This is a genomic window from Endozoicomonas sp. Z74, from assembly GCF_057680865.1.
In genome coordinates this window covers 57,672-113,761 of sequence record NZ_JBLYZI010000004.1, presented here as the reverse complement: position 1 = coordinate 113,761, position 56,090 = coordinate 57,672, and the positions used below count along the sequence as shown (strand labels likewise).

Below are 56,090 nucleotides of genomic sequence, written 5' to 3'. Positions count from 1 at the left end.
TGATTAGTATGAATCATAAGGGTTACCTTTTTACGATTTAGATTTCAGTGATTTCACCCTCTATCTAAATCGGTAACCCTTCCCTTTTTTGAAGAGGGAATTGTCAGATCAGATCTGAACTAATGCAGGTTATACTCTACAGCACCTTCTTTTACACCGTCATCAAAAGAAGGAAAAACCTGTTTCATAACCCGTTTGAAATGCCCCTCTCCCATCTTCTGGTGCTGCTGCTTGAACCTTACAAAAACATGATTACCCACCTCCTGAACCGTTTTCTTCTTCCGGAGATCGGTCAATCGTACATCCTGATCACTGGCAACACCAATACGGTTTTGAAACTGCGGTAAAGGCAGCCCTGACTTAAAGAACTGATTTAACAAAGCCATTCCACCATCAATCCGCTCAAAAACGCCATCCGTTTCAGGATCCATGTCTAACAGCTCAGAAATTGCTTCACCAACACTATGACATTTGAATCCCTCACTATTATGCATAGCCATCAGTACTGTCAAAAAGGCCCGGCCAACTGTATCATTTTTAACAAACATCACCTCTGGGAGGTTTTCCTTATCAATCCTTATTTTAAACCCACCCTTTTTTCCCCTGTACTTTATTCCAAGCAATAACACATCTCTGGCATGTTCATGATCAGCGACAACCCTGTCAAAAAGAGATTCTCCTTCACCATAATCAACAACAAACACGTTATCGCTGACCGACACCAGCCAACTCCCCAGATCAACCCACTGAGCCTTATCCAGCATTCTTTTGATCAAGGTCCAGTCAGAACTGAAGTGACCTGAAAGATCAGAACAGGTTTTTGTGGACAGAGGAGAATAACGGCGGGAATACCTTGAGTAATCGTGAAAACGCTCACCCATGACAGGACCATGAATATTATCGGGTAATATAAAAAGATTTTCATGATAAGTCAGATAGTCACTGAGATTTCCAGACTTTTTATCATGCAAAGGAAAAAAAAGATCAATTCTGCCCTTAGTTTCAGGAGCATTACAATCAAGTCCGCCATCCGCACAGGACGCAAAAACATTAAATGTGCTTAGAGCACAGAACACCAAGATAAACAGCCTCATCACATACCTCCATTATTTTTATTCAACTCTCAAAACCCTCACCATCAAAGCTCTCTCTTATGAGCACTGAAAATGAACCGACAAATAACTAAATTGAAGGCCGTTGCCCAGCTATAAATCAATCTATTCGCTCTTCTGTGCAAAGAAAAATACTGAGAAGTTCAAAAATGAACCACTCTTAAAAATGGGGTTACCCTTACTCAGATACCATTAAAATTATGATTTCTTCTCGCTATTTGATACCAGGGTGCACATTTAGTTCCCTCACCTTTTTTGAAAAACAGACCTCTTTGACTACAGCCCCTGAATCACCAGTTCCACTGCCAAAAAATCACAAAAAAACCAACAACTTGCTGCTATAGTGGGTGACCCACAACAGACCAGTGCGAGCTCACTATGGAATTCCGATCTCTGGGCAGAACCAATATCAAGGTCAGCAGTCTTTGCCTGGGAACCATGACCTGGGGGGAACAGAACACACAGGAAGAGGCCTTTCGCCAGCTCGACCGTGCCATTGACTATGGTATTAATTTTATTGATACCGCTGAGCTCTACCCGGTACCGGGACAGGAAACCACCTACACAAAAACAGAAACCATCCTTGGTAACTGGCTGAAACAGCGTGGACACCATAATGATCTGGTCATAGCATCAAAAATCTGTGGTCCGGGTTATGACTATATGGATGGAGGAAGGCGCCTGACGCCGGACCATATCCATAGGGCCATTGAGGGCAGTTTGAAGCGCCTGGGTGTTGAAGCCCTTGATCTATATCAACTGCATTGGCCGGACCGAAACACCAACTTCTTTGGCCAGCTTGGTTACACTCCCCAGACAGGGCAGGATGGAACCCCCATCGAAGAAACACTGAGCGCCCTGGACCAGCTTGTCAAAGCAGGCAAGATCCGTCACTACGGGCTGTCTAATGAAACCCCATGGGGAACCATGAAACACCTGGCACTCAGCGACAGCAAAAATCAACCAAGAGCCGTCAGCATCCAGAATCCCTATAGCCTGCTGAACCGGAGTTTTGAGGTGGGTCTGGCTGAAATCGCCCACCGGGAGCAGATTGGACTCCTCGCGTATTCCCCAATGGCATTTGGCGTTCTCAGCGGAAAATACCTCAACCAGTCTCAGCCTGAAAAGGGTCGGCTGACCCTCTACAAACGGTTTTCACGCTACAGCAATCCTCAGGCTGTAGCCGCCACGGAAGCCTATGTCCGTCTAGCCAGAGAATCCGGGCTTGACCCGGCACAGATGGCCCTGGCATTTGTTCGTTCCCGCCCTTTCGTCACCAGTACCATCATCGGGGCAACCACAATGGAGCAGCTTGAGAATAATCTTCTCTCCGATACATTGACCCTCTCGGGTGAAACACTGCGGGCCATTGAAGCCATTCACCAGCAGCACCCCAACCCCGCCCCATAACAGGCGCGAATGCGGAAAAAAAGAAAGGTTTGTCATTAGTGGTGGTGACGGGTTCCGTTTGCCAAAACCAGAGATATATTCTATTTCTTGTGTTACTGGGCACCAGGACAGGAAGCCACCAGGCTTCACCCATCTAACGGACGTTTAAACTCCTGAAGGAACCTTTCCTCCAGGAGCCAGCCAGCTGTAATACAGGGGCAATATGACAATACTTCGCAACCTCCTGGCCCCTGCAGAACATCAGCAAACTCTGCCTGAAGATGAAGTGCCTTCCACATACCACCATCTTCGGCGCCAGGTTTTTCTAGGAATCTTCATTGGCTACACCGGTTATTACCTGGTCCGGAAAAACTTCTCCCTGGCTATTCCAGACCTGATCGACATGGGCTACACCAAGGCGGAACTGGGTATAGCCCTGTCCGGTGTTTCTGTCGCTTATGGACTCAGCAAGTTTTTCATGGGTAACCTGTCCGACCGTAGCAATGCACGACTGTTCATCACAACAGGCCTGGTGTTGAGCGCCCTTACCATGATGACTATGGGGCTCCTCCCTTTTGCTACAGGCAGCGTATTCACCATGTTTCTGCTGCTTTTTATTAATGGCTGGTTTCAGGGGATGGGCTGGCCCTCCAGTGGCAGAGTGATCGTTCACTGGTTCTCGGTCACCGAGCGGGGCACCCGGGCAGCCATCTGGAACCTGGCCCACAACCTGGGAGGAGGCCTGATCGGCCCATTGGCGATCCTGGGCATGCTGATCTTTGCAGACTGGCACAGCAAATTTTATTTTGCCGGAATGGTTGCCCTGGCCATTGCCCTGATCACCTGGCTGATGGTCAGGGATACCCCCCAATCCTGCGGGCTCCCTCCCATAGAGGAATACACCGGGGATTACCCTCACAGCTTTGCTTATCAGAAATCCCATGAACGTGAGTTTTCCGCGCGGGATATCTTTTTCCAATACGTCCTCAATAACCGACTGCTGTGGATCATTGCCCTGGCCAATGCATTTGTTTATCTGGTCCGTTATGGCGTTCTTGACTGGGCACCCACCTACCTGGGTGAGGCCAAAGGATTTACCATGACCAGTAGCAGCTGGGCCTACTTCCTTTATGAGTTCGCCGGCATTCCAGGTACCCTGCTATGTGGTTATCTCAGTGATCGTTACTTCAAAGGATATCGGGCGCCAGCCAGCCTGGTATGCATGGCGCTAGTGACCATTGCAGTTCTGGTCTACTGGAAAAACCCCGCGGGCAACCCATGGCTGGATAACCTGGCCCTGATTACTATTGGCTTTCTGATTTATGGCCCGGTGATGCTGATTGGCGTACACGCCCTGGACCTGGTGCCAAAAAAGGCGGCTGGCACAGCCGCAGGCCTGACCGGTCTCTTTGGTTATCTGGGAGGCGCCCTGTTTGCCAATATTGCCATGGGGCTGGTAGTGGATCACTTTGGCTGGGATGGCGGCTTCCTGGTGCTACTTGCCGCCTGCCTTGGGGCCATCGCCCTACTGTTCGTTGCCTGGCTGGAAGAAATTAACCGGTTGAAATCTTCATGACCAAGCGGCTCCGGGAGCTGCATTTATGGCTGAAATCTTTGCATGCCCTGACAGCCATCCCACAACCCGTTACAATCCCCTGCAGACTTCCACCAATCAGACCAGAGACAGTATGCGCGACTTTATTATCGCCCCCAGCATTCTATCGGCCAATTTCGCCCGCCTGGGTGAAGAAGTAGATAACGTTCTGGCAGCCGGTACCGACTGGGTGCACTTTGATGTCATGGACAACCACTATGTCCCCAACCTGACACTGGGCCCCATGGTGTGCAAGGCGCTCAGGAACCACGGAGTCACCGCTCCCATTGATGTGCACCTGATGGTCAGCCCGGTGGACCGGATGATTGGTGACTTCATTGAAGCAGGAGCCAGCATGATCACCTTCCACCCGGAGGCATCCGACCATATCGATCGAAGCCTGCAACTGATCCGTGAGGGTGGCTGTAAAGCCGGCCTGGTTCTTAATCCGGCAACCACACCGGATGTTCTTGAGTACGTCATCGATAAACTGGATATGGTTTTGTTGATGTCAGTCAACCCAGGCTTTGGCGGCCAGAAGTTTATTCCATCAACCCTGAAGAAGCTTCGTCATGTTCGCCAGCTGATCGACGACAGTGGCCTGGATATCCGCCTTGAAGTAGACGGCGGCGTCACTGCCAGCAATATACGCCAGATTGCCGAAGCCGGAGCCGATACCTTTGTGGCTGGTTCCGCTATTTTTGGTGCAGACAGTTATGACCAGGTCGTTGCCAAAATGCGCTCTGAACTGGCAGATGCCAATCCCCTTTAAAGCCCTCCTGCACTAAGGCTTCAACCAATCCACAGTACTCTGACTGACAGGCAGAGCACTGTGGCTCTCCTCAAAATTAATCAAAACCAGGAAAAACACGACTGTAATTGCACGGTCATCAAACTCAATGGCCATCACTGTATTTGTTATCTAGGTTTAGTAGAATTTGCTTTTGAGACCCCTGCTCATGCACCGTCTGACTGCGATTTCTCTACTTCTCATGCTTGCGCTGCTTTCTGCCTATTCCGATGCATGCACCAGGATGTATTTCAATGCTTATTTATTATCAAGAACAGACTCTGTCGACTCACTGATATCTCAGAGTGAAAACAAAGAGAACCGGGCAATACAGTCCAGTGGCTCGGTTGAGATTGCAATAGATACCACAAGAACGCTGCAAACTGCACAATTAAAAGCCGTTAAAATTGCGTCACCCTCATCTTCTGAAGTAAAAAACCAATCAACAGGCGAAAATCATTCCTGGCCAGAACTGATGTGGGAAGCGGGAATCAATGCATTCGATACAGTAAAAGAACAAATTAAAACTCTAACAGCCACATCTCCTGCGGTTCTGGAAGTTGCTATGGAGCCTGATTTTGTGGAACAAGCCCCCCCATCACATCCACTATCAGGCAACCTAAATGCTTTTTTTCAGCATGCTCCAGAAGACGCTATCTGGATGCAGCAAGAAATTGAGCGATCCATCCCGGGTCAGGTAGCACTGAGATCGAAAACCATCACGCTGGATCTCCCAACCGGTGAGTCTTTTCAAAGAAGGTACGTGCCAGACCTGAATGACCAGCCCCACAGAAGAACAATGCAAGAACCCACACCACACTTAGCGCCATTCATTCTAATTCACCCAGCCATTCAGCCAGGAGGGAGTCAGCCATTGGCTGTGGGACTCGACATCAAGGCAAATCTCAAAGGAGAGACTAAAACTGAAACACCAGAAAAAAAGGCAACCGTCATCGGGCTTCCCAGCCTCTTCACTCAATCAAGAGAACCTCCACGACCCGATTTCTATACCCCCTGCTGGCTTCCTGAGCTGCTACCTACTTCTTCCAACACAGCAGTTAACTGCTTACTTTCCTTCAATAACCATCCCTCAGTGGCTAAAAATACCCTCACCGTTCAATTTCCCCGCCAGACTGATGCCATAACATTTGTATCTATAGACAACATAACCTGGAAGTATATCATCTGGGGGAGCCGGTACGGCACAAAGCTCCTTCTAGAGCAGCTTGAGCGAGACGACACTGCTTTTTCTGATGTCCAACCCTGTACAACCAACAGGCCAGATACCATTCTCGACGACCTCAATGACGCTATAGAGGATACTGATTAAGTGCCTTCTTTTCCTCACAATCAAACGATGACAACCCTCCTCACAATGAACGAACCTCTAACCGCCCTACTGAACAACAACCCACCTGAATTAATCATGTACGACCTGGATGGTACTCTGGTTGACAGTGTGCCAGATCTGGCAGTCGCCATTGACCAGATGCTGGAAGAGCTTGGAAGACCTTCGGCAGGTGAAGCAAAAACACGCCTATGGGTTGGTAATGGCATCCCCTCACTGGTAAAACGTGCCTTGGCTGACGACATGAAAGGAGACCAGCCAGGCGCAGTTGATGCCTTATTGTTTGAACAGGCTCACGAGCGCTTCAGACATTATTATGGAAAAGAGCTGGGTCTTCATAGCCACCTGTACCCGGGGGTTACTGAGTTTCTCCAGACCATGAGTGAACGAGGTTATCACCAGGCAGTGATTACCAATAAAAGCGAAGAATTCACAGAAAGACTGCTCAAGCTGATGGGTATCCACCAGCACTTCGACCTCTTTCTGGGCGGTGACAGCCTGCCAGAGAAAAAGCCCCACCCCTTGCCTTTACTGCACGCCATTCAACACTTTGGGGCAACCCGGGAAACAGCCCTGATGATCGGCGACTCCAGCAACGACATAAAAGCAGCCAGGGCAGCAGGCGTCAGGGTCGTAGGCCTCCCCTATGGTTATAACCACGGGGAACCGATAGAAAACGCCAACCCCGATCTTGTGGTTCCTACCCTTACTGACCTGATTCAATAGCAAACCGGGAACAAAAAGCTCTGTCTATGCTCTATAAAATCACAACAACAGCGAATAGAGACGGGGCTACACAATGAACAACCGCTACGCTCTCAACCAGGGGCGCTCAGGTGCAGACCGGCTAGAACTTCTGGCAGAGCTAAGCTGGCCCGCCAGCCGGGCATTTCTTTCTAAACAGGGCGTCAAGGCAGGAATGCGCTGCCTGGATGCCGGCTGCGGAGCTGGCGCTATCAGCGCCCGGCTTTATGACCTGGTAAGCCCCGGAGGCAAAGTCCTTGGGCTTGATATCGACCCTGCTTCCATTGCCCTGGCCAGAAAACACAATGCTGAACGAATCGGCCTTGATTTTGAAATCCAGGATTTAGAAAGCTTTTCACCCAACACCGTCTCAGAACCCTTTGACCTCATCTACTGCCGCTTCCTGTTATGCCACCTGTCTTCACCTCAGAAACAACTGAGCAGACTGACCTCTCTACTGGCTCCCGGCGGTTTGTTAGTTGTCGAAGACATTGACCTCCGGGGATGCTACAGCATCCCTGAGCACCATGCTCACCTCAAATTTATAAACTTGCATGAAGAAGTCATGACGCGCAGAGGGGGCAACCCGTGGATTGCCAAAGACCTCCCTGGGCTTTACCAGAAAGCCGGGTTGAAAGTTTCCGGGATGGAGATGAATGCCATTTCCAACACCAACGCCCCCTGCAAACGCTTCTGGTTGGCAACTTTCGAGTGTCTGAAGCAGGCAATGATGGATGAATCCATGGTCACCCCGACAAAATACCAGGCTCTTTATGATGAGCTGGAACAGCATTTCCGTCGCCCTGATACCCTTGTAGCCCTTCCCAGATACCTCAGTATTGCCGGATACAGGCCAGGCTGAACTAACTGCAAAACCTCCACGGATGCGGTTTGCAATACCCGTAGCAGTCATATACTCTTCATAAAGCCTTGAAGGCGCAGTTATAACGATTCGCATCAACGATACGCTCTCAAAGAGCCATGAGCGAGAATGACTGCTCATCTCAAACAATGAAAAGTTGCCCCACCTGAGCGGCGACCTTTTCAGAGAAAAAACCTGAGCGAGCTTGCGGAGTTTGCGGTGAAACACTGTCATACCCAGCACAACCCGATTTCAGAAGCCCCGGCGACCAGTGAGTACTGCCAGGGGTCTTTCGTTCGCCCTTCTGCCATCCCATCTCCCTCCCTCCTCTGGTCCAGCTGGCCCTGGGCCTGAATAAAAGCCCCACCTCAGCCCGATACCCCTGCGGTATAGCGCCCCACCAGCAAAAGTAGCCCCGGGGCCGATACAACAACAAAGCCATTAGCCAATGATCCACAGTTCACTGAAGGATCATACGTTCACTCAAGAGGCAGAAATATGACGCCCGAAACCTTTGCGCGTCTGGCCAGAGAAGGATACAACCGCATCCCCGTGACCCGGGAGATTCTGGCAGACCTTGATACCCCATTAACCACGTACCTCAAGCTGGCCAATGGTCGTTACTCCTATCTGCTCGAATCCGTGGAAGGGGGGGAAAAGTGGGGCCGCTATTCCATGATTGGCCTGCCCTGCCGCACCCTGCTGAGAGTTTCAGGGCAGACTGTCCAGATCGAAAAGGATGGCCAGATCATAGAAGAACACATCCAGGAAGATCCCCTGGCGTTTATCAAGACGTTCCAGCAGCGCTTTCGTATACCTGAGCTGACCGGGCTGCCAAGGTTCACCGGTGGCCTGGTGGGGTATTTTGGTTACGACACCATCCGCTATATTGAGCCGAAACTAAAAGACAGTACACCGCACGACGAAATACACACACCGGATATCCTGCTGATGGTGTCTGATGAACTGGTGGTGTTCGATAATCTCAGCGGCAAACTGATTCTGATTACTCACGCCTGCCCTGAGGAAACCGCAGCCCTGGAAAAAGCCGAGTTCCGGTTGGACAACCTGGTTCGACAGCTCCAGAGCAGTCATGTCCAGGCTCCGGTTCAGGCCTCCCTGAACCCGGTGACCGAAGCGGATTTCCGGTCTGGTTATGGAGAAGCCCCGTTCAAGAAAGCGGTGGAAACCATTCGGGACTACATCTTGGCCGGTGACGCCATGCAGGTCGTCCTGTCCCAGAGAATGACCATTCCCTATGACAGCTCCCCCCTTAATCTGTACAGAGCCTTGCGAAGTACCAACCCCTCCCCCTATATGTATTACATGGATCTGGGTGACTTTCATGTTGTGGGTTCATCGCCGGAAATTCTTGCCCGCCTGGAAGACGACGTGGTCACCGTTCGCCCCATTGCCGGAACCCGCAAACGGGGTGAAACCCCGGAGAAGGACAAGGCACTTGAAAATGAGCTGCTCAATGACCCCAAGGAACTGGCAGAACACTTGATGCTAATCGACCTGGGAAGAAACGACGCTGGCAGGGTTTCGAAAACCGGAACCGTGCAGCTCACCGATAAAATGGTAATAGAGCGTTACTCCCACGTGATGCATATCGTTTCCAATGTCACTGGCGAACTGAAAGAGGGGCTGGATGCCCTGGATGTACTCCGAGCCACTCTACCCGCGGGAACCCTCAGTGGCGCCCCCAAGGTAAGGGCCATGGAGATCATTGATGAAATGGAACCCGTCAAGCGGGGCGTTTACGGAGGCGCTGTGGGATACCTGGCCTGGAATGGCAATATGGACACCGCCATCGCCATTCGAACCGCCGTTATCAAAGACCGGAAGCTCTATGTTCAGGCTGGGGCCGGTGTTGTTGCCGACTCCATTGCAGAGCTGGAATGGAAAGAAACCATGAACAAAGGACGGGCACTGTTCCGAGCGGTCGCCATGGCCCAGACAGGCTTTCTTGGCGCAGGAAAACAGACACCTGTTGCAGAAAAAGAGCCCTCAGCTAATAAAAAGCCTTCCGCTGAGAAAAAGCCTGAAGCCGGAAACACTGAGGTGAAAAACTGATGCTGTTAATGATCGACAACTACGACTCCTTCACCTTCAATCTGGTGCAGTACTTCGGTGAGCTGGGAGCCCAGGTAGAGGTGCACCGAAATGACCATATTACCCTTGCCGACATTGAGAAACTCAACCCGGACCACATCGTTATTTCACCGGGCCCCTGTACCCCCAATGAAGCCGGCATCTCCATGGACGTTATCCGCCACTTCCAGGGAAAAGTGCCTATTCTGGGCGTCTGCCTGGGTCACCAAAGCATCGGGCAGGTGTATGGAGGCAACATTGTTCGTGCCCGGCAAGTCATGCACGGTAAAGTATCACCGGTCTATCACCAGGACCTGGGCGTCTTCAAGGCACTGAATAACCCGGTCACCACTACTCGCTACCATTCCCTCGTCATCGAAAAGGCCACTCTGCCTGACTGCCTTGAAGTGACAGCATGGACCCGCCTTGAGGATGGTAGCAACGATGAAATAATGGGGGTTCGGCACAAAAAACTGCCTGTTGAAGGTGTGCAGTTCCATCCGGAGTCTATTATGACGGATCAGGGGCACGATCTGCTGGCTAACTTCCTTAAACAAAAGCAGTAGTAACAGGCAAATTAATCATGAATATAAAAGAAGCAATAAACCGTGTCGTACAAAATCTGGATCTCACACGACATGAAATGGTTCAAGTCATGAAGGAGATCATGACCGGCCAGTGCAGCCCAGAACAGATTGCTGCCTTCCTGACCGCCCTGCGCATGAAAAGTGAAAGTGTGGAGGAGATTACCGGAGCAGCCATGGTAATGCGGGAGCTGGCCACTCCTGTCAAAGTGAACGCAGACCATCTGGTGGATGTCGTCGGCACTGGAGGGGACGGCGCCCACCTGTTTAATGTGTCCACCGCCTCAGCCTTTGTCTGTGCGGCAGCCGGGGCAAAAGTAGCCAAGCACGGTAACCGGGGGGTATCCAGCTCCAGTGGCAGCGCTGACCTGCTGGAGCTGGCAGGCGTCAACCTGATGATCACTCCTGAGCAGGTGGCCCGATGCACTGAAGAAGTAGGCGTTGGCTTTATGTTTGCCCCGGCTCATCACAGCGCAATGAAAAACGTTGTAGGCGTTCGCCGGGAACTGGGTATTCGTACGGTGTTTAATATTCTGGGCCCCATGTCTAATCCGGCCAATGTCAGTAATCTGCTCATTGGTGTGTTTTCCCGGGAATTATGCCGTCCCATGGCGGAGGTTCTCCGGGAGCTGGGTAATGACCATGTTATGGTTGTCCACTCCACGGATGGATTGGATGAGATCAGCATTGCCAGTGCTACTCATGTGGTAGAGCTGAAAGACGGCAACATTCATGAGTACACCATCACCCCCGAAACATTCGGTATTGACTCCCAAAGCCTGGTTGGCCTGGACGTCAAAGACTCAACAGAGTCTCTTGCCTTAATCAAAGATGCCCTGGGCAAACAGCAGGGGCCGTATGCGGAAAAAGCAGCCAGTATGATAGCCTTGAATGCCGGGGCCACCATTTATCTGGCCGGCATTGCCGCGCGCCTTGAAGGAGGCATCGCCATGGCCCAGGACGCCATTGCCAGTGGTCTTGCCCTTGAAAAAATGAAAGAGCTGGCCAGTTTCTCCCAGGTGTATGCTGTAGACGCAGATAACTAACTGAAGAGGATTATGCCAATGTCGATACCGACCATCCTGACCAAAATCATCCAGCGCAAACATGAGGAGATTGCAGAGCGCAAAGCCTCTCTGCCCCTGGACGAAATCAAGTCTATTGCCGAAACCTGCGACTCAACACGGGGGTTTGCAAGACAGCTCCATGAAAAAGTTGGCCATCAGAAAGCAGCTGTCATTGCAGAGGTCAAAAAAGCCTCGCCCAGCAAGGGGGTTATCCGGGAACAGTTTGAACCTGCAGACATTGCCCGGAGCTATGAACGCTCAGGAGCATGCTGTTTGTCTGTACTGACCGACAGAGACTTTTTCCAGGGACACGAGAACTATCTTAAAGAAGCAAGAGGCGCCTGCTCACTCCCAGTCCTGCGGAAAGACTTCATGGTTGACCCATACCAGATTTACGAAGCCAGGATGATTGGGGCAGACTGTATTTTGTTGATTGTTTCAGCCTTAACGGATGACCAGCTGAACAGCTTGAATGTTCTGGCACAATCCCTGGGCATGGACGTTCTCGTTGAAGTTCATGGTGCCGATGAACTGGAACGGGCTTTGCGCCTGCCTGGAGCCCTGCTGGGCATTAACAACCGGAACCTTCATACCTTTGAAGTCAGCCTGGAAAACACCTTTTCCCTGCTCACCTCCATTCCTGAGGATCGGCTGGTGATCACCGAAAGCGGCATCCACACCAAGGAAGACGTTGATGCCATGATTGCCCGGAATATCAGGAGTTTTCTGGTTGGCGAGGCCTTCATGAGGCAGGACGACCCTGGCGACGCACTGGAAAAGCTTTTCAGTCAACATCTGTAATGCCCTTGGCTCCTGTCGCGCTTCGCTGTGCGAAGCGCCAACCTACCGCAATCCAGAAAAGATTGCCTTGTTGCGCAGGTTGCTGCTGAACGAAGTGAAGCGCAACACAAAAGGGCACTCCTCCCCAGCATGGTAAAAACCGTCTACTCAATCACTCCACAGGCAATCCTAGCCCCACCGCCCCCCATAGGGGGGTTATCACTATAGTTATCCCCACCGGCATGAATCATTAAAGAGCGCCCTTTCAGATCGTTCAGCGTCAAACGAGGGGCTCTGACGGCCGTCAGGGCATACCCTTTTTTATCAACCACCAGCCGGGGCAAGTCCCCCTTATGACCATTACCTTCAGGGCCTTCATGGCGGCCCGTATTGTCGGGATCATAATGCCCCCCTGCAGCCAGGGCAGCCAGCTTGACCCCACCTTTAACTCCAGGCTGGCATGACGGATTTTCGTGGATATGGAAACCGTGTTCCCCAGGAGCGAGGTTATGGAGATTAGGAGCAAATTTAACTCCCTGATGAGCCTGGCTGATCAATACCCGGCCAATCTCAGGCCCAACGCCATCTGGGCTGACCTGGTGAACAACCACATCCAGCTTCTTGTCAGCACACCCCAGCAGTAAACCGGATAGAACTATGCCCGCGGTTCCAGCAGCCTGTATTACCAATCGATTCATATCGTTTGCACCCTCCATAGGGGTCAGAAGTCTGCCGGGCTTGGGACAGTTTCAATTGAAACCCCACTGGCTCCCAGGGAAGACGACAGAGAATAACTGAGTATAGACAGAGTCACCGGGTTCCAAAAACAACCATGGTCTTCCCTTTCACCGACACCAGCCCCTGGGCTTCCAGACTTTTCAACACCCTACCAACCATTTCCCGGGAACACCCCACAATCCGGCCAATCTCCTGCCGGGTAATCTTGATCTGCATACCATCGGGATGCGTCATGGCATCGGGCTGACGACAAAGGTCAAGCAGGGTACGAGCTACCCTTCCGGTCACATCCAGAAAGGCAAGGTCCCCCATTTTCCGGGTAGTATCTTTAAGGCGGGCCGCCATCTGCCCAGACAACAGCATGAGGATATCCGGATCCTCGCGGATCAGATCCCTGAACTGCTGATAACCAATCTCCGCCACCTCACAGGCGGTTCTGGCTTTCACCCAGGCGGTCCTCTCAGCCAGCCCCTTATCTCCTTCGGCATCAAACAAACCCATTTCACCAAAGAAGTCACCCTGATTCAGATAAGTGACGATCATTTCACGCCCTTCATCATCCTCAATGGCGATGGTAACCGTTCCCTTGACGATGAAATAAAGGGATTCAGACGTATCCCCGGCACAAAGGATCGTGCTCTTTGCCCGGTAGCTCCTCCGGGAGCACATGGACAGAAAACGATCCATACTGGCCCCTGTCCCCCTGCTGCTCCAGGTTTTAATATGCAGACTCTTTGACAACATCTCCCCACCGACGATGAATACCCAGTTTTACCTCATGATACCGTAAACACAGGGTTCGTTAATTCTTTAATGTGCCAATTGTTGACTTCCTTGGCACTTATTACAGGGAAAAACGACCATTTAATCATCTGAAAGGCCTCGGACCGGTCAATAGTTCACCATTATGTAAACCGGTTTCATTCATCACCTTGTAACATCAATGGCAAAGCCTTTTCGATGAATAGAGCACTGCCTTCCAACTCTTTAGTTACAAAGCCATGTCCATCCATTATTACGCTTCCCTTCATGGCCGTTTTTTCTGAAACCCCGTACAATGACCAGCCACCACTGAACAGAACAGGAAGATCAATGAAGGCACAAGTGAAATGGGTGGATTCCGAGCGATTTCTCGGCCTCACCGACAGTGGCAATTCCGTAGTCATGGATGCCGACAAAAACCAGAAGAGTGCCCCAAGCCCGATGGAAATGATTCTCATGGGTCTGGGTGGCTGTTCATCCGTCGATGTGGTCAGCATTCTGGAAAAAGCGCGACAACAGGTATCCGACTGCCACGTGGATATTCAGGCCGAGCGGGCGGATGCCGTTCCGGCTGTGTTTACCCGTATTCACCTGAACTTTGTCGTCAAAGGACGGAACATCAAGGAGTCCCAGGTGGAGCGCGCCGTCAATCTGTCCGCGGACAAATACTGCTCAGTGGCTCTGATGCTGGGGAAAGGCGGGGTGGAAATCACTCACAGTTTTGAAATTATTGAAGAGTAAGTCTCTCCAGCGTCCCTGTTAGAGTGCCCATTGATTAACCCAATGGGCTTTTCCCTACAGCCATTAACCCGGAGGCCACTGCATTGGGCGACCCGCCAGCAGATGAAGGTGTATGTGATAGACAGACTGCCCACCGTGACTGTTGGTATTCAGGGCAAAACGAAAACCGGTCTCATCCACCCCTTCACTGGCCGCAAGATCTCTGGCCACCAGCATCATCTTCCCAAGCAGCATCTGGTCATCCGCCTCAGCGTCATTCATGGTGGCAATGTGCTTGCGGGGAATCACCAGGATATGGGTGGGCGCTGCCGGATTAATATCCCTGAACGCCAGAACCTCATCATCCTCGTAGACGGTCTCGGCCGGTATGGCCCCTTCGGCGATTTTACAGAACAGACAACTCATTCAGTTCGCTCCTCCATTACCTACCCTTGAGTATTTTTCACAAGTTCGGTATCGGGCATCAGCAGCTCGTGCCCTACCACCTGATCCATATAATGATAAGGCACCCGATACCGCTTACCCTGGTACTTTACCAGCGCGTAATCGTAACACATCTTCATCACCGTGCAGTGAGTCACCTCCCTGCCATCAGTAATCCGGACGATGTTATACCGGTGCAAAGCTATACTCACTGCCCGTTCCTTGTATTATTTTCTTTCTATAATGTCTCTGTATGAAGGCGCTTCTTTTCCGGGCTTGTCAGCTATTTTTCCGGTTCGCAGTGAACCGCACTTCCCGCTCCCAGAGCAACGTTGAACCGGCAACAGCCGCCGGTATGATCAACAGATTCAACAGGGGAATCAGCATAGCCAGGTTCACCACAGCCCCAAAAGGCCAGGCTTTCGGCAGCTTTTTTTTCAGCAGATTCATCATCTCACTGAACGACACCCCGCGGTTATCTGCGGCATAGTCACAGTATTGAACCGCCATCATCCAGCCATTAAAAATAAACCAGAGAACCATCCCTACCCCCGGAATAAACGACAACAACAGAAGCACCAGGGCGCGGGGAAGGTAATACAACAGTTTTCTCAGTTCTCGCCCAATGCTGCGGGGAAGAATGACCAGCCAGTCCTTCAGTTGCAGATCGGGAAGATCAGCCCCTTCCATCCTCTGGACTTTCTCAGCCAGCAGGGCATTAAAGGGAGCCGCAATAAAATTCCCCACAATGGTAAAGGTAAAAAAACCCATCGCTGCCAGCGCCAGAAAGAAAAACGGCCACAAGAGGAACTCCAGAAAAGCCAGCCACTCTGGCATCCAGCCGGTCAGCTGATCCATCCAGATGGAAAAACGGCCGGAAGCCCAGATGATCATTCCCGAAAACACCAGAATATTAATCAGGATCGGAATAAGGACAAACCAGCGCAGCTGCGGCAGGGTAATCATTTTCAGGCCCTGGACAAAATAGCCCGGCCCGCTCAGGGTATTGGTTGCAGTCATTGACGTCTTTTTCTATGAAAATGCCTAGCAGCCTGTCGGACTTACGACAATTTCGACCTAAAATCCAGAAAGAACGGCCAAATCTTTCGATGAATTCGATTAAATAGGCCCACTATTTATGCCCTTTGGGTATTCGCACGAATCCATCGAAAGATTTGACTCGTTCTACTGAATTTTATGCTCGAAAGCATAAGTCCGGCAGGCTCCTAGGGCTCTGTGAACACAGACCGATTGTACATAAACCAGAAGCAATATTATAACGCCCTCTACCCTTCTCTTTATCACATCTCTTTATCAATAGCCTTAATCTATTGACTCATGATCATTCACAACTGTCCTCTAAGAGACACAATCGCTATCATAGGGCCATTCAATGCAGCTCTGGTGGCCACCAGACTGAAAACCCCGGTCATACCGTCAATAATGGAAGTCAATAATGAGCGAACCCCGACATTCCCGCCTTTTAATTCTTGGGTCAGGACCGGCCGGTTATACTGCCGCCGTCTACGCGGCCCGTGCCAACCTGAACCCGGTGATGATTACCGGCATGCAACAGGGCGGGCAGCTGACCACCACCACCGACGTTGATAACTGGCCTGGTGGTGTAGAAGGTTTGCAGGGACCCGGGCTGATGCAGGATATGGAAGCCCATGCCAAACGCTTTGGCACCGAAATCCTGTTTGACCATATTGAAGAGGTCGATCTCAGTACAAAGCCATATACCCTGAAAGGAATGAACACCTATACCTGTGACGCATTGATTATTGCCACAGGTGCCAGCGCCCGCTATCTGGGACTCGAAAGCGAGGAAGCCTTTATGGGTAAGGGGGTCTCAGCCTGTGCCACCTGCGATGGCTTTTTCTATAAAAACCAGGACGTTGTTGTTGTCGGCGGCGGCAATACTGCCGTTGAAGAAGCGCTTTACCTCTCTAACATTGCCCGCAGCGTTACCGTTATCCATCGCCGCCAGGGGTTCAGGGCCGAAAAAATCCTGCAGGATAAAATGATGGATCGGGTGAACAACGGCAATATGAAACTGGTTCTGGACTCCGTGCTGGAGGAAGTTCTGGGAGACAACAGTGGGGTTACCGGTGTCCGGGTCAAAGACGTCAATACCGGCGAGACTCAGGACATTGACGCCAGCGGCTGCTTTATTGCCATTGGCCACACCCCGAACACCGGCATTTTTGACGGACAGCTGGAGATGAAAGACGGTTACCTGAAGGTTCACAGCGGCCTTGAAGGCAATGCAACGCTCACCTCAAAAGAAGGTGTGTTTGCCGCCGGGGATGTAATGGATCACGTCTACCGTCAAGCGATCACTTCAGCGGGCACCGGTTGCATGGCGGCCCTGGATGCAGAGAAGTACCTGGACTCACTGGACAGCTGATTGCCAGGAGCACACTTTTCTGGCCGAAGCCTGCTCCTCAAGTTATTTATCTCCGGCAAAAGAGGTGACGCCCTCAAAGTGCTTTTATTGCACCCAGAGGAAGAAGGCTTTAAAAGTTTGCACCGCCAAGCTCCCTCTCCCTCTGGGAGAGGGCTGGGGTAAGGGAGAACGGTGTATGGTTCATGGCGAAAATATTGGGATCAGCTATAAAAGCACCGGTATATCCTATGCGAGTTTCCTAGCATAGCCGGGGGTTACCTGACGATTAATTACCAATAAATAATGAGAAAGCAAAATGGGCCAGCATTACACCGAACTAACAGACCAGCAAAGTCAGTTTATTCAACAACAGAAGCTGTTCTTTGTTGCCACTGCTGCCGAAACCGGTACCGTTAATGTATCTCCCAAAGGCATGGATTCGTTCAGAATTATTAACCCGAACCAGGTGGCCTGGCTCAACCTGACGGGCAGCGGCAATGAAACTTCCGCCCATGTCCAGCTCAACCCCAGAATGACCATTATGTTTTGCGCATTGGATGGCTCCCCGCTCATCCTGAGGTTATACGGAACCGCAAGGGTACTGCACCAAGCTCACCCCCAATGGCAACAATACCTCCCAATGTTTCCGGAAATAGCAGGTACCCGCCAGATTTTTCTGCTGGATATTGATAAAACCCAATCCTCCTGCGGCATGGCAGTCCCGCTTTTTGACTATCAAGGAGATCGGAATGCCTTGGCAGCATCCGCTGAACGAAAAGGGCAGGCGGGGGTTGAAAGCTATTGGAAAGAGAAAAATCAGTACAGCCTGGATGGGTTCCCTACCCATATATTGGAACTGTCAGGGGTGGATGAAGGATCACCTTAACCATCGAAGCCTCCCTGAAAAGGAGGCTCGACCGGTATTAACAAGAGTTTATTTTTCCAGATTGACCTCTGCTTTGGCGCCGGACGTCATCCCAAACTCTTCCGCCAGGGTTCCCCGCTCTTCAGGACTGACCTTCGGGGCATAATCCTTGGGTTGCTCAGTGGGCTTGGCCCTTTCGTTCCGACGCTTGATCACTTTGCCGGACAACAGGGCGTTGCTGCTGAGCAGGGAGTCACACAACCGGGTACGAACCTCTTCATCATCACAGAGGTTTTCTGCCCCGTTGGCCATATGCTCGTGAACGTCCCGGTATGCGTCTGTCAACTTATTGATCAGGTGCGCGGATGTGGTGAAGTGATCTCCCACCTGCTGCTGGTATTCCTTGAACTCCTGCTGCATTTCATCCAGCTGACCTTCCAGCTTGCCATTGCGGGTTTTGGAGCCTGAAAGCAGATGGTACACCAGGGCTCCACACAGAATTCCCCCGAGAAACGCCAGACTACCGACAAACCAAAGTACGCTTATCTCTTCCACAGTATCGCCTCACCCAGTGGGGCACTCGCCCGTATCACCCATACTAAAGCCACATTCCTGATGGCTATTGTATAGGCTCAATGGCTTTTGGCCTAGCACATATAATCCTAAATTCAGCAATTGGCCGCTTGAATTTCTGTAAACCCTTTAGAGTTATAGCCATAGAGGCCAATTTACTATTCACCTTCACAGGTAAGTGGGAGTTCGCTCTGCGGTTTTGTGAAAAATCTGGACGCCCTCAACTGCGTTGCGCCGCTTGCCAAGGACTAAGGCCATTGGCTGTACGACCCGCCTTTATGCCCTTTGGGTATGGCTGAGAACGCCCAGATTTTCCACAAACTCCACATCCAACTGCTGAGTTTAGGATTGCCATTGTAAGCGGTTTTTTATCATCCCCCTTTACTCCCTTCATTCCAGAAAAGTGATCCTGGTCCTGACCCCAGCTCACCGGTCCCTCTTGCCCAGACGAAAGACTCCGGTTACATTGGCAGCTTTCGCTGCAGGCTTCTTTCTTACTCAACAATCCCTACTCCATTAAGCAGAACTGCAGACAGGCCTTCTATAGAACAATGACCATGACCCCGGAAGCTTGTTACCAGAATGATTTAACCCGAGACGGGTTTTCTGAAGACCCCGCCCAGGCGGAAGCCGTTCAACACCTGCAGGATCTGTACGACCGGCTGACCCTGCCTGCCAAATCACCTCTGTACCGGCGCCTCTCGGGCCTGATGGGCAAGCGTCCGGAGCCAGTGAGAGGGCTCTATTTCTGGGGAGGTGTTGGCCGGGGCAAAACCTATTTGATGGACACGTTTTACCACTGCCTTCCCTTTCCGGAAAAACTCCGGATGCATTTTCACCATTTTATGCGACGAGTGCACAATGAACTGAAAACTCTGGAAGGCAGAAAAAACCCGCTGGAGACCGTTGCTCAACGCCTGGCAGGCGAAGCTCGCATTATCTGTTTTGATGAATTCTTTGTGTCGGATATTACCGACGCCATGATTCTGGGCGGGCTGATGGAGCAGCTTTTCAACCGGGGGGTGACCCTGGTAGCCACCTCCAACGTCGAACCGGACCAACTTTATAAAGATGGGTTACAGAGAGCCCGTTTTCTCCCGGCCATTGACCTGATCAACCAGCATACCCTGGTGGTCAATGTGGATGGCGGCATCGATTATCGACTTCGCCTTCTGGAAAAGGCAGACACCTATTACTGCCCTCTGACCCCTGAAACCCAGACCAGACTGGAAACCATATTCCATGACCTGGCTCCGGACTGCAGTCAGGCTGAGGAACAGCCGGAATTGGAGATCTCCGGCCGGGCCATCCAGGCCGTCAGAATCTGTGAAGACATTGCCTGGTTTTCATTTTCCCAGCTCTGCGACGGCCCCCGGAGCCAGAACGACTACATCGAACTGGCCCGGTTGTACCACAGTGTTATCCTGGAAGCGGTCCCGCAGTTCAGGGCCGGTCATGATGATCAGGCTCGCCGATTTATCAATCTTGTGGATGAGTTCTATGACCGGGGGGTTAAACTCATTCTCTCCAGCGAAGCACCCCTGGACCGGCTTTACTCCGAAGGGAATCTGTCCTTCGAGTTCCAGAGAACACAGAGCCGGTTGCAGGAAATGCAGTCCACAGAGTACCTCGCACGCCCGCATAAACCTTGAAAGTGAGGTTGTTCGGGTTGTGAATCACCAATAAATACAGGAGTCGCTGTTATGGACCTTGGCATAAAAAACAAAGTTTTCATGGTGGCAGGCGCCAGCTCCGGCCTCGGCTATGCCATTGCCCACCGCCTGGCCAGGGAGGGGGCCATGGTGTCCATTGCCAGCCGGAATGAGGAGAACATTGCCAGGGCGGCAGCCACCATCAGTCAGGAAACCTCTGCAGAAACTCGCGGCTATGTCTTTGACGCCCGCAATGCAGACTCTATTCAGGACTGGGTCGATGCTACCGTGCAGGACTTCGGCCGGATTGATGGGCTGGTGATCAATGCTGGAGGCCCAACGCCCGGTTTTTTTGAAGAATTTGATGACCCGGCCTGGCAGGCCGCTTTCGAACTGACCCTGATGAGCGCTGTGCGACTGATCCGCGCTGCTCTGCCCGCCCTGAAGGTCAATGGCGGCAGTGTGCTGACGCTAACCTCGTCTGCTGTCAAAGAACCCATAGACATCCTGGTCATGAGTAACGTGATGCGCTCCGGAGTGAACAGCCTGGTCAAAACCCTGTCCACAGACCTGGCGAAATACAATATCCGGATCAACAACCTGATCCCCGGATCCATTGGCACCGACCGCATTGAAGCCCTCAACCAGTACCTGTCAAAACGCCGGGACATCAGTCCGGAAACCGTTAAAAAGAACGCTGAAGCGGCCATTCCCATGGGGCGCTATGGCAAACCGGAAGAATTTGCCAATGCAGCCGCCTTTCTGTTATCGGATGCAGCCAGCTACATGACGGGAACGAGTACCGTGGTGGACGGTGGCAAAATGAAGAGCGTGTAATGTTTCTTTGAAGGTTAAAGGAAGGAGAGCCAGGCCTCCTTCCTGTTAATGAACAGAACCTAACTAGACTGCCGGGTTTCCCGTTCACCCAGCCGGGTGGTGAACTCATTGATGCTTCGGAACACCAGATATTTTTTTCTCCGCAGCTCCATTTTTACCCGCCTTGACGACGAAAAACAATGAACCACCGGCTTGTTAGGGTCCATATGCACCTTTGTTGCCGCAGGGACATACCAGTACATAAATTTCTTTCGAACCACATACATCACAGAACTCAACTCCGGAAAAACATCCGATAACCAGGAAAAAACCACTGTATTCACAAGCTGCCCTTTTGCTTGAGCCACAAAAGCTTATACTCACGTTCCACAGTCGTTTTGTATCGCTTATCTTTATTAGTCAACCGGTATAACCACAAGTTCCATCATTTGTTTTTTCTGTACGCCCTTACCTGATCATAGGCGCCTTGAATTTCCTGGGTTTTTTCCTTGGCCACTGCCATCATCTCTTCCGGAAGCCCCTTGGCAACCAGTTTATCCGGGTGATGTTCACTCATCCGCTTGCGGTACGCTTTTTTGACCTCGCTGTCACTGGCAGAAGGTTCAACCCCAAGCACCTCATACGCCTTCTTCAAGTCATCTTTCGAGGACGGTGCATACCCCCGGGACTGGTAGCCTCTCTGATAATAATCCCGCTGGGCGCGAAAACGCTTGTGAATCTGCTCAAAAACAAAATTCCCCACACCCAGATGGCTGCACACCTGTTTGAACACGGCCTGCTCCGCCGGGCTCAACCCACCGTCGGCATAAGCCGCAGACAGCTGAATCTCCAGAAACATTGGAATCAGAGTGCTTGAGCCTGCCACCTGGCGAAACGCCTGCAGCACTGATTCAATATCAGACGATGGTTTCTTTCCCTCATTAAAAAGATCAATGGCTTCCCGGCGCTGCCCCTCAGAAAGCCGCATGTTCTGCATGATGGCCCGGGCATTTTCGATTTCACGTTCACTGACCCGGCCATCTGCTTTGGCGACCCGCCCCATGACCAGAAAAGTGGCTTTAAAGAAAACCGACTGGGCTCTTTGACGCTGGGCACTGGTAGCCCCAAAGCCGGTGGCCTGACCACCGAACACCCGCCTGTTGATCCAGGAACCTACAAACGCGCCGAGCAAAGCGCCCACCGGCCCCCCAGTCACAAACCCTATAAAAGCCCCGATCAGTATAAAGGTCATGAAGTCCTGCTTTGGTTTTTCCTGCCTTGATGATGAATCCCGGCTTGATGATAAATGGCTTGTTCCAGCGCCTCAAGGCGCTCTGGTGACCCGACATCCGTCCAGCAACCCGAATGATACTGGCCACTGACCTTAGCTTCTCTCATGGCACTTATCAATAAGGGAGCCAGCCTGAAAACACCCGGCTGGCAATGTTCAAACAGCTTTGGAGACAGGATGCTGACACCACTGAACGTTAGCCCGGATTCATCTTCCCCGGTTTTTTCTGAAACCCTGCACTCCTTCAAAAGAAAGTCTCCCTCAGGGCGGAAGTCAGGGTTGTCCACCAGAACCAGATGAGCAAGCATCCCCTTTGGCAAAGAGAGCGCCCCCAAATCCACATCGGTATAGATATCCCCGTTGATCACCAGAAAGGGCTGCTCTACGGACCGTCGGGAGCTTGTTTCAGAATGCTCTTCCTCCAGACAATCTGCCAATAAAGGCAATGCTTGAAAAATACCGCCTCCGGTTTCCAGGGGCTCTCCTTCCGGGGAGTATTGAATGCTCACCCCCCATTTGGCCCCGTCACCCAGCGCCTGCTCAAGCTGCTCCCCCAGCCAGCCATGATTAATCACCAGCTGGGTAAACCCGGCCTTCGCAAGACGCTCGAGGTGGTAAACGATCAGTGGTTTGCCAGCCACTGGCACCAATGGCTTGGGCATCCTGAGGGTAAGCGGCCTCAGCCGTTTGCCAAAACCTGCCGCCAGAATCATCGCTTTCATACCCTGGCGCCCTCAACACCCTTAATTACCGCTGACAGACGCTCTTGAAGCCTTGGCCGGACGGCCGTCTCCAACCATTGTCCATGGGCTTGAAACTGAGGGTAACTCAGGCAAACCGATACAACGTAGTCAAAAGTGCGAGGTATATCCCCCAGATAACCGGCCTTGCCATCCCGGAACCACAGCCGGGAAAAAATACCCAGGCATTTCAGGTGACGCTGCAATCCGGTCAGGTCAAACCAGGTTTTGAGCTGTTGAGGGTCATACTCAGCCAGAACAGGGTGCCGCTTCATAAACGCCATCAACCACTGCGCCACCTGCGCCTCCGGCCAGTGGATATAGCAGTCTTTTAACAGGGAGACCACGTCGTAGAGCAGTGGGCCGCAGAGAGCCCCCTGAAAATCGATGACCCCCACAGTCCCATCGGGCTGCAGCATCAAGTTGCGGGAATGATAATCCCTGTGAACCACCCCTTGCGGTTGCCGGGTCATGGCCTCTGACAGCGATGTAGACAACGCCGACAAGTCCCCCCTGATCTCCTCCAACGCTTCATCAAACCCCATCAACTCCTTCAGAAACCAGTCGGGATATAAGGACAATTCAAACTGGATGAGCTGATCGTCGTAGGGAGGCAACCCTTCTGAAGGCTGCTTCTGAATATCAAGCAGGACATCAAGAACGTTCTGGTAGCGGTTGGCGACCCTGGAAAGCGCCTTCTCTGCAAGCCCCTTCTCTGAAAGCACCGATAACAACGGTGTATCTCCAAGGTCTTCCTGCAACATGAACCCCTGCTCATAATCCACAGCAAACACCTCAGGAACCGGAATACCCCCGGCTCTCCAGCTTCTGGCTATTCGAACAAAAGTACGGGTATCTTCTGTTTCCGGAGGGGCATCCACAGCCACCCTGGTTCCCAGTGGGGATTCAACCCGGTAATACCGCCTGAAGCCAGCATCCCCGCCAATGGCCTTCAAGGGCATTCCAGAAGCGGCCTCCTTTTTCCCTGGGGAGGCCTCCCCCCATGAAGAGCCATCACCGGACAGAACCGAAATCACCCATTGTGACAACTGATCGCGACGCTGGTGGATATTGTGTACACTCATTGGTCGATTTTACGCCCCGCTCTCAAGTGCCCATGGCGAAAGAAAAACAGTTTGCCCTCCCCCTATGGAAAAACAGGGTAGCAAACGGTTTATCACGGAAAATCACTGAAGCAAAATAGCCTGCTCATTTCATGGAACCATTTTCAATGAAAACCCTTCGTGGAATAACAGGCTAATTTTTCACTCCCGGCTCTTTATGTCGCTCTGGGGAGCCTTAAGGCTCCCCATCCCGCCGGATCAATGTTAAGTTATTAGATTAAGTCAAAAGACAACTACAGACTAGTGATGTCATTATACAGACCCTTGATCCAGGGCTACTCTCTGTTTTCAAGATCCTGTTTTCAGGATCCAGTAGTCAGCCCCCTCTCTTCAGGCCTCCTGCCACTGCCTCAGGGGGACGGATTGTGCCTGTCTCACATCACGGTCAAAATGGGAATCCGATGTTGATCAACCTTTTGATGCCTCTATTATCCAACCAGTGCCGTATACCATGTAAAATGGAAACTGCCCCTGCCGGGTGGAGGAAAGTCGATGGAAGACCGCACAATAATAATGCTTCCCGGGGACGACTGAACTGATGGATATGCATTCTTTACCTTTTAAACCCAGGCATCTGACACTGGCCATTGCCACCGCCCTGCTCGCCACCCAACCAGCTGCCCGGGCCCAGGCAAACAGCGAATGGAACTGCCAGTCGGTCCCAGGTGGCAAATGGAGCTGTGCACCGGCCCCGGTCCCAGCCAATAGAGTTCTGGCCGCAGCCATCCCTGAAAAAATCGTTGAACAAAAAGAGCCGGAAAAAACCACAACCAGCAGCAATCGCCAGGCCCCCTCCGTAGTAGCGACACCTTCAGGTGCCTCGCTGACAGCTACCCTGGACTGGCGCCCGCTGGCAGAATTATCAGAATCCCAAAAGGCCGGGGAACCCTTCTACAGCTGTGGTGCTTACATTGAACCAGCCAGGCCCGGTAAAAATTTCAAAGGGGACATAAACAGTGCTCCTATCGTTGCTGAAGCCAATGAATCCACCTACGACAAAGAGTCCGTGGCTACCCTGAAAGGGAATGTGAAAGTGCGCCAGGGCAGTCGGCAGCTGCAAAGCGATCGGGCTTCCCTGGACCGCAACCGCAACTACGGCGAGTTCGAAGGCAATGTGCGTTTTCGTGAGGCCGGTGTCCTGCTGGTGGGGGATCGCGGCGATCTGCAACTGGACAGCGGCCGGGCCACACTGGAAAACACATCCTATGTTATGCACGAACAGAAAGTCCGGGGAGAGGCCACCCAGGTGGTTCGGAACGAAGATTCCACCCTGGAGCTTTCTGATGCCACCTATACCAGCTGCCCCCCCGCGGAAAACAGCTGGGAACTGTCTGGCGATAACGTCACCCTTGACCTCGACAGTGGTCAGGGCCTGGCAAAAGACGCCGTCATACGGGTGAAAGGGTTACCGGTGTTTTACACCCCCTACCTTTCCTTCCCCATTGATGACCGTCGCAAGTCCGGCTTTCTCTACCCAACCATGGGACAAAACAGTGACAATGGCCTGGACTTCTCTGTGCCCTATTACTGGAACATTGCACCCAACTACGATGCCACCATTACCCCCCGCTATATGAGCAAGAGGGGACTACTGGTGGAAAATGAATTCCGCTACCTGCTCGGAAACAGCCATGGAGAAATCGGCCTGGCCGGTCTGCTGAACAAGGATGAGCTGCACAAAGACAACCCCTATTTTGATGAAAACCGGTGGTTGATTAATCTGCGCCACCAAACCCTCATCACCTCCCGCTGGTCAGCAGAAGTCGATTACGCCCGGGCCAGTGACAAAAACTACCTTGAAGATTTCAATTCCAATCTGAACCTGACGAATCAGTCACCCCTGAATCAGCGCATTGGTACCCGCTACCAGGGTGGAAATCTCGATCACAGCTGGCAGATCCGGCTGGACGCTCATCAATACCAGAATATGAGCCGGACTTCCGATGATCCCTATAACAGGTTGCCACAACTGGGTCTGACCGGAACCTGGCACGCCACCGACAGCCTGGACCTCAGCTACCTGGCGGATTACACCAAATTTTCCCGTGATAAAAACTGGGATTACATCAATGAAACGCTGGTGGATGCACCCAATAACATTTATCAGAGCAACTACGGCGAAGGTTACGGCATCAAGCGAGCCAACGGTGAACGGATGGTTCTGGAAACCGGGGCCAGCTACCCAATGGAGTGGAGTTATGCCTTTATCACCCCCAGTGTCAAAATCCAGCATGTCCAGTACCAGTTGAGTAATCTGAACAAGGACGATGTCATTGCAGACCTTGAGGCCTCCTACGAGAACAGTTTTAACCGGGGTGACTACACCGAAACCCCAAAAACAACGGTTCCTACAGTCAGCATTGACTCAGGGCTCTATTTTGACCGTGCAACCCAGTTTGGGGAAACTTCATTCACCCATACCCTGGAACCCCGGATGAAATACCTGTACTCCCCCTATGTGGAAGGGCAGGAAATGAACCCTGTTTTTGATACCGCACTCCTTGGGTTCAACTACAACTCCCTCTGGCGTGACAGTCGATTTTCCGGATACGATCGTCTTGGGGATGCCAACCAGCTATCCCTTGGTGTTACTTCTCGACTGCTGGAAGAAGATGGTTTTGAACGGGCCCGGTTTGGCGTTGGCCAGATTCTCTATTTCAGTGACCGACAATTATGGATCAGCCCCACAGCAGGCACCCGGCCTGGTGACGATGAAAACTGGGATGAAAACCTCAACGACGCAGAGGAGAAGCTACTCAGCGAAATGCAGAACCGGGCCTCCCCCCTGGCGTCAGAACTGGTCTATAACATTAACCGGGCAATGAGTATCCGTCAGGATCTCATGTGGGATACCAACGAGAACGAAATTGATGATTACGGTCTCTACTACACCTATAAACCTGACACCCGCAGGGCACTGAACATCGGCTACCGTTACCGGGACCAGGTGGATCGTTATGTTAAAGATGATGAGAACCAGAATATCCCTGATCCCAATAATCCAGGTGGTTATCTGACCACCGAAAACCAGCTAAGGCAGACAGACATCTCCTTTGCATGGCCCATTTATAATCGCTGGTCGGCCATGGGCCGCTGGCAGTATGACATCACCAACAAGCGAAACCTCGAGATCATGTCGGGCGTGGAATACAATAGTTGCTGCTACCAGGTTCGCCTGCTCTGGCGCAACTGGATAGAGGATGGCAGTAATATTGACCACCCGGACACCAAGAGCGGTGTTTTCCTGCAGTTTGTGCTGCGGGGGCTGGGAAATATTGCCACCGGCTCGGCCAAAGAATATCTTGAAGGCATCAAAGGTTACACAGCGGATGAGAAGTAAATTCATGAAGGGACTGAAGCGCATCGCTCTGGCCTCTCTCTGCCTGCTGACATTCAGCGGCACCATGGCAGTGGGAGAGGCAGCACAGGCAAAAACCACCAACCTTGACCGGATCGTAGCCGTCGTGGACAAGGACGTGGTCATGGACAGTGAGCTCAATGCCAGAATGGTAGCGGTCAACCGCCAGCTGTCTGGCCGGAATATCAACCTTCCCCCGGAAGATGTCCTGAAAAAACAGGTGCTGGAACAGTTGATCCTGGAAAACATCCAGATCCAGCTGGGACAGCGGTCAGGTATCCGGATCGACGACTGGGCACTCAATGACGCCATCACCCGGATTGCCCAGCGCAACCAGATGACCCTTGAAGCGTTCAAGAAAAACCTGGAGGCGGACGGGCTGTCCTTTGCCCAGGCCCGGGAGGAAATCCGCCGGGAAATGATCATCAACCGGGTTCGCCAGCGTCAGGTGGCCCAGAGGGTTCAGGTCAGTGAACAGGAGATTGATAACTTTCTGAATTCCCCGGAAGGCCAGGCACAGATGCAGATGGAATACCGCCTCGGGCACATTCTCATTGCCACTCCAGACAATGCTACCCCGGAACAGATCAAAGCCGCAGAAAACAAAGCAAAAGCACTCTCCGCCCAGCTGAAGAAAGGCGCTAATTTTCAGGAGCTGGCCATTGCCAACTCCAAAGGCCAGAACGCCCTGGAAGGAGGAGACCTGGGCTGGCGCAAGGCGGACCAGCTGCCGACCCTGTTTGCCGAACAGGCCATTAAAATGAGCAAGGGCCAGATTTCCGAGCCCATTCGCAGCCCGGGAGGCTTCCATCTCTTTAAACTGATGGATACCCGCGGCAATGACAAGGTGGTTCAGGAACAGGTGCACGTCCGCCATATTCTGATCAAGCCCAACGAAATCCGCAGCAATCTGGAAGCCCAGATGCTGGCCAAAAAACTCTACAACCGCGTTAAATCCGGTGAAGAGTTCAGTGAACTGGCCAAGGCCTATTCCGATGACAGTGCTTCCGCCCTGAACGGTGGTGACATGAACTGGGTCTCTCCGGATGTGCTGGTGCCCGAGTTCCGGACAGTCATGAACAACATACCGGAGAAAGTGGTCAGTGAGCCCTTCCGGACCACCTATGGCTGGCACATCCTTGAAGTGCTGGGCAAACGCAAGTCCGATATCAGCAACCAGGTTCGCCGCAACCGGGTCAGAGAGCTGCTCAGCAGCCGCAAGTTTGAAGAAGAACTGCAGGTCTGGCTCCGTGAAATCCGCGACCAGGCCTATGTAGAGATCAAGCTCTGATGCCCGGCACGTCCAAACTTCCCCGGCTGGTGATTTCCGCCGGGGAGCCTGCGGGGATAGGTCCGGATCTATGCCTGCAGCTGGCAGACTCCCTTCCTCACAGTCATCGTCCGTGCCAGCTGGTTGTGGTAGCGGACCCTGAGCTGCTCAGGCAAAGAGCAGAAGCCCTCAGAGTGCCGGTCAAAATAGCCCCGTTCAACCCTGAAGATCGAACCCCGGCAGACCGGGGAACGTTGCTGGTAGCCCCAGTCACTATGGCCTGCCCGGCTGTTCCAGGCACCGTCAATCCTGCCAACAGTCCTTATGTTCTGAAAACACTGGAGTATGCAGTGGAAGGCTGCATGAACGGTGTGTTTGATGGCCTCGTCACCGCTCCCGTCCACAAAGAAGTGATTAACAACACCGGTATTCCTTTCAGTGGTCATACCGAGTTTCTCGCCCAGAAAACGGGCACAGAGAAAGTCGTTATGATGCTGGCCACCGAAGGCTTACGGGTAGCACTGGCCACCACTCACCTGCCCCTCAAAGACGTTGCCTCTGCCGTCACCCGCTCCTCGCTGACCCAGGTGCTTGAGATCCTTTATCGCGAAATGCAGAGTAAATTTGGCATCCAGAATCCCCATATCCTGATTTGCGGACTAAACCCTCATGCCGGCGAAGGTGGTCACCTGGGAATGGAAGAAATCGATACGATTATTCCCGTGCTGGAACAATGCCGTATCCAGGGCATGAATCTGACGGGCCCTTTGCCAGCAGATACACTGTTCAACCCACAGCTGCTGAAAAGTGCTGATGCGGTACTGGCCATGTACCATGACCAGGGCCTTCCAGTGCTGAAATTCAAGGGGTTTGGTCAGGCCGTGAACATTACCCTGGGTCTGCCCATTATCCGAACCTCTGTGGATCATGGTACCGCTCTGGATCGTGCGGGCACCGGTAATATCAACCCGGGAAGCCTTTATACCGCAATCAACACCGCCCTGGACATGGTCTGATGTTTTATGGGGACGTTGATGGAACACCATGGGTGCGGGGTGGCAAATAGCAGCCACCGCCGCTATCATTGCCAGTCTTTCTCTGGCTTGCAGCAAGGATCATTGTTGCAGGCTCTTCCTGCGTTTAATGAGCAATAGACCTTCATGCCCCAGACACCTGTTCCCTATCACAAGGCCCGCAAACGCTTTGGCCAGAACTTTCTCCACGACCACGGAGTGATCGGGAAAATTGCTGCCTCCATTCACCCCCGCCAGGGAGAACACCTGGTGGAAATAGGCCCTGGTCAGGGAGCGCTGACTGCTGACATTCTGGAACAGGCCGGTGAGCTGGATGTGGTGGAGCTGGATCGGGATCTGATTCCCACCCTGAAACTGCGCTTTGGCCTGAACCCGAATTTCCGCATCCACGAAGCGGACGCCCTGAAATTTGACTTTGCCCGTCTTCAGCAAGACGAACGCCCCCTGAGGATTATTGGCAACCTGCCTTATAATATTTCCACCCCCCTGATTTTCCACCTGCTGAGCTACCAGAACATCATCCAGGACATGCATTTCATGCTGCAGAAAGAGGTGGTTCTGAGGCTGGCGGCACAGCCCGGTGAGAAGCACTATGGCAGACTTGGCATCATGACTCAGTATTACTGCCAGGTAGATTACCTGTTCACCGTCGGCCCCGGAGCCTTCAAGCCTGCCCCCAAGGTGGATTCCGCCATCGTCCGACTGACGCCTTACCAGACACTGCCTCACCCCTGCAAAGACATTGCCCGCCTTGAAACAGTCGTACGGGATGCCTTCAGTCAACGGCGAAAGACCATCCGCAACACCCTGAAACAGCACCTTAAGGCAGAGGAGCTGGAGGCGCTGGCTATTGCCCCCACCGCCCGCCCGGAAGTACTGACGCTTGCCGACTTTGTTCGAATTGCCGATTATCTGGTAGAAAGAAACGGCTGAGGTGTCATAAGGAGCCCGCCAACATCAGGGAGAATCCAATCATGGCAACCTATGCCATCGGTGATATTCAGGGCTGTTATGAGGCCCTGCGCCGGTTACTGGACAAGCTTCAATTCGATCCGGCCAGAGATACCCTCTGGGTGGCGGGTGATATGGTCAACAGGGGCCCTGACTCCCTGTCCACCCTGAGATTTCTGAAAAACCTTGAAGACCGTTGCATTGCCATTCTGGGCAATCATGATTTGCACCTGCTGGGAGTGGCCTATGGCCTGCGCAAGCTGAAAAAGAAAGACACTCTGACCGACATTCTGGAAGCTCCGGATGCGGATGAGTTGCTGTACTGGTTACGGCACCGGCCCCTGCTTCATCATGACGCTGAGCGCCAAATCACAATGGTTCATGCGGGCATTCCTCCCATCTGGACCATTGACCAGGCGATCCATGAAGCCCGGCAACTGGAGCAGGCACTTCAATCAAGCGATTATCGAAAGTGGCTGAAGAGACTGTTCAAAGAGCCCCCTGCCCGAGCATGGGACGAAACTTTCAGCCAGAAGAAAAAAATACGCCTGACTGCAGCCTACCTGACACGCATGCGTTTCTGTGACCACAATGGCATCCTGGATCTTGAAAACAAGGGAGCCCGCTCACACAACGGGTTTGCCCCCTGGTTCAGCTTTGCGGACAGCCCCGGTTACCGGGAAACCATTGTCTTTGGCCACTGGGCCGCCCTGGAAGGAAAAACCGGTAGAAAGAATATCCATGCCATTGATACCGGCTGCGTCTGGGGGAAGACGCTCACCGCCCTTAACCTGGATACTTTTGAGCGGACGGAAAGCCACTAACCGCTTTCGACAAAGCCTCTCCCAATCACTAATGCTGAATGAAAATCGACCGAAACAAACAGTAACCCGTTCTCAAATTCAGGGGATTGTCTGATTTTATGCACGCTCTGATATAAATTTGGAGCAAGTGTACTTTATAATCGGCTCTCTTACGCAGAACAGCTATGGATCGCCCAGAATATGGCCCGAAAACCAACCAAAACCGTCACTTTTGCCTGGCAGGGAAAAGACAAGAGCGGCCGTAAAGCCAAGGGAGAAATACAGGGCAGCAACATTGCGCTGGTCAAGGCCGAATTACGCAAGCAAGGTATCAGCGCCACCAAAGTCCGCAAAAAAGGTCCATCCCTGGGCGGGGGTAAGGGTGGAAAGATCAAACCTCTGGATATTGCCCTGTTTACCCGCCAGCTGGCCACCATGATGAAAGCCGGCGTTCCTCTGCTCCAGGCCTTTGATATTACCTCCGAGGGCATAGAGAAGCCCGCCATGCAGTCCCTGATCGGGAAAATCAAAAATGATGTGGCTGGCGGCAGTACCCTGGCCGACGCCCTGAAGTCGCATCCGGAATACTTTGATGAGCTCTACTGCAGCCTGGTGGCCTCCGGTGAGCAATCCGGTGCTCTGGAGACCCTTCTTGACCGGATTGCCACCTATAAGGAAAAAACCGAAGCCCTGAAGGCCAAAATCAAAAAGGCCATGAACTACCCAATCGCCGTCGTCTGCGTGGCACTGATCGTCACTGGTATTCTTCTGGTCAAGGTAGTGCCACAGTTTGAGGAAGTCTTCCAGGGTTTTGGGGCAGAACTGCCCGCCTTTACCCAGATGGTGATCGGGCTTTCAGAATTTGTGCAGAGTTACTGGTATATTGGCCTTGGCGGCCTTATTGCTGCGGTATTCTCCCTCAAGAGACTAATGAGCTCATCAAAAGCCGCCCGGGATACTGTAGATCGCCTGGTTCTCAAGCTGCCGATTATTGGCGAAATTCTCGACAAATCCGCGGTTGCCCGGTTCGGCCGGACCCTGGCCACCACCTTTGCCGCCGGTGTCCCTCTGGTCGATGCCCTGGACTCCGTAGCCGGTGCAGCGGGTAATGTGGTCTATGCCGATGCCACCAAGCGCATTAAAGATGACGTATCCACCGGCCAACAGTTGCAGTTTGCCATGAAAAGCTCCGGCATATTCCCGTCCATGGCGGTGCAAATGGTGTCCATCGGGGAAGAGTCCGGTGCTTTGGATGAAATGCTAGAAAAAGTCGCTACTCATTATGAAGACGAAGTGGACAATATGGTGGATGGACTGACCAGCCTGATGGAGCCCATTATCATGTCCGTGCTCGGGGTGCTGGTGGGTGGCCTGATCGTCGCCATGTATCTACCCATCTTCCAGCTGGGATCGGTGGTTTAATGAGCGTTATCAAGAAGGGTTAACAACAGGATTAACCAAAGTGAGCCTTAACCCATTATTTCCATACAGAGGAATAAAGTTCTGGCTCACACTGCTCAACCCCGCTTACCAATGATTATTCCTGGCCGTAACCTTTGAAGTGAGCCATGGAGCCATACCTGCTCTGCAGAATATCGTATTCGTCCTTATCGTAGAAGCTGCACTTGCCTTCCGTAAAGTCCTTGGCGACCTCCAGGGCATAGCGGGCTGTTTTTTCTACATCACCTATATCGGTAGCACCAGTGGCGCAACCGGCTACTGCGACTTCCGTGGTGATTGCCACACCAACCACAGGCGCGGTAGTGGCCGTGCAGGGCAGCATAATACTGTTGATATGATATAGCCCATTACCATAGGGTGTAATGTCCTGCTGGGAAACAGGAAATGTTGCCGACAACCTTCCGGTCACACGGTGAACGATATCGATCAGGTCATGACTGCACTTGAGGATATAACCGTCCTTAACTGTATTGGAAATGGCAAAACCTTTATGGTTAACCAGATTATTGCCCTTGGTTGTATCAATGGAAATAATGGCGTCCATTTCAGGGTGAACTTCTTCGAAGTTCATCGTATCCATATCCACCGGTGAATCCATAAATGGCACCGGATAATGCTCTCTGGTTGGGGCATCAGGACAGATATGGGTGCAAATGATCACGTCTCCCTGCAAATAGTCTCCCAGTTGCGACATTCTTGCCATTTTTGCTGCCACGGTTAACGCTGCAAGACACCCATCACCGTCAGAAACAAAGCCCGTCAACTCAGGCCGGGCGCCAATCCCCCCCAACCGGCCAATGATACCGAGAGTTGGCGCTGAACCGCCTGCCGTTTTGCCATCACGACCGGGAAAACGGATTTTTATAAAATCGGTAAATCCTTTCTCAGACCCCACTTGTCGAATCTCAACTCCACTGGCGCCGAGTTCCCGCAGATATTCAGACACTTGCTGCCCATTAACTTCAGGGGAATCCAGTAATTCGAATAATTCCGATGTGTACTTCAACACGTTTATATTCCTGTTCTGATTATTGATTCAGACGTTATTCTTTAAATTCGATGACTTGAGTATTTTTCTCAAGGTAATCCAGGTAAGCATCTTTGCTCAGCCTGGGAGGGCATTGCTCAAGAATGGATTTTGCAGTTTCGGCATCCCCCCAGAGCAGATCAATGATCATTCCACAAAATGCCTTGGCTGAAGTGATATAGGCCAGCTCTTCATCTTCAACCATGGCGTTACGGGTATGCAGAACACCGCTTAAGCCTCCAATACTCGGATGGATGGCAGGCATAATCTGGGAAACATCACCAATATCTGAAGAAGCCGCATGATCCGGCGCACGTACAACTTTATCAAAACCCACCAGACTTCCCATGTTCTTCACAAACACATCGCTCATGGGTTCATGGTAAACCAGTGGTAAATACCCAGTTACTTCTTCAACACGGGCTTCCGCCCCCATGGCAATGGCCGCTCCACGAACGCAGCGGTTAAATTTATGACTGGCATCAAGAATGCTTGTCAGGGTTTTGGCACGACACATACCTTCCATATGAACATCATGTGGAATATTGTTTACTACATCCCCTCCTTTGGTGATGATCGGATGAATGCGGACCTTGTCTTCATCCCGGAAAGTTTCCCGGATAGCGTTAATACTGTTCAGGGCAATATTGGCGGCATACAGGGCATTAACCCCCTGATCAGGCATCGAACCCGCATGGGCTTCCTTACCTCTGAAAATAACTTTTTTATTGATAAAACCATTACCACAGGAGCCGTATTCAGCTTTTGCCTCGCCGGTATTTAAAGGGTGAAACATAACTGAAAGATCAATGTCGTCAAAACACCCCCTGGCAATCAACTCCTGTTTCCCGCCGAAATAACGAATCTCTCCCCTGTTTTTCAGTTGAGTTCGATAATCAATCTCGATACATTCCTCTGCCGGAACTGCAAAAAAATGAACACTGCCACCCAGCCATTCAAAAGCACCGGATTTCTGCAGGCCAAGGGCGACACCATACATGCTTGCCATCATCACACTGTGCCCACAGGCATGGGCAGCACCGGTTTTCGAGTCCGCATCAGGATGATCGGGACAGACCAGGGCATCCAGTTCTGACAGCATGGCAATGGCCGGACCTTTTTTGTTAGCGTTAAGGCCAGCTCTACAGCCGGTAATGGCCAGCGGCTTTTCCACAGACAGACCCAGGCTTTCAAGAGCCTGAGACATTCGCTCAGTGGTTTTGAACTCTTTGAACCCCAGCTCCGGTAACGCCCATAACTCCCTGCCAAGTTCAATAATGCTTTGACGAGATTCATCAATAGTGGCATACACCTGGGCTTTCAATTCGTCTTTTGTGATCATCGTCGTCATTTAAATGATTCCTTGATAGCTGAGGACCATATGGCTGATAAATGCTGATCCAAAGTAAGTACTGCACAATACCAGGATGGCAACAACCACCAGTTTCCAGCTTAACTGACGCAGAACCGGCAATTTATCCGCTACAGACAGCCCGGCAAAAGCCAACAGAGGAGTGACATGGGCCATAAAACTCAGGCGGGTCATATTTTCCACGATAAAAGCCTGAGCAGGTGAGACAGGCAATGTTAAGAAAAAGGCCAGCAGAGTTGCCCAGGCAAAACCAGGGAGGTTGGGTCTCTTAACCCAGTTTTTGATAAACAGTGCCGGAATGATAACGACAAATCCGAGCATCGCTGACTGTAGCAGCTCCAGCATATTAACGTCAGGCTGAGAGGCTTTCTGACCACAGAGCACAATGACGTAAATAAACACGACAATCACCAATTGGCGTAATGATTCCGCAAGGATTGTTTTGTCCCGTGAAACACTTTCCATGGCTATGAATCCTCAATTCTGAACGGGTTGTTGCAGGGTTTTGCTGCGACAAAAGCGTGAGAAGAATGGCGCAATCTTGTGGTAATAAGCATTAGCCAGTGGGACAGCAATAAACAGCTCAACATAAACACCCGTCACTGCGGTCAACAACCCACTGGTGGCAGAAAATGCCATAATATCTTCTGTCATTGCTTCCGGTGCAGCGGCTACCAGAGCGGCGGTTGCTGCCCCCATCATGCTGGCACTGCCCATGCCGGATGCGGTAGCCAGGGCATAAGGATGAAAACCCAACCCCAACCCCATTGGAGCCAGCAGGGTAAACAGCAAAGATCCAAAAATACTGCCAAAAATATAAGTCCCTAAGGTGCCGATGCCTTCAGGCGACTGCAGGCCGTATTTATCGCCAATAATGCCCAGGGTGGTATCCCTGCAAATAGTCACAGTACTGCCAAAAGCAGTACGCCCCAGCCCCAGCATTAACCCCACAGGCATAGCCACTAACATGGTACTTATGTTACCTGCTTCCTGAAGGATTAATGCGGGCCCCGCTTCAAGTACCACACCAATTCTTGGGCCAGCATACACCCCAAACATAATCCCCAGAGGATAAAGGGCAATGGCAATCAGGTTGCTCGACAGGTTAATTTCCTTCTCAGTGATCAGTTTTTTTATCAGAGGCACAAAACGGCCAATTAGAAAGGGGGAAATCAAAATCGCCAGCAGGATAGCCCATATAATGGAAAGTATATTTATCTTTATTCCAGAGAAACTGACTCCAATCGTCCCGATACTCTCTGCTATCAGAACGATGACAAAAGTCATCAACAGACAGATAGTTGCGGTCTGCCAATAACTTCGACCACTCCCGGCATCAATGTGTGCATTTTGTTCAGACATATAAAATAACCTAACAACATGGAATTATTTTTTCGGTCTAACTTGTCCTGCGTCATCGCATTGTAACGGTAAGTACCGGTAGGATTAATCGGAATTCCCGATTAAACGATAATGTTTGTCTATGAATATAAATTTACGTCAGTTGAAGGGGTTTATTGCGGTAGGAAAATATAGCAATTTTACCGATGCTGCTGAGTCAATCCATACATCCCAGCCCTCCCTCAGCGCCATGATTCGACAGCTGGAGAATAATCTGGGCCACCGTCTATTTGACCGCAGCACCCGTCGAGTAACATTAACTGAATCCGGCAAAGCCTTTTTACCCGTGGCCGAGCACATCATTCGGCAACTGGAGCATGCCTGCCAGGAACTGGACAACCTGAAACATAAGCAGACGAGCACCGTTTCCCTGTCGATGATATTGACGCTTGGCAAAATCCTTATGCCGCAGGTCATCACTGATTTCAAGAGGCTTTACCCGGAAGTTAATATTCAACTTCAGGAAGAATCTGAAACCCCGGTTTATCAACGAATTAAAAAGGGTGAGATTGACTTTGGGGTTGCCGCCCGGATTTATGATACCTCCGGTTTTTATTACCAGCCCCTGTTTCGTGACCCTCTCTGGCTTGCCTGTAAAGAGGGCACAGAACTGGCTCAGGCCAACAAGGTTGGCTGGGAGGATATTGAGGGCCTTCCCTTTATCGCCATAGCCCAGGGCTCACATATACGCAGCTTGATGAAGGAAGGCTTTATTCGCCACGGTTATCCATTTAAACCCAGTCATGATGTCGTCTACTTTTCTACCGCAATGGGTATGGTGACCAGTGGTATGGGGGTCAGTATGGTGCCAGGACTCTATCGCGGCTTATCATCACCGCCTGGCATTCGATTTATTGAGGTTGAAGATACGGTATGGCGAGATGTAGGCATTATCAGTAATGCAGACCAGCCATTAAGTGCAAGTTCCGAATTATTGATTAATTATTTAATCCGGTTTGTCCATGAAAACAGAGAATTACTACCTGGGTGCGAGCTGGTTTAAGGGCATTCAGGTGGATTACGGCTTGCATCACCATTTCCTTGATGTAAGTCAGAGACTTACCCAGAAAACACAAACAAAATTCTGTAGCCTGCTTCAGTTATCAGGCATAAGTGCAATTTACAGTAAACTCTTCAGGAAAATTAATGTTTGATAAATAACTAAAGTACTATAGCGCTATAGATACTGCACTATAAATTTCTTTATAGTATTTAATGCTCTTTTTTTTTGCTCTATGCTTAGTATCCCTTATTATGAAACAGCGTCAACTTATGAAAACCACACTTCTTTTTTTTTGCCAGTATTATTCTATACCAACACGATTTACTCTTCCCCTTGCCCTTACTGTGAACAAGGTGATTTTGATGGAATAATATGTTCTAACCCTGAGTGTCAATCTGTACTCTTTATTAATGAAAGCTTCACTATTGAAACAGGGGAAGTTGAAGAAGCCTCATCATTACAATACCAGTCATTACTTCCCCAAATGCAAGCCATGCAATTTTCTGAAGAGACATTAGGGAATGAAATGACAATCTCTGCTTTTATGCCATCCCTGGAAACTCCAGACTGGCTTCATGAGCAAAAGAAACAAGCTGAGCATATACTCCACCCACAAGAGAACGAAGCTCCACCCATTCTCGTTCCTGTTTATTCCCCACTATTAAAAGAAGTAAAAAAAAGTTGCAACTATACAAAAAAAAATATAGCTGAACCCAGGGGATTAGCGACTCTCACTCGGTTGTTTCAAACACCAAACCAGAAATCCGTTATACATATAAGTGATCCTTCCAGTGCAGATGATGACAACAGTGAAAGTCAGCATACAGATAATGAACATAATAATGATACCCTCAAACAAGTTTATGTCACCGAAACCACCCAAAGCGGAGCTCTGTTTGCCACATCAGATGTTCCTGACTTCTGGAATGAAGTTTCGCCCATCACTGCAGATGAATTTATTCTTGGTGTTTTTTGTGGTCCTATTATTGATTCACAAACAATGAGAGTAACCCTATACACTCTTAATCCAAATCAAGACCCTGAGACCCGACCCCAGAACTTTCAGGTAGAAACACATCCAGACTCCGACTCCAGTACGCTCACACCTGAAACCCCGAGTACTCCTGACACCCCAGGAGCCAGCAGCAACGTGCATCCCCTGAGCCTGGCCCCTTATTTGCGTCCAAAACCTCAATCAACAAGGCCATGTGACAAGAGTCAGAAATCAGATAAAGCCCCTCCAGAACATGACCCAAAACAATAACTTGGGTGAATTGAGCCTCAGAATCACCAGAAAAGACTATTTTCTGCCATCACAGGCCCTGGCCAAGGATTTTTCCGGCCAATTTTGTGCTCGACATCATAACACCATAGGAGTCTGTAGACTCCTATGGTGGCCCAGCCTTGCCATAATTCCCCTATCCGATAGACTGTTGCGGCCGTTTTTACGCTGGCAGGCTTTTGTTGCGCTTCAGAAGTTCCAGAAGAGCGTTGTAAAGCCTCCAGGTTGAGTCGCTTTGACGCAGGTTGCGGCTGAGCGCAACAAAAAGGGCACAGATGCGATCAAAACTCACTCACCATAGAGTTCTGAAGCTTTGGGGACAGCACTTTACAACACAAGCATGCTGCATGTTGTTCATAAGGTGTTTATCATAAATACCCATAGCGATAGAAAACAACTGATGATGTGCCTGCCGACTCATCCATTGCCACAGCCACTATAAGTAAGACTGCAGGATGCCGACCTGCTCCAGGGAATGCCCTTAATGTTGCCGATGATTGAACTGCTTGAAACCTCCACCCCTTATCTGATTCTGACACTGATCATAACCGGCCTTATTGTGGGCAGTTTTCTGAATGTGGTGATTCACCGGTTGCCGGTGATGATGGAACGACAGTGGCAACAGGAAAGTGAAGCGATTCTTCACCCAGAGAGGGAGCCGGAACCCCAAGAGCGCTATAACCTGATTCTGCCCGTTTCAACCTGCCCTTCATGCGGTCATAAAATCCGGCCCTGGGAAAATATCCCAGTGCTCAGCTACCTGCTGCTCAAAGGACGCTGCTCCTCCTGCAAGACCTCTATTTCGCCCCGTTACCCCGTGATCGAAGTCCTCACTGCCCTGATGACCCTGGTGATTGGTCTGAGTTTCGGGGTCACTGTCCAGACTCTGGCCTTCTGCTTTCTGGGATGGTGCCTGCTGGCCCTGACCATGATTGACCTGGACACCCAGCTGCTACCGGACACCATTACCCTGCCACTGCTCTGGGCGGGACTGATCGCCAACAGCTTTGGCCTTGTGGTTGGGCTGAACGAAGCACTCTGGGGGGCCGTTGCCGGTTACCTGGCTCTCTGGAGCGTCTACTGGATCTTCAAACTGGTCACCGGCAAAGAAGGTATGGGCTATGGCGATTTCAAACTGCTGGCCGCCCTGGGCGCCTGGCTGGGCTGGACCAAGCTGCCCCTGATCATCCTGCTGTCCTCTCTGGTAGGCACGCTGGCGGCCATCACCCTGATTCTTTTGAAAAAACAGGAACGCTCCAACCCGATTCCTTTCGGCCCTTACCTGGCCGCAGCCGGGTTTATTGCCCTGGTCTGGGGTGATCCTCTGATTCAGGCCTACCTTCGGTTTTCCGGACTGGCAGGCTGAGCGGTGACACTGAAAAGCATGAAACTCAACCCTGTGAAACATCCAGTTCTGACCATAGGCGTCACTGGTGGTATTGGCTCTGGCAAATCTGCGGTCACTGATTTTTTTGCCGCAAAAGGCATCGCCATTATTGATGCAGACCTGGCTGCAAGGGTGGTGGTAGAGCCAGGCCGCCCCGCTCTGGCAGCCATTGCCGACCATTTTGGTCCAGAGATACTGACCCGGGAGGGAGTGCTGGACAGAAGGCAGCTCAGGGACATTATTTTCCAGGATGACGGGGAACGTCGATGGCTGGAAACGTTGCTGCACCCACTGATTGGTGAACAAATCATCCAGGAATTAAGCCTGGTGGAGTCCAGCTATGCCATTCTGGTCTCCCCTCTGATGATAGAAGCCGGCCAGATAGAACTGGTTGACCGGCTGCTGGTGATCGATATTCCGGAAACACTCCAGATCCAGCGTACCATGAACCGGGATCAGATGAGTGAAGAGCAGACCCGAAAAATCATCCAGTCCCAGGCCAGCCGGAAACAACGGTTGGCGAAAGCGGATGATATTGTGGATAACAGCGGTACACTGGAGCAGCTTCATACGTCGCTTGAAACCCTGCATCAGCGTTATCTTGACCTGGCTTCGAAGAAAGATGATGGAAGCAAGAGAGAGCAGTAACGTACTCTTCCCCTGGGGTATTAATGTAATGGCTCTTTTGAAAACCCATTTCAATCGTTTTGTTGAAACCGAATGCCCTTATAGATGTCCCTTACAGCAATGTTACAGCCCAGCTTTAAGGGGATGATATCTCCGGACTGGTATCGCCCTGACAAAGTAAACTCGCCACCTTTCCAGCTATACAACTGGGCAGCCTCTTTCACCGAATCAATCATCAGGTATTCACCCTCACACCGGCGCAGGGCTTCCCTGTATTCGTACCGTTTGGTGGTACAGTCAACCAGCCTTGTGGACTCACTTAATACTTCGACAATAAACTCAGGGTTTTCGCCAGACGTATTGTTCGTGGCAAGGTCACTGGCGCGGCATTGCACCCACAAGTCCGGGTAGCGATGTACATCCATCTGTTCCGTGTGTATCTCCAGGCGAAACTCCCCCATGTGAGCCACACACCCGGCCTCTGAAATCGTCTTCCCCAGAAGTTGCGAAAGGTTAAACAAAATGACTGAATGGAATGCCTTGACCCCGACCATCATGAATATTTCACCATTCACATATTCATGCCGGTGATCCGATACCTGCTCCATCGCCAGATACTCGGCCTCGGTGAAATGCTGCTTTTTAACTGCAGTCATTGGAACCTCTTACTTTAAATGCCTGACCTATTCACTTGATGCCGCACCATTATAGAGAATAGAAACATATAACCGGTTACTTTTCACCCTGATGCCCACTCTGACAAGTTTTCATGGGATAAAGCTGCCCGTTGTTCAGGGTCAGGGCATGGTCACAAAGATGCGCAAAGGCCTTTCGGTTACTGAGGATCACCAGCCCTTTGCCCGTCTCTTGGCAAAATGAACGAATGGCCTGGATAAAGCTGAGGCTGCTTTCATCACTGAGAAACTCAAAGGGTTCATCCAGTACCAGCAAATCCGCATCGGACAAAAAGACTCTGGCCAGCATAAAGCGCTTTCGCTCTCCCGAGGACAAGGGGATGATATCCGTGTTCTCAACCCGAAAGTGCAACCCTTCCTCAATCTGATTGATCTTCTCCGTCAACTGGACTTTCTCAAGGGCTTCTGCCACCTGATCCGCCGTAACCGACGTGCGCCCCATGGTCAGGTTATCGTACAGAGTTCCGGTGAAAAAGCGGTAATAAGAGGAGGAAAAGTGAATATGGCGACGCACATCTCGATAATCAAAATGCTCAATATTCAGGTGATTAACCAGCACCTGCCCCCCTGCAGGTTCGGCCAGCCCGGCCAGCAGACTGAACAGGCTGGATTTACCCGCTCCCGGCTTGCCATAAATATACAGGCTGTCTGGTAAATTCAGATCAATGTTAATGCCTTTCAAGTGAAAGTAACGATTCTCCGGGTAGCTGAAGGTCACCCCTTTCAGCTCCAGGTGTTTAATGCGGGTCAGGCAGAAAGCCGCCCCACGTTCCTCTACCGGTATCTGGTAAAAACGGTTCAGGTTATCAAACAGGGTTTTGATCCGGTTAATATTGAACAGCAGGTTGGTGATGGACGCATTGGAAATGGCTTTCGCCGCCAGCAATGAACAGGCCACCAGCTGTCCCATGGTCATCATGCCCTCAGCAACCCGCCAGGCGCCATAGCCGGTCACTGAGATCAGGGAGAGGAACAGAATCAGCATGGAGATATGATTGATATGGGCGGATATTGAAAAATAGTGACGGTGGTCGGGACGGTGGTGCTCAATGGTATCGGTGAAATACCGCTCCATACCGGCCATTTTGATAAAGGGCAGCGACTGCATGATTTCGTACTCAAACTTCCGTTTACGCCCTTCAAACGCATACCGGTCCTGTATGTATTTCCGGATTTTGGGTTGCAGCATCAGGTTGATTCCAATCACCAGCGCCATCGCCACCAGGGGGATGATGACCAGGGGGCCACCAAAATAGCCAATCAGAACCAGGGAAATCAGCAGAAACGGCGAGTCCACCAGAGCCATCAAGTGGAGCATCCCGATCATCTGACTCAGTGAGCGGCCATAGGTTACCAGCTGGGTCATAAAAGAAGCAGAGTCCGGCATGGCTGAAGGCTTCAGGTTGCAGAGCCTGCGGCTGAACTCATCGGACAGCTGGATTTCCAGCTGGTAAATCCGGTCACTGAGCAGATAGGAAAGCGCAGAGCGGTTAACAAACCAGATCAACACCAGAAACACCGCCATCAACACCAGTGATGACAGGATGCCCAGCAATCCATTGGGCAACACCTTGTCAAACACATTCATGTTATAGATGGGCACCACATACATCAGCAGGTTAGTGATCAAACCGGTCAGAACCAGGTACGCCCCGTCTTTCTCCGTCAACCGATGGAAAAACCAGCGTAGATCCTTGTGCTGAGGCCCCTCCTGATGCTCTGGGCTGTTCAGCTTTTCAGTACTGATCACCAGTACCGGGTGTTCAAGGCTGTATTTGGAGCGGGTACGGTCAAAATCACTGTTATGGCGAAGAATGATAATGTCGTGCTCGTGGTCGAAGCAGAACAACAGGTGATCCGTATCCAGCTCGACCACCTCCAGGCTCTCCACAGAGGCCTGCTCAACCAGAAAGTCCAGCTCTTCAAGGTACTCAATGGATTGCTCAAGAGTGAGTTGAGCACCGGACTCAGAGGTCTGGCGAAGCTTATTGCGGATAAACCCGATGCTGTGATCCAGCCGGTAGTGCTTTTTAAGGTATTCCAGAGCGCTGATAAAGCTGTCCGTGTTTACTCTGCACTCTTTATCCTTACTGTGATCATTCTCACTCGTTGGCATCCTTTCCTTCCCTTGAGTTAGTCCTTAAAACACAGCCTGCATATCATCCCCGGTTTCAATAAACACCAGATCAAAGGAGTCCAGTCCCAACTCCACCAGCTCAACAACCTGAATCCCATCTCCATCCTGGTCAACAACAGGTTCACCACTGGGCGAAGCCGCGGTATCAAAATGAAACGCCTGCTGACCCAGCACAAAACCACTGCTATCCACCTCGTGAAACACAATGGTCAGGTCATCCATAGAGAGACTTCCCAAGTCTGCACTCTCTATTGTAACGACCACTTGCTGACTTCCCTGACTGTCATCAAGATCTCTGAACAACAGCCCGCCTTTGCCCAACTCCGTTTCACCGCTGTAAAGCTCATATTGGTAGAGCCGTTCCGGGGAATCCTCCTCAATGCCCTCCTCAAGCAACAGGTCAACCTGAACCAGCAGCGACGCCTGGGTTTCGCTGTATACTTCATCCACTATGGATGCCTGTTGGCCCGGATCCCTGGGCATTCCTTCAACAGAAGCGGCCCCCTGAAGGGTTATTTCATAAGCATGATCGCCGGATCCAGCGGCAGGGTAATCCAGGGCACTGACAGCCTCGTTCTGGTCAAACCCCTGGTTTCCTGCCACCAGCAGGTAGTGCCCCTCGGGCAGGTCATTGACCGTAAATACAGGAACCGGCTCACCAGCCTCTGAGAGCATCGCTTCACCATGGCCAACCTCAACGCCCACCTGCCCCTCAGGGGACACACTGAATAACCGGTAAGACGCATACCAGGAGTCGCCTTCGGTGGTGTTGATCGACAGGGACAGTGGACCGCCTTCATGCACCAGTCCCCATTGATCCAGAGAACTGAAGCCATTCTCCGAGGTGATCTTTCCGGCAATTGCCCCGCCCAGTAAGCGCGCTTCATGAATATCCAACTGCCCCTGGGAGACACTCAACCGCTCCAGCCCAGAGCCCGCACCGCCATATTCAGCGGAATAAACCCGGACAGAGTCCAGCAATACACCCACGCCATCATTGACAGGCGCCTTGAATTCCAGGGTTGGCTGATTTTCAGAAGCCATAAACAGATAGCGGTAAGTCTGGAAGCCCAGGGAAGGGGAAAGCGTTTCGACTTCCTGGCCTTCAAACAGCAGCTGAACCTGGTTGGAACTGGCTGAGACTCCCCCTCTGGCAGAAAGATCCACTTCCATCAGAAAGTGATCGCCGGCATTGACAGGCAGAGACTTATACAGGTTGCCCGCATCGCCTCCATAGCCTTCCAGCTCTATCACATAGCCTTTATCACTGGCCACCCCATAAACACTGGTGTGGTTGACTTCCACAGCCCCTGACGCCGCAACGTTATCCGTACTCCATCCCCAGGCCGATGGATCTCTCCAGCCCCAGCCTGACACCGTCATCGCATGGACAGGAGATGCGTTGATAGAAAATGATGACAGAACCGGGTCTAAAGCTGAATTCACCCGATACGCAGAGGTCAGTTCAGCAACCTCCGGAGCAGCAATGGCAGGTACCTCAGGGATTGGATCAGGCAAAGATAATTCTATTTCCAGGGCACTGCTGTCAGTAGCCGGGCCACTGTTTACCGTGTAGGAAAACACCTCTTTAAGCTGATCCAGATCATAACGAACGGCTTCCACCTCGGCATCACTGAGCGCCCGGTTGTAGACCCTGACATCATCAATGCTGCCCTTGAAATAACCTCCTGCCTGGAGACCATCATGAAAAATATCAGTGGAGGGTGTACCGCTATCCATACTCGGCCCAGCTATGGAGACACCTCCGGGATGGTATGACAATGACTCTCCATAAACACTTCCACCGGCAAACGGCTGTCCATCAAGATACCCACTCAGCATCCGGTCCGGGTCATCCAGAACCAGCGCTACATGGTGCCAGTGGTCCACTGAAAGAGTGCTGATATCCTGGGAAACAAAATGACCAGACCAACCGGTGCTCTGGTTATACGCCCCTGCATATAACTTCAAATCGTCCAGATAAATGACGATTCCGTTACTCCCTCCTCCTTCTTCATAAAGCACCTGGTGACCGGTGCGATCATTATCCCCATCCAGCTTGAAAGCCAGGCTGATGGTTCTTTCGGACAAGGGAGTTGATGACAGGTTAATATCCACAGAAGCCGGCACCAGCAGCTGATCATCTATACCATCAAAGGTCACCGCAGCACCATAGAGCCCGTTGTCTGTTACAGAAGCCCCCGCCGTCAATACACCGTTTTCCTGCATCACACCAGACACCGCAGAGTCCATGGCAACATCGCCATCAACCTGATCAAAACGCCAGTGAGCGATAAGAGACTCCTGAAGCTGGCTGCTGGTCACAGACCGGGCAGACTCGGAAAGGGGCTCAGAAGTGTAGCTCCACTGACCTGAGTGGTGCATATTCAATACACCGTATTGTCCCTGCAGCGAAACGGTGCCAGTAGCCGACACCGTCTGCCCCTCCACTGAAACCAGTTGAATGAAAGAGTCAGAGTCCTGGTCATTGGCCAGAATACTCTCCTCCCCTATCAGTACCCGTCCACCCAGCAGGCTGGATGCGTTGTCTGGGCTCAATACAGGGGGAATATCCGGCTCCTGGGGAGCTGGAATCATAATCACGGGTTCAACCACCAGAGGCGCTGTGTCGATTTCTTCTGGTTCAGGGGCTTCATTTTGGCTGGAAAGGGAGTTGGTGACTGTGGCCGGGTTACTTACTGGGGATGATTCCGATGCCGGGGCCTCTTCACCCCCTGAGGATTCATCGCTTTCCTCCAACGATTCCGTTTCCTGGCTCTCTTCACTTTCGGAATCCTCTTCAGCGTCGGTCTCTTCTTCGGCTTCAGTACTTTCAGAAGAGGCCATGGCCTCAGCTCCTGCTGCAGTAATGGTTGCCGTCGCTGTTGCTGACGCAGCGCCTGCTGCAGATTGCTGTCCAGCCACACCTGCAGCCACTGATGAGCTCACGCCCCCCGGAACATTGGACTGTATCTGAACCGCCGATGGGCGGGCGGCCTTTTCTCCCACCTCCTGCTCATCTGGATCATCGTCTTCAGAGCTGCCAGGATTGAATCCACCCTCAAAGGAGGACAGTACAGTCATCATGTCATCCGCCTGAACGCGTTCTTCAACCACCCTCTCACTGATCAGCCCATCGGAAGAACCCAGCACGGTGGCCACCTGAAGCGTGGAGCTGACGCTCTCACTGCCCTGGGAAGACGATTTATTCAGGCTGTCATCGCTCATCCGTGAGCCCTCCTCAGATAAAACCGATAGCGTTCACACACCCATTGCGAAATAAACAGGATTGGATCAAATATGACCAATGTCGTGGAAGTGCTTGATCACCGGACTCATCAGATAACTGATCAGGGAGACATTGCCCTTTTCAATGGTTCCATACAGGGTCATGCCATATTTCAGGGGAAACCGGCGATCTCTGGATTCCAGGTAATGCCTGTCGGGAATCACCTCAACACGGTAATAGAGATCATTACCCTCCTCCTCAAGCCGGTCAACGCTGATCCGGCTGATGGTACCTTCCAGAAAGCCAAAAATGGTGTGATCGTAGGTATCCAGCCGCATGCGAACATCCGTGTCGGCCTTGATCATACCGATCTCACTGGCCGGCACATTCAGGGTGATCTTGTAAGGCTGAGGCGTATCCTCAATGATCTCCGCAAAGGTATCCCCCCGGCTGATAAACTTTCCTTCCTGAGAAAAATACACATGACGCACGACACCGGTCACTGGAGCCCGGACATAGGATTTTTCAATATAGTGTTCATAGAGCCGGATGCTGTTGTTCACATCTCGAAGCAACTCTTCATAACGCTCAATTTCAAAAACAATGCGCTCTTCGAACTCTTTTTTGACTTTAAGAAGATCTTTCCGGTCTCTGAGCATTTTCTGAATAGACTCAACGGTTAACATGGAACCTGCCGCATTTTTACTCACCAGCGCTTCCATGGCCTGTTTTTTCCGCTGATCAATGGCCACCAGTTCTTCAAGGTTTCTAATGCTGTCCTGATAATTACTGCTGATCAACAGAAAGCGCTCCACCTGCTTTTCCAGGCGATCGCCATCCGCACTCAGTTCCAACTGCTCTTCATCCAGCAGCGCCTGGAGAATCCTCAGTTTTTTTTCAGTGCGGGCTTTTTTGTCCAGAAAGATATCAAGATTGATTTTCTGCTCTTCATTATCCAGTTCAGCCAGGATAGCTCCTTTGGAAACCAATTCTCCTTCGGAAAAATGTATCTTCCGGATCACCCCATCTTCAGAAAAATCAGCGTGGGCAGGGGCAGTAAAGGACGTTACCTCACCATTGGCCCTGGTAAACACCTCCACCTGAACAAACAGGCTGACAATCAACAGCGCTGAAAACAGTAACCCACTGATTAACAAACCCTTTTTAGCATCCATAAGTCATTACTCCTCGTCCATTGACTAAGAGTAATCAACCAGCCTCAGGTTTTCTCTTCAGGGGGATTGGGCAAAAGTCGAACTTTTAATAACAATTGGCTATATACCCAAAGGATTTCAAGTTGCTACGCGGCGGCAAAAGAGCGAAACCTTTAGGCCCTCGGGTTCCAGGAGCTTAGATTGACTAAGTGACTGGGGTGAGTGATTACCCTAAAGGGCATAAATGCAGCCAACAAAGTAGCAATTTGAAAGGCGACGGGTATAAAAGCTGAAACACGGTTTAAAGCCAGGTGGAGATACCCATGCAAAGCATGGGTATCTCAGTCAGAGCAGGTGGTTGACCACTCAAACCCCTGGCTTCCAGCCATTGGTGATGGGATAGCGCCGGTCCCGGCCAAACCCTCTGGGGGTGATGCGGACTCCCACAGGGGCCTGGCGACGCTTGTATTCATTGATATCCACCAGCCTCAGCACCCGATAGACCGTCTCACGGTCAAAGCCCTGCTCAACAATGGCGTCTGCACTCTGGTCCTGCTCAATATACAGTTCCAGAATCGTATCCAGCTCATCATAGGGAGGCAGGCTGTCCTCATCCACCTGATCCGGCGCCAGCTCAGCAGAAGGCGGACGGTCAATGACCCGCTGGGGAATCACGTAACCACGGGTATTCCGGTACTCAGACAGCTTGAAGACCAGTGTTTTGGGGACATCCTTGAGCACATCAAAGCCCCCGGCCATGTCTCCATAAAGAGTGGCATAACCCACTGCCATCTCACTTTTATTACCGGTGGTGAGCACCAGATAGCCCTTTTTATTGGAAATGGCCATCAGCATCACCCCACGGCAGCGGGACTGCAGGTTCTCCTCAGTGGTATCCCGACCCAGCCCGGCAAATTCAGCATTCAGGGTGTCCATAAACGCATCAAACATGGGTTCTACGGGCAAGACTTTGTATTCAACCCCGAGAATTCCCGCTTCCTCTGCCGCATCCTCCAGACTCATGTCCGAAGTGTAACGGTAAGGCATCATCACCGCCTGAACTCTGTCTTTTCCGAGCGCATCAGTAGCCACCGCCAGAGTCAGTGCCGAATCAATGCCCCCGGACAGCCCAAGCACCACCCCTTTAAAACCATTTTTATTGACATAGTCTCGAACCCCGGTGACCAGAGCATCATAGACCTGGGAGCAGTATTCAGGGACTTCTGAAACCTCCCCCGGAACAAACGACAAAGAACTTTTATCAAAAGCTACCGGGCACAGTGCTTCAGCAAAATAATCAGCTCCCGCGGCCAGGTCGCCATTACCATTCATGGCAAAAGAGCCCCCGTCAAACACCAGCTCATCCTGTCCACCCACAAGGTTGGCATACAGCACTGGCAGCCCTGACTCTTCACAGCGGTTGCGAACTACCTGATGACGCAATGTCTGTTTTTCCATATGGAAAGGGGAAGCGTTCAAACTGATAATCACCTCAGCCCCCGCTTCCTTCGCCCGGCGAACCGGCCCCTTGTACCAGAGGTCTTCACAGACCAGCAGGGCGACCTTTATTCCCTTGCACTCATAGACACAGGTTTCCCGCCCCGAGACAAAGTAACGCTTTTCATCGAACACCTGATAGTTGGGCAGATGCTGTTTGGCATAGCGGGCGATGATCTCTCCATCCCTTACCACCAGCGCCTGATTTTCCAGACCATGGGCACCACTGAAGGGAATGCCAATGACCAGGTCAATCCCCTTGACTACCTGGAGCCTTGCCAGTGCCTGCTCAAGCCTGACAATCAGGCTTGGACGTAACAGAAGATCCTCCGGCGGATAGCCGGACAGAGTCAGTTCAGGAAAAATAATAATATCGGCTTTCAGCTGATCCCGGGCTTGCTCGGCAGCCTCAATCACTCTGGTGGTATTCCCGTCAATGTCACCCACCACCAGATTCAGCTGGGCCATGACCATATTGAGATTTGCTGACATCGAAATACCCGATTACCCCTGGTTTATATACCGCCTATGAACGCTTAAAACGCATTCATCAGCGTATTCAATCAATCGAAAGGGGGGTATTGTCTTTCAACCAGAGGCTTTAGCGCAAGAGATGCTATCGCGCAAAAAAGCCATCTGTAAATTGGGGTTGGAGAAAGAGAGGCTACATCTCTGAACCAAAATCAAAGCTCATGCTATCGGCAGGCAGTTGCATGTACCCCCCCTGGATAAAGTCAACGCCACATTGCCAGAGAGGCGCCATGGCATCCGCACTTTCCACTCCGGGGACGATCACCTGACGGCCTTTTTTAGCCAACTTATTGATCAGCTTCTGTAACTCTTCGACTTTGCCGCCCCCGTCCAGATCCTGGGTAAAAGAAGCATCCACCTTGACCAGGTCTACATCCAGCCTTTCAATGGCCTCCATGGGGTGGAGGCTGCAGCCAAAGTCCCGGACAGCCGTCTGGCAGCCCATTTCCTTGAGCGTTTTAAAAAACAGCGGAGCCTCTTCAGCGTAGCGAACCAGGTTAGGCTCACTCAGTTCAACCACCAGGGCAGTGGTGGGAATGTTGGCCGTTTTCAAGGCCACTTTCATCCATGGCAGGAAAGTGTCGTCATTGATGGTAGCCCCCCCCAGATGCATGATTAATCGGGTATCCCGCCCCTCTTTCCGTTTAGCCATCAGGGCTTTGCTGGCCTGGATCACTTTCCAACGGTCCACTTTATTCCACAGAGGGGTTTTCTCAACCCGGCTCCGGAAACTGGAGGAGTTATGCTCCCGGCCCCGGGGGTCCGTCAAACTGAACGAGACTTCATAATACTCTTCACTAGAACCTTTCAGATTAACCACCGGCTGATAAAGCAATCTCATTTTGTTGCTCTTCATTGCCTGGCTGACCATGCCCGCCAGCTGTTTTTCCACAGAGCTGACTGGATTGACTTTTCGCTTCTGATAAAAGCAAAGCTTGCTCCCTCCCTGTGCCAGAGCCTGGGCCGATGCATGCCGGGCCTGTACCAGAAGGGTTTTGGCATCGTTCGTGGTATCGTTCAAAACAATGGCACCCAGGCTGATTCGAACCTCAAAACGATGTTCATCAATAGTGACCTCACCGGCCACCGACTCAAGAATGCCGTCGGCCACCTCCTGAACGCTCTGTTCATCATCCGCTTTCAGCAAGGTCATAAAATGCCCTCCTCCCCAACTGGCCACATGGTGCTCTATGCCCAGGTGCCCACTGAGTCGTTGAGCCACGGCCTTAAGCAGCTGCTGGCTGACCTGCCGACCATTCTGGTCCACAATCTCCTTCAGGTTCTCCAGGCTGACACAGCACAGGGCGGCTTTCCCCTTGCCTGAAATAACTCTCTGAATGGCTATATCCAGCTCCGTTTCAAACTGCTGTTTATCAAACAGTCCGGTCTCTTTATCCGGAGCCGACTCCACAAGAGCACTCTGAGCCAGAGGCTGCTCACTTTCCTGTTGAAGTGTCCTGACCTGAAGACTGAGGGTGAACTCCCCTTCAAACGACGTGGGCGATACAACCGCTTTCACTGGAACCTCAGCACCGCCATCGGTCGTCAACGGGCATTGAATCACAGCCAGTGCCTGGCCACTTTCCTCTATTCCCGTTAAAAAAGCGTCCACATCTTTCTGGTCACTGCTGGTCACCAGATCTGTAAACGCCCTGCCAACCAGCGTTGATTTTTCATCCTGTCCGATCAACTCGGCAAAAGCCGGATTTGCATACTGGATATGCCCGCCACTGATGTAGACAACCGCATCAATCTGGTCATCCAGAAGCACTCTGCGTTGCTTTTCCGATTCATGCAGGGCAACACTCATTAACCGATGCTGGCGACGGATCTTCAGGTCATCAAGCTCTTTAAGGGCCACCGTTAACAAATAGTCATCATTGTCCACCGGAATAACGGCCCGGGCCCCCTGTTTAATGAGGGCAAGTGAATCCGGTTCATCATCAGGTTCTTCTGGATTGAAGCCAGAGAGAAGGATGCTTGGCAGGTCAACTCCCTGCTGGTTGATGTAGTCAAACACCTGGGTAAGACTGAGATCCTCTGGAGGCTGGGCGATCAGGAGAAGGTCCCACTTCTGCTGCTCTGACAATGCCCCTTCCAGATCTTCCAATGAGCGGATCTGATGCCCCCGGGTAGCGTGCCCGGCTTCACGAAAGACATTCAGCAGCGCCTCAGCATCATCGGAAGAAGAATCAATGATCAAAAAACGGATTGTACTTTTGTCCTGCCCCATGGCTCCAGCGTCCCCTGCCATCCTGAATAAACACAGCATTTAATTACAGCAATGACTATCAGCCTGTTTGATTGCGCACGGATAAATAGCGCATGGAAGGGGTATCGGCACTACAGGTCAGGAATAAAATCCTTTTCACTGCCAGGCACTGGCGGGCGTTCGCGCTCCCAGACTGTTCAGAGTCAGATTACCATCCGGTGCCTGCATTCCCTGAGGAATGGCCGTCAACAATACACAGCGATTGATAGCCTGGGTAGCACAAACTGACGCGGTGATTTGATAATGCCCTCCTTCAGAACTGACCGTCCCAGTGGCCGGATCTACGGTATAACCCAGCGCGGCCAGGTCGACACTGTAGGAAAGCTGCTCGGTAAAAAAACGCTCCTGCTGCTGCATGATCTGCATCAGCATGGCAATACCTTCACTCCTGCGGGTCTGGGTGACATATTCCCGGTAGTTGGGGTAGGCCAGGGTGGCCAGAACACCAATAATCGCCAGGGTGATCAATAATTCAATCAGGTTAAATCCCTTGTTTTTATATCGGTAATGCTTCAACGGTTCTCCCTCCAGAAGCTCCGGTTAACAGGTACTGACCCTATGCTTTCCAGCGTATCCTGAAAACATTCAGTTCCTACACAGATTTCAGACTTGTTTCCCCGGCTCATAATGGCGGGCTCGGGAGCCAGGGTGGAGTGTTTAAGCAGCTTCTTCCGGTTCGACTTATTCAGTGAGCCGGTATTGCCAAGATCACCAAAATTAAACACCGAACCAGCATTTTCAATATCCACTGCGTAAAAATAATTTAATCCCGGGTTGGATGAACAGGCGCTTCCCGAGGCCGTATTCACCGCAAAGGAGTTGAACAGCATGATCCCCCCAAAAATTTTCGCATTGCTGAGGATTTTCTCTCCAGGTTCTTCCAGCCTGATAAACCAGCCATTGCTGTTATTCAAGCTTCTCAGTGCCACCTGCTTCTGGGTATCGCTGCCTTCCTGAATCACATTTGAGGTGGCATCGTATAAGGTGGATTCTGTTACTACGGCCCCACCGGCATAGTTGTAACTGGTGGGAGGCTCATAAATATGCGGATCCCGAATCACGTACATCCGGTCATTCACAGAAGTATCCAGAGGGCTGTGCCGAAGCCCTGTGCCCACTGCTATGTTCAGATATTCAAACGTCGATGAAACACTGATATCCGGTGACTGAAAGAATCGCCGGGCATCAGCCGATGAAGAGCCGGAAACACTGGCGATCACCCCACCCCTGGCAAAACTTCCCGCTCCGGCATTCCCTTCATTAATGTCAAACCGGATAATCTGTCCGCCGGTATCTGTGGCAAAAAAGTAGTCTGTCAAGCCATCCTGATCGATATCTACCAGGGACAGCTCCGCCGGTATGCTGTAACGCATATTGGCAATGTTCAGGTCGGAGTCACTTTCAGAAGCACGCCAGAGCAGCTCTCCTGTTTCTGCATCAACCATGAAGACAGCATTGCCCACACTGTTCGGTTGAAGGCTTGATCCCCCCGCCAAACCTGAAGAGCCTGAAGAAGAGGATGACTGGCTGTTGGCAGACGCTATCTTGACGACCGAAATATTTTCCGAGTTTATAATACCACCCAGGCTGTTATTGCCTCTGGGGTCCTGGGCATGAAACTCCAACCGGGGGTTGGGCTGGTCAACGGTGACATCATAGGTGTACCGAAACCAGCCATGGGCAGGCCTTGAAATCACATCCAGCCATTGATTGCCAAAATACACGTAGATCATGGAACCAATGCCAGGATCATGCACCCGCGCCGAGTAATCAAAGGTAATTCGAACCACATCCCCAGGGTTGGCATCAATATACTGAAAAATGTTTCCGGTATCGTTATGGTCTGCTTCCAGCTCAATGGCGATCGCCGACCCCAGCCCGCTACCGTAGGTTGCTGCAGGCAACGCTTCTATGGCCTCGGTGGCATTATCCGTCTGCCAACTGGGCAGCAAGAGGTTTGTGCCCAGACTGGAGTCCGCAACGGAAAAATCAATGGCGGGGTCATAGCCTCCCCCAAACAACAGCACATCCCGGTCGCTGCCATTCCATTTTACTTTTGCCAGTTTCATGGCAGACCAGGTCTGTCCCAGCAGCCCGAAATCACCGGAGGTATTCCCGCCATTATTGGTATTGCCACGAAGCACCCATTTCAGAACGGGGTTGCTTCTGTCCGTCACATCCAGGGCATAGACATTATTACCGCCCCTTCTCATGGTTAAGTAGAGATAGGCATGCTCTCCCGGTTCCGCGGTACCGTTGTTGGAGCGGAGAATTTGACCGTTGCCGTTGACATCATTAAGCCAGGCAGTAATCGGGCCATCCAGCCCATAAATTTTATTCTGGGTGTCCCTGGGCTCAGGAATTACATACTGGACACGTGTTCCAAAATTATTGAAAAAACCGTGATTTACCGTCAGTTCATACTGACTCCAACTGGCACCATCAGTGGAAATCTGCAGCGTTTTCCCACCATTAGTTACATTAACCTGCCGCTGGATCAGCTGCCCCAGGTTTTCCAGAATATCATAGCGCCCGGGGGTGACTTCCATGGTCTGAGCCCCCGAGCCTTGAGCAAACTCCGCTTTCAAAATCCGGTTAAGATACATTTTTACCGTGTAGGAACTGCTTCCCTGAACATTGAACGTTTCAGAGATGGTCCAGGCATTATCCTCTACCCCTCGGTAGCGGGTCAGGTTTCCCAGAAGGTCGTCCGGAATAAAGGAAAACTCAGTGGTTCCATTGTCGGCATTGATGGCATACAGAAAACCATCATTGGTGGAAAAATAAACCGTTTTATCATTGGGATAATAAGAAATAGCCTGGGGCTGGGTGTGTAACGGATCACCCACAGTTATCCGGTTATCCGTGGAAGAGCCGTTGGTATTGTCATCGTCCACATCCACCCCGCGGGCCCAGCGAATAATAGTATCCCGGTTATTACTGCTCAGAACCCCTAGTTTTCCCAGGGTAATGCCCGAATTACTTTCATGAAATCGGTTATGTGTGGCGGAGAGTACCTGATTATTATCCCCTCCCAGGTTGGTAAACGCCGGAGCAGACTGGCTTCGGTTTTCAGCCATTCCCCCGGCCTCCACCGTGCTGCCATCAGGGCTGCTACTCC

The 56,090-nt window shown here is 51.5% G+C and carries 48 protein-coding genes (1 of these 48 only partly in view); 25 read left to right on the top strand and 23 right to left on the bottom strand.

The window, feature by feature from the left end:
* Window positions 1-119 precede the first annotated feature (119 nt).
* Window positions 120-1,094: a hypothetical protein gene (locus tag ACNRUY_RS02160; RefSeq protein WP_488109996.1), complete on the bottom strand. Its 975-nt coding sequence runs from the start codon at window positions 1,092-1,094 to the stop codon at window positions 120-122.
* A gap of 396 nt (window positions 1,095-1,490) precedes the next feature.
* Between ACNRUY_RS02160 and ACNRUY_RS02155 the strand changes: the two genes are divergently transcribed.
* The 10 genes from ACNRUY_RS02155 (at window position 1,491) to trpC (ending at window position 12,385) form a co-directional block, all read left to right on the top strand.
* Window positions 1,491-2,522, top strand: coding sequence for an NADP(H)-dependent aldo-keto reductase (locus ACNRUY_RS02155; RefSeq protein WP_488109995.1), 1,032 nt, complete (start codon window positions 1,491-1,493; stop codon window positions 2,520-2,522).
* Window positions 2,523-2,724: 202 nt separating this feature from the next.
* The gene (gene glpT / locus ACNRUY_RS02150) at window positions 2,725-4,077 is read left to right on the top strand and encodes a glycerol-3-phosphate transporter (RefSeq protein ID WP_488109994.1); all 1,353 of its coding nucleotides are present in this window, start codon (window positions 2,725-2,727) and stop codon (window positions 4,075-4,077) included.
* Window positions 4,078-4,189: 112 nt separating this feature from the next.
* Window positions 4,190-4,867, top strand: a complete 678-nt coding sequence (gene rpe / locus ACNRUY_RS02145; protein WP_488109997.1) for a ribulose-phosphate 3-epimerase — start codon at window positions 4,190-4,192, stop codon at window positions 4,865-4,867.
* A 187-nt stretch (window positions 4,868-5,054) separates the two neighbouring features.
* A complete protein-coding gene (locus tag ACNRUY_RS02140; RefSeq protein WP_488109993.1) occupies window positions 5,055-6,215 on the top strand; it encodes a hypothetical protein in 1,161 nt (386 codons plus the stop codon).
* A 27-nt stretch (window positions 6,216-6,242) separates the two neighbouring features.
* Window positions 6,243-6,959: a phosphoglycolate phosphatase gene (locus ACNRUY_RS02135; RefSeq protein ID WP_488109992.1), complete on the top strand. Its 717-nt coding sequence runs from the start codon at window positions 6,243-6,245 to the stop codon at window positions 6,957-6,959.
* 73 nt (window positions 6,960-7,032) lie between these two features.
* Window positions 7,033-7,839: a class I SAM-dependent methyltransferase gene (locus tag ACNRUY_RS02130; protein ID WP_488109991.1), complete on the top strand. Its 807-nt coding sequence runs from the start codon at window positions 7,033-7,035 to the stop codon at window positions 7,837-7,839.
* Window positions 7,840-8,337: 498 nt separating this feature from the next.
* On the top strand, window positions 8,338-9,915 hold the full coding sequence (gene trpE, locus ACNRUY_RS02125) for an anthranilate synthase component I (RefSeq protein WP_488109990.1): 1,578 nt from the start codon (window positions 8,338-8,340) through the stop codon (window positions 9,913-9,915).
* Window positions 9,915-10,499 (top strand): anthranilate synthase component II, encoded by a 585-nt coding sequence (locus tag ACNRUY_RS02120; protein ID WP_488109989.1) that lies wholly within the window; start codon window positions 9,915-9,917, stop codon window positions 10,497-10,499. Before trpE ends, ACNRUY_RS02120 begins: the two co-directional genes overlap by 1 nt.
* Window positions 10,500-10,516: 17 nt before the next feature.
* Complete coding sequence (gene trpD / locus ACNRUY_RS02115) at window positions 10,517-11,563, top strand: anthranilate phosphoribosyltransferase (protein ID WP_488109988.1); 1,047 nt, start codon at window positions 10,517-10,519, stop codon at window positions 11,561-11,563.
* Window positions 11,564-11,575: 12 nt separating this feature from the next.
* A complete protein-coding gene (gene trpC, locus ACNRUY_RS02110; protein WP_488109987.1) occupies window positions 11,576-12,385 on the top strand; it encodes an indole-3-glycerol phosphate synthase TrpC in 810 nt (269 codons plus the stop codon).
* Window positions 12,386-12,528: 143 nt separating this feature from the next.
* Here trpC and sodC read toward each other — a convergent pair whose 3' ends face one another.
* A complete protein-coding gene (sodC, locus tag ACNRUY_RS02105) occupies window positions 12,529-13,062 on the bottom strand; it encodes a superoxide dismutase [Cu-Zn] SodC (RefSeq protein ID WP_488109986.1) in 534 nt (177 codons plus the stop codon).
* A gap of 112 nt (window positions 13,063-13,174) precedes the next feature.
* On the bottom strand, window positions 13,175-13,789 hold the full coding sequence (crp, locus tag ACNRUY_RS02100; RefSeq protein ID WP_488109985.1) for a cAMP-activated global transcriptional regulator CRP: 615 nt from the start codon (window positions 13,787-13,789) through the stop codon (window positions 13,175-13,177).
* Between the two features lie 405 nt (window positions 13,790-14,194).
* Here crp and ACNRUY_RS02095 point away from each other — a divergent pair, with 405 nt between their 5' ends.
* Window positions 14,195-14,605 (top strand): OsmC family protein, encoded by a 411-nt coding sequence (locus ACNRUY_RS02095; RefSeq protein ID WP_488109984.1) that lies wholly within the window; start codon window positions 14,195-14,197, stop codon window positions 14,603-14,605.
* Window positions 14,606-14,668: 63 nt separating this feature from the next.
* Here ACNRUY_RS02095 and ACNRUY_RS02090 read toward each other — a convergent pair whose 3' ends face one another.
* The 3 genes from ACNRUY_RS02090 to cysZ form a co-directional block, all read right to left on the bottom strand.
* Window positions 14,669-15,010 (bottom strand): histidine triad nucleotide-binding protein, encoded by a 342-nt coding sequence (locus ACNRUY_RS02090; RefSeq protein ID WP_488109983.1) that lies wholly within the window; start codon window positions 15,008-15,010, stop codon window positions 14,669-14,671.
* A 20-nt stretch (window positions 15,011-15,030) separates the two neighbouring features.
* Window positions 15,031-15,240 (bottom strand): hypothetical protein, encoded by a 210-nt coding sequence (locus tag ACNRUY_RS02085; RefSeq protein WP_488109982.1) that lies wholly within the window; start codon window positions 15,238-15,240, stop codon window positions 15,031-15,033.
* 67 nt (window positions 15,241-15,307) lie between these two features.
* Window positions 15,308-16,048, bottom strand: a complete 741-nt coding sequence (gene cysZ, locus ACNRUY_RS02080) for a sulfate transporter CysZ (protein WP_488109981.1) — start codon at window positions 16,046-16,048, stop codon at window positions 15,308-15,310.
* Window positions 16,049-16,484: 436 nt separating this feature from the next.
* Between cysZ and trxB the strand changes: the two genes are divergently transcribed.
* Both trxB and ACNRUY_RS02070 read left to right on the top strand, forming a co-directional pair.
* A complete protein-coding gene (trxB, locus tag ACNRUY_RS02075) occupies window positions 16,485-17,438 on the top strand; it encodes a thioredoxin-disulfide reductase (RefSeq protein ID WP_488109980.1) in 954 nt (317 codons plus the stop codon).
* Window positions 17,439-17,733: 295 nt separating this feature from the next.
* Window positions 17,734-18,303: a pyridoxamine 5'-phosphate oxidase family protein gene (locus ACNRUY_RS02070; RefSeq protein ID WP_488109979.1), complete on the top strand. Its 570-nt coding sequence runs from the start codon at window positions 17,734-17,736 to the stop codon at window positions 18,301-18,303.
* Between the two features lie 48 nt (window positions 18,304-18,351).
* Here ACNRUY_RS02070 and ACNRUY_RS02065 read toward each other — a convergent pair whose 3' ends face one another.
* Complete coding sequence (locus ACNRUY_RS02065; RefSeq protein WP_488109978.1) at window positions 18,352-18,837, bottom strand: Z-ring associated ZapG family protein; 486 nt, start codon at window positions 18,835-18,837, stop codon at window positions 18,352-18,354.
* A 575-nt stretch (window positions 18,838-19,412) separates the two neighbouring features.
* Between ACNRUY_RS02065 and zapE the strand changes: the two genes are divergently transcribed.
* Both zapE and ACNRUY_RS02055 read left to right on the top strand, forming a co-directional pair.
* Complete coding sequence (gene zapE, locus ACNRUY_RS02060; protein WP_488109977.1) at window positions 19,413-20,507, top strand: cell division protein ZapE; 1,095 nt, start codon at window positions 19,413-19,415, stop codon at window positions 20,505-20,507.
* Window positions 20,508-20,558: 51 nt separating this feature from the next.
* Window positions 20,559-21,344, top strand: coding sequence for an SDR family oxidoreductase (locus ACNRUY_RS02055; protein WP_488109976.1), 786 nt, complete (start codon window positions 20,559-20,561; stop codon window positions 21,342-21,344).
* 59 nt (window positions 21,345-21,403) lie between these two features.
* Here ACNRUY_RS02055 and ACNRUY_RS02050 read toward each other — a convergent pair whose 3' ends face one another.
* The 4 genes from ACNRUY_RS02050 to ACNRUY_RS02035 form a co-directional block, all read right to left on the bottom strand.
* A complete protein-coding gene (locus ACNRUY_RS02050; protein WP_488109975.1) occupies window positions 21,404-21,667 on the bottom strand; it encodes a hypothetical protein in 264 nt (87 codons plus the stop codon).
* A 101-nt stretch (window positions 21,668-21,768) separates the two neighbouring features.
* Window positions 21,769-22,575 (bottom strand): co-chaperone DjlA, encoded by an 807-nt coding sequence (gene djlA / locus ACNRUY_RS02045; protein ID WP_488109974.1) that lies wholly within the window; start codon window positions 22,573-22,575, stop codon window positions 21,769-21,771.
* A complete protein-coding gene (gene murU / locus ACNRUY_RS02040; protein WP_488109973.1) occupies window positions 22,572-23,336 on the bottom strand; it encodes an N-acetylmuramate alpha-1-phosphate uridylyltransferase MurU in 765 nt (254 codons plus the stop codon). The genes djlA and murU overlap by 4 nt, the downstream gene beginning before the upstream one ends.
* Complete coding sequence (locus ACNRUY_RS02035) at window positions 23,333-24,439, bottom strand: aminoglycoside phosphotransferase family protein (RefSeq protein WP_488109972.1); 1,107 nt, start codon at window positions 24,437-24,439, stop codon at window positions 23,333-23,335. The genes murU and ACNRUY_RS02035 overlap by 4 nt, the downstream gene beginning before the upstream one ends.
* 583 nt (window positions 24,440-25,022) lie before the next feature.
* Here ACNRUY_RS02035 and ACNRUY_RS02030 point away from each other — a divergent pair.
* The 6 genes from ACNRUY_RS02030 to ACNRUY_RS02005 all read left to right on the top strand — a co-directional run bounded on the left by ACNRUY_RS02030 (window position 25,023) and on the right by ACNRUY_RS02005 (window position 33,316).
* Window positions 25,023-27,818, top strand: coding sequence for an LPS-assembly protein LptD (locus ACNRUY_RS02030; RefSeq protein ID WP_488109971.1), 2,796 nt, complete (start codon window positions 25,023-25,025; stop codon window positions 27,816-27,818).
* 4 nt (window positions 27,819-27,822) lie between these two features.
* Window positions 27,823-29,127 carry a peptidylprolyl isomerase gene (locus tag ACNRUY_RS02025; RefSeq protein WP_488109970.1) on the top strand — a complete coding sequence of 435 codons (1,305 nt, stop codon included), beginning with the start codon at window positions 27,823-27,825 and terminating at the stop codon, window positions 29,125-29,127.
* Window positions 29,127-30,122, top strand: coding sequence for a 4-hydroxythreonine-4-phosphate dehydrogenase PdxA (gene pdxA, locus ACNRUY_RS02020; protein ID WP_488109969.1), 996 nt, complete (start codon window positions 29,127-29,129; stop codon window positions 30,120-30,122). The genes ACNRUY_RS02025 and pdxA overlap by 1 nt, the downstream gene beginning before the upstream one ends.
* 144 nt (window positions 30,123-30,266) lie before the next feature.
* On the top strand, window positions 30,267-31,073 hold the full coding sequence (gene rsmA, locus ACNRUY_RS02015) for a 16S rRNA (adenine(1518)-N(6)/adenine(1519)-N(6))-dimethyltransferase RsmA (protein WP_488109968.1): 807 nt from the start codon (window positions 30,267-30,269) through the stop codon (window positions 31,071-31,073).
* Window positions 31,074-31,114: 41 nt separating this feature from the next.
* Window positions 31,115-31,915 (top strand): symmetrical bis(5'-nucleosyl)-tetraphosphatase, encoded by an 801-nt coding sequence (locus ACNRUY_RS02010; protein WP_488109967.1) that lies wholly within the window; start codon window positions 31,115-31,117, stop codon window positions 31,913-31,915.
* Between the two features lie 180 nt (window positions 31,916-32,095).
* On the top strand, window positions 32,096-33,316 hold the full coding sequence (locus tag ACNRUY_RS02005; RefSeq protein WP_488109966.1) for a type II secretion system F family protein: 1,221 nt from the start codon (window positions 32,096-32,098) through the stop codon (window positions 33,314-33,316).
* 115 nt (window positions 33,317-33,431) lie between these two features.
* On the opposite strand, the gene ACNRUY_RS02000 is transcribed toward ACNRUY_RS02005, so the two are convergent.
* Genes ACNRUY_RS02000 through ACNRUY_RS01985 form a run of 4 tightly spaced genes read right to left on the bottom strand, consistent with a single transcriptional unit; the run spans window position 33,432 to window position 37,116 of the window.
* Window positions 33,432-34,364 (bottom strand): DUF1177 domain-containing protein, encoded by a 933-nt coding sequence (locus tag ACNRUY_RS02000; protein WP_488109965.1) that lies wholly within the window; start codon window positions 34,362-34,364, stop codon window positions 33,432-33,434.
* Between the two features lie 34 nt (window positions 34,365-34,398).
* Window positions 34,399-35,733, bottom strand: coding sequence for an amidohydrolase (locus tag ACNRUY_RS01995; RefSeq protein ID WP_488109964.1), 1,335 nt, complete (start codon window positions 35,731-35,733; stop codon window positions 34,399-34,401).
* Window positions 35,734-36,219 carry a hypothetical protein gene (locus ACNRUY_RS01990; RefSeq protein WP_488109963.1) on the bottom strand — a complete coding sequence of 162 codons (486 nt, stop codon included), beginning with the start codon at window positions 36,217-36,219 and terminating at the stop codon, window positions 35,734-35,736.
* Window positions 36,220-36,231: 12 nt separating this feature from the next.
* Complete coding sequence (locus ACNRUY_RS01985; protein WP_488109962.1) at window positions 36,232-37,116, bottom strand: DUF3100 domain-containing protein; 885 nt, start codon at window positions 37,114-37,116, stop codon at window positions 36,232-36,234.
* Between the two features lie 121 nt (window positions 37,117-37,237).
* On the opposite strand from ACNRUY_RS01985, the gene ACNRUY_RS01980 reads away from it, so the two are divergent.
* From ACNRUY_RS01980 to coaE, 4 genes are all read left to right on the top strand, one after another.
* A complete protein-coding gene (locus ACNRUY_RS01980; protein ID WP_488109961.1) occupies window positions 37,238-38,158 on the top strand; it encodes a LysR family transcriptional regulator in 921 nt (306 codons plus the stop codon).
* 232 nt (window positions 38,159-38,390) lie between these two features.
* Window positions 38,391-39,422 (top strand): hypothetical protein, encoded by a 1,032-nt coding sequence (locus ACNRUY_RS01975; protein WP_488109960.1) that lies wholly within the window; start codon window positions 38,391-38,393, stop codon window positions 39,420-39,422.
* A 502-nt stretch (window positions 39,423-39,924) separates the two neighbouring features.
* On the top strand, window positions 39,925-40,806 hold the full coding sequence (locus tag ACNRUY_RS01970; protein ID WP_488109959.1) for a prepilin peptidase: 882 nt from the start codon (window positions 39,925-39,927) through the stop codon (window positions 40,804-40,806).
* Window positions 40,807-40,839: 33 nt separating this feature from the next.
* Window positions 40,840-41,475, top strand: a complete 636-nt coding sequence (coaE, locus tag ACNRUY_RS01965; RefSeq protein WP_488109958.1) for a dephospho-CoA kinase — start codon at window positions 40,840-40,842, stop codon at window positions 41,473-41,475.
* A 50-nt stretch (window positions 41,476-41,525) separates the two neighbouring features.
* Here coaE and ACNRUY_RS01960 read toward each other — a convergent pair whose 3' ends face one another.
* The 8 genes from ACNRUY_RS01960 to ACNRUY_RS01925 form a co-directional block, all read right to left on the bottom strand.
* Window positions 41,526-42,110 carry a Uma2 family endonuclease gene (locus ACNRUY_RS01960; RefSeq protein WP_488109957.1) on the bottom strand — a complete coding sequence of 195 codons (585 nt, stop codon included), beginning with the start codon at window positions 42,108-42,110 and terminating at the stop codon, window positions 41,526-41,528.
* A gap of 76 nt (window positions 42,111-42,186) precedes the next feature.
* The gene (locus tag ACNRUY_RS01955) at window positions 42,187-44,265 is read right to left on the bottom strand and encodes an ATP-binding cassette domain-containing protein (protein ID WP_488109956.1); all 2,079 of its coding nucleotides are present in this window, start codon (window positions 44,263-44,265) and stop codon (window positions 42,187-42,189) included.
* Window positions 44,266-44,289: 24 nt separating this feature from the next.
* The gene (locus ACNRUY_RS01950; protein WP_488109955.1) at window positions 44,290-47,514 is read right to left on the bottom strand and encodes a LamG-like jellyroll fold domain-containing protein; all 3,225 of its coding nucleotides are present in this window, start codon (window positions 47,512-47,514) and stop codon (window positions 44,290-44,292) included.
* 66 nt (window positions 47,515-47,580) lie between these two features.
* Window positions 47,581-48,690: a beta-barrel domain-containing protein gene (locus ACNRUY_RS01945; protein WP_488109954.1), complete on the bottom strand. Its 1,110-nt coding sequence runs from the start codon at window positions 48,688-48,690 to the stop codon at window positions 47,581-47,583.
* Between the two features lie 345 nt (window positions 48,691-49,035).
* Window positions 49,036-50,658 (bottom strand): NAD+ synthase, encoded by a 1,623-nt coding sequence (locus ACNRUY_RS01940; RefSeq protein ID WP_488109953.1) that lies wholly within the window; start codon window positions 50,656-50,658, stop codon window positions 49,036-49,038.
* A 172-nt stretch (window positions 50,659-50,830) separates the two neighbouring features.
* Window positions 50,831-52,930, bottom strand: a complete 2,100-nt coding sequence (locus ACNRUY_RS01935; RefSeq protein WP_488109952.1) for an EAL domain-containing response regulator — start codon at window positions 52,928-52,930, stop codon at window positions 50,831-50,833.
* A gap of 135 nt (window positions 52,931-53,065) precedes the next feature.
* Window positions 53,066-53,485, bottom strand: coding sequence for a type IV pilin protein (locus tag ACNRUY_RS01930; RefSeq protein WP_488109951.1), 420 nt, complete (start codon window positions 53,483-53,485; stop codon window positions 53,066-53,068).
* Window positions 53,482-56,090, bottom strand: the 3' portion of a protein-coding gene (locus ACNRUY_RS01925; protein ID WP_488109950.1) for a pilus assembly protein. It continues 1,096 nt past the right edge of the window; only the last 2,609 of its 3,705 coding nucleotides appear in the window; its start codon lies beyond the right edge, outside the window; it ends in the stop codon at window positions 53,482-53,484. Before ACNRUY_RS01925 ends, ACNRUY_RS01930 begins: the two co-directional genes overlap by 4 nt.

Excerpts from the sequence above, each read along its gene's own strand:
- ACNRUY_RS01950 (WP_488109955.1), bottom strand. The coding sequence starts at position 47,514 with ATGAGCGATGACAGCCTGAATAAATCGTCTTCCCAGGGCAGTGAGAGC.
- cysZ (WP_488109981.1), bottom strand. The coding sequence starts at position 16,048 with ATGACTGCAACCAATACCCTGAGCGGGCCGGGCTATTTTGTCCAGGGC.
- ACNRUY_RS02025 (WP_488109970.1), top strand. The coding sequence starts at position 27,823 with ATGAAGGGACTGAAGCGCATCGCTCTGGCCTCTCTCTGCCTGCTGACA.
- rsmA (WP_488109968.1), top strand. The coding sequence starts at position 30,267 with ATGCCCCAGACACCTGTTCCCTATCACAAGGCCCGCAAACGCTTTGGC.
- ACNRUY_RS01970 (WP_488109959.1), top strand. The coding sequence starts at position 39,925 with ATGTTGCCGATGATTGAACTGCTTGAAACCTCCACCCCTTATCTGATT.
- trpC (WP_488109987.1), top strand. The coding sequence starts at position 11,576 with ATGCCAATGTCGATACCGACCATCCTGACCAAAATCATCCAGCGCAAA.
- ACNRUY_RS02055 (WP_488109976.1), top strand. The coding sequence starts at position 20,559 with ATGGACCTTGGCATAAAAAACAAAGTTTTCATGGTGGCAGGCGCCAGC.
- ACNRUY_RS01940 (WP_488109953.1), bottom strand. The coding sequence starts at position 50,658 with ATGTCAGCAAATCTCAATATGGTCATGGCCCAGCTGAATCTGGTGGTG.
- ACNRUY_RS02140 (WP_488109993.1), top strand. The coding sequence starts at position 5,055 with ATGCACCGTCTGACTGCGATTTCTCTACTTCTCATGCTTGCGCTGCTT.
- ACNRUY_RS02095 (WP_488109984.1), top strand. The coding sequence starts at position 14,195 with ATGAAGGCACAAGTGAAATGGGTGGATTCCGAGCGATTTCTCGGCCTC.
- ACNRUY_RS02010 (WP_488109967.1), top strand. The coding sequence starts at position 31,115 with ATGGCAACCTATGCCATCGGTGATATTCAGGGCTGTTATGAGGCCCTG.
- ACNRUY_RS01985 (WP_488109962.1), bottom strand. The coding sequence starts at position 37,116 with ATGTCTGAACAAAATGCACACATTGATGCCGGGAGTGGTCGAAGTTAT.
- glpT (WP_488109994.1), top strand. The coding sequence starts at position 2,725 with ATGACAATACTTCGCAACCTCCTGGCCCCTGCAGAACATCAGCAAACT.
- ACNRUY_RS02160 (WP_488109996.1), bottom strand. The coding sequence starts at position 1,094 with ATGAGGCTGTTTATCTTGGTGTTCTGTGCTCTAAGCACATTTAATGTT.
- ACNRUY_RS02130 (WP_488109991.1), top strand. The coding sequence starts at position 7,033 with ATGAACAACCGCTACGCTCTCAACCAGGGGCGCTCAGGTGCAGACCGG.
- crp (WP_488109985.1), bottom strand. The coding sequence starts at position 13,789 with ATGGATCGTTTTCTGTCCATGTGCTCCCGGAGGAGCTACCGGGCAAAG.
- ACNRUY_RS01945 (WP_488109954.1), bottom strand. The coding sequence starts at position 48,690 with ATGGATGCTAAAAAGGGTTTGTTAATCAGTGGGTTACTGTTTTCAGCG.
- trpE (WP_488109990.1), top strand. The coding sequence starts at position 8,338 with ATGACGCCCGAAACCTTTGCGCGTCTGGCCAGAGAAGGATACAACCGC.
- pdxA (WP_488109969.1), top strand. The coding sequence starts at position 29,127 with ATGCCCGGCACGTCCAAACTTCCCCGGCTGGTGATTTCCGCCGGGGAG.
- ACNRUY_RS02070 (WP_488109979.1), top strand. The coding sequence starts at position 17,734 with ATGGGCCAGCATTACACCGAACTAACAGACCAGCAAAGTCAGTTTATT.
- ACNRUY_RS01995 (WP_488109964.1), bottom strand. The coding sequence starts at position 35,733 with ATGACGACGATGATCACAAAAGACGAATTGAAAGCCCAGGTGTATGCC.
- murU (WP_488109973.1), bottom strand. The coding sequence starts at position 23,336 with ATGAAAGCGATGATTCTGGCGGCAGGTTTTGGCAAACGGCTGAGGCCG.
- rpe (WP_488109997.1), top strand. The coding sequence starts at position 4,190 with ATGCGCGACTTTATTATCGCCCCCAGCATTCTATCGGCCAATTTCGCC.
- ACNRUY_RS02035 (WP_488109972.1), bottom strand. The coding sequence starts at position 24,439 with ATGAGTGTACACAATATCCACCAGCGTCGCGATCAGTTGTCACAATGG.
- ACNRUY_RS02120 (WP_488109989.1), top strand. The coding sequence starts at position 9,915 with ATGCTGTTAATGATCGACAACTACGACTCCTTCACCTTCAATCTGGTG.
- trxB (WP_488109980.1), top strand. The coding sequence starts at position 16,485 with ATGAGCGAACCCCGACATTCCCGCCTTTTAATTCTTGGGTCAGGACCG.
- ACNRUY_RS02155 (WP_488109995.1), top strand. The coding sequence starts at position 1,491 with ATGGAATTCCGATCTCTGGGCAGAACCAATATCAAGGTCAGCAGTCTT.
- trpD (WP_488109988.1), top strand. The coding sequence starts at position 10,517 with ATGAATATAAAAGAAGCAATAAACCGTGTCGTACAAAATCTGGATCTC.
- ACNRUY_RS02135 (WP_488109992.1), top strand. The coding sequence starts at position 6,243 with ATGACAACCCTCCTCACAATGAACGAACCTCTAACCGCCCTACTGAAC.
- ACNRUY_RS02005 (WP_488109966.1), top strand. The coding sequence starts at position 32,096 with ATGGCCCGAAAACCAACCAAAACCGTCACTTTTGCCTGGCAGGGAAAA.
- ACNRUY_RS01990 (WP_488109963.1), bottom strand. The coding sequence starts at position 36,219 with ATGGAAAGTGTTTCACGGGACAAAACAATCCTTGCGGAATCATTACGC.
- ACNRUY_RS01980 (WP_488109961.1), top strand. The coding sequence starts at position 37,238 with ATGAATATAAATTTACGTCAGTTGAAGGGGTTTATTGCGGTAGGAAAA.
- ACNRUY_RS02030 (WP_488109971.1), top strand. The coding sequence starts at position 25,023 with ATGCATTCTTTACCTTTTAAACCCAGGCATCTGACACTGGCCATTGCC.
- ACNRUY_RS01960 (WP_488109957.1), bottom strand. The coding sequence starts at position 42,110 with ATGACTGCAGTTAAAAAGCAGCATTTCACCGAGGCCGAGTATCTGGCG.
- ACNRUY_RS01935 (WP_488109952.1), bottom strand. The coding sequence starts at position 52,930 with ATGGGGCAGGACAAAAGTACAATCCGTTTTTTGATCATTGATTCTTCT.
- djlA (WP_488109974.1), bottom strand. The coding sequence starts at position 22,575 with ATGACCTTTATACTGATCGGGGCTTTTATAGGGTTTGTGACTGGGGGG.
- sodC (WP_488109986.1), bottom strand. The coding sequence starts at position 13,062 with ATGAATCGATTGGTAATACAGGCTGCTGGAACCGCGGGCATAGTTCTA.
- ACNRUY_RS01955 (WP_488109956.1), bottom strand. The coding sequence starts at position 44,265 with ATGCCAACGAGTGAGAATGATCACAGTAAGGATAAAGAGTGCAGAGTA.
- ACNRUY_RS02090 (WP_488109983.1), bottom strand. The coding sequence starts at position 15,010 with ATGAGTTGTCTGTTCTGTAAAATCGCCGAAGGGGCCATACCGGCCGAG.
- zapE (WP_488109977.1), top strand. The coding sequence starts at position 19,413 with ATGACCCCGGAAGCTTGTTACCAGAATGATTTAACCCGAGACGGGTTT.
- ACNRUY_RS01975 (WP_488109960.1), top strand. The coding sequence starts at position 38,391 with ATGCTTAGTATCCCTTATTATGAAACAGCGTCAACTTATGAAAACCAC.